Genomic DNA, 57671 nt, shown 5'->3' with positions numbered 1-57671 from the left:
CTTCGTCGAACGCGGATCGACCGAGTTGATCAAATGCACGTCGCCCGCGAGCAGCGCGCTGACGCGAGCCGAGTTGTCGCTGATACTGATCAGCTCGATCTGGTCCAGGTAGGGTTGCCCCGGCTTCCAGTAATTGTCGTTGCGCACGCCGACCGTTCCGGCACCCGGCTTGAAGCTCTTGAGCTTGTAGGGACCGGTGCCTACGCCCGAGTTGAAATTGGTCGTGCCGTCCTTGACGATCACCAGTTGCGGCGTCGCGAGAATCACCGGCAGGTCCGCGTTCGGCACCTCGAGCACCATGGTCACTTCATTCGGCCCGCTCGCCGTCACGCTCGTGAACTGATCGGCCAGCGTCTTGACTCGCGAGGCCGTTTGCGGGTTCTTGTGACGCATCAGCGAATAGACGACATCGGCGGGCGTGAGCGCCTTGCCATCGTGAAACGTCACGCCCTGGCGCAACTTGATGATCCACGTTTTCGCGTCGGCGCTCGATACGGATTCGGCGATGTTCATGCGGGGCGCGAGGCTCTCGTCGAGTTGCGTCAAGCCGCTGTAGAACATGAAGAAGCGAATGTAGTCGCTGCCGGTCGAGCCCGCCGCCGGATCGAGCGTGTCGGACACGGAACCCGAGTCGTACGCCACGCGAATGCTTCCGCCTTTCTTCGGCACGTCGGCGGCCATTGCAGTGGTCGCCGACGTGAGCAAACCGCCGCCCGCGGCCACCATCATGCCGGTGCCGGCCAACATGCGCATCATGTCGCGGCGGCTGATGCCGCCTTCTTTGGTTTCATCTTTCACGTCAATGGCTCCACAGGGGTAATGGATCGGAAGAACTCTCTGGACGCGGCGGGTCGAGATTTTCGCGCCTCGTTAGCTGAATCGTATGCTTGCAGAATCCACATGAAACGCCGACAAAAACCGCCAGACGGCATAAACCGACTGTTCTTGCGCAGCCAACGCGGCAATTTGCATGGTCGCCAGGCAGCCGACGAATACGTGGCCGCCGGCGACCCGCATCAGGCGATTTGTTGCGCTTGTACGTCTAGCAACTGCGGATAACGCAGCAGCACCTCGCCGTACAGTTCGGCGACGATTTCCGCGCCCGGCACGAGCGTTCCTTCGGCTTGCCTCGCGTCGAGCGCGTCGAAGATCTTGTGTTTGAGGAAATGCCGCCACACCACCGGCGCGCCCGCGAGAATGTCCGTCAACGCGTCGTAGCGCTCGCGGGTCCATTTCGCTTCATAGGCGCGGCGCTCGGCGCCATAGTCGAAGTGAGATGCCGCGTTGCGTTCCGATGCGCTTCTCGCCTCGTCGCGCAAGCGCGCTGTCCGCGCCGCGTCGATCCCCTCGCCGGTCAGCACGACGCCATACAGTTCGCGCGCCTGATCGACGGACAGATAGCCGCGACGCACGTCCTCGAGCACCTTCTGCGCGTCGCGTTCGTGCGGATGGCCATAGCCTCCGCCGCCGCATCCCTCGAGGCGGATCACGTCGCCGGGACCGCACATCACGAGATCCGTCACGCCGAGGTTCTCCTCGCTCTCGGAGCCCGGATTGCGGGTAAACCGCGACACCGCCCCCGCCTTGCCGCCGAGCACGCCCCACGACGCGAAGCGCGAGCGGTCGCGATTGCGGGCCGTCACCAGCGTGCCCGGCGAGAACACGCGGAACTCCATCACCGTACCCAGTCCGCCGCGATATTTGCCGGCGCCCGCGCTGCCGGGAACGACGCCATACCGCGTGATGCGGATCGGCACTTCAGCTTCGTTGATCTCGACCGGCGTGTTGCGCAGGAACGCGACGTTCGCGCCGGACGCGTCCGAGCCGTCCGCCGACGCCATGCCGCCCGCGCCGCCGCCCACTGGCCCGATCGACGCGATCACCGTGCGGCCGTTACGGTCCACGGTCTTCACGTTGAGGATCGACATGCCGCCGGCCGGGCACGCCGGAAGCCGCTCGGGACAAACCATCGAAAACGCGCCGAAGGTGGCGTACTGCGCAACCTTGGCGGTCAGACTACGCATTCCGACCGCGGCCGGCGGCACGCAATTCATGATCGTGCCTTCCGGCATGATGCAGCGCGCCACCCTCAGCATGCCGGCGTTGAGCAGCAGGTCGGGATTCAGCGAATACAGCACGTAGTTCAGGCCGACTAGTGCGAGGACATGACGCTCCTTGCCGCCGGTGGGCATATTCAACGAGGAGTTCAGTTGCGGATCGCTGCCGGTGAAGTCGAATACGAGCGAGCCCTCCTTCACGGTCAGGGTGAGCGCCACGCGCAGCGGTTTGCCGTTGACCGAGTCTTCGTCCGCGTATTCGGCGAAGAAGTACTCGCCCTCCGGCATGCTTCGCACGATCGTGCGCGCCTGCTCTTCGGAATAGTCGAGCAACGCGTCCATGCCCGCGCGAAACTGGTCGAGCCCGAAGCGCTCGATGATCTCCAGCACGCGGCGCTCGCCGGTCATCAGCATCGCGATCTGCGCCTTCAGGTCGCCGCGATTCTGCTCCGGCGCGCGAACGTTGATGGCCATGTGTTCGAGCAGCGTTTCATCGAGTACGCCCGCGCGGACGATCCTGGTCGGCGCGAAGCGGATGCCCTCCTGGTAAATCTCGGTCAGCGTGCGCGACAGCGACGCGGGCACCGCGCCGCCCATGTCGGTATTGTGAATATGCCCGCCGACATAGCAGACAATCTCGCCATTGAAGAACACCGGCTTCCACATCATCACGTCGGGCGTATGGGTCGCGACGTAACCGCTGTACGCGTCATTGGTCATGCAGATATCGCCCGGTTCGTAGTGATCGATCATGTCGATCACCGCGCCGAAGTCGAGTCCCGGATACCACGTCGCACCGAGTGTTTTCGGCGACGCGAACGTGAGGCCGCGGGTGTTCATCAGCGTGCAGGAAAAATCTTCGGTTTCCTTCACGAAGGCGGAATGGGCGGTGCGAACGAGCGTGTAGGCCATGCTTTCAGCGGCCGCGACACAGTAGTTCGCGAAGATTTGAAGCACGGATTTGTCGAATGCCATGTCGCTTTTCCAGTATCCAGGGTCGGCCGCCAATCAAACGGCTTCGAGAAAGAGATTGCCGTATTCGTCCACGCGGCCGTCGAAGCCCGGCAGCACGCAGGTCGTCGTGTCGTCCTGCGCGACGATCGCTGGGCCGGCAAACCGGTGCCCCGCCCGCAACGCGGAACGCCGGTAAAGCGGAATTCGGCGCCAGCCTCCGTCGAGGTACACATCGATCTGCGACTCCGCTTGCGGCACGCCTTCGCCCACCGCGATGTGCGGCAGTTCCGGCTTCGGCGTGGGCGCGGTGATGACGAGCCTGAGCGCCACCACCTGAATCGCGGCTTGGTCGTCGCTGTGGCCAAAGAGGCGTGCGTGTTCGCGATGGAAGGCTTGCGCGATCGCGTCGATGTCGCGGCTGGCAAGCGCTTGCACCGTCAGCGGCGTGTCGATTTCGAACGACTGCCCGCGGTAGCGCATGTCGGCCGACACCACGATGTCGGCCGTCGCGTCCGTGCCGGTTTCGCGAATCACCCAGGCGCGCGCGTCGGCTTCGAGCAGCGCGAGGTCCTGCTCGAGTAGGGCGAGCGAGGCGTGGTCGAGCGGATAGTACGTCGTTCGTACGAAATCGTTTTTCGTGTCGGCGATCAGACCGCCGAGCGCGCTCAGCACGCCGGGCGTGGTGGGCACCAGCAGATTGCGCACGTTCAATGCGCGGGCGAGGAAGCAGCCGAGCATCGGTCCGGCGCCGCCGAACGGCATCAGCGAGAAGGTGCGCGGATCGATCCCGAAACGCGAGCTCAAGCGGCTCACGCCGGTGTACATGCCGGATACCGATACCTCGATGATCGCCGCCGCTGTCTGATAGACGTCGAGGCCGAGGCGCCGCGCAAGCGGTTCGATCGCGCGCAGCGAAGCGTCCGTGTCCACTTTCACCGAGTTGTAGCCGAGCGCCGCACTGCCGAGCACGCCGATGGCCGCGAATGCGTCGGTGATGGTCGGCCGCGTGCCGCCACGGCCGTAGCACACCGGGCCGGGGCTCGACCCCGCGCTCTCCGGTCCGACCTTGAGCACGCCGAACTCGTCCACCCAGGCGATCGAGCCGCCGCCGTCGCCGACCGAGGACACCGATACCGATGGAATGTGGATCTGGAATTCGCCGATATATTCGCCGCTCGCGTACTGCGGCTTGCCGTCCACGATCAGCGCGATATCCGCGGTCGTTCCGCCGATGTCGAGACTCATGCAGTCCTTCACCTTGCAGAGCTTCGCGAGATACGCCGCGCCGATCACGCCCGAGGCCGTGCCGGACAGGATCATCTGCACGCAGTTGTGTTTGCCGTGCTCGGCGCTCATCACGCCGCCGTTCGACTTGGTGACCTTGAGGTCCGCGCCGATGCCGCTTTCCGCCAGCGCCCCCTGCAGTCTGGTGAGGTAATTCGACACGCGCGGCTGGACGTAGCCGCCGATCGTCGCCGTCACCGTACGTTCGTATTCGCGGATGATCGGCCAGACTTCATGCGAACACGACACGAAGAAGCCCGGCATCGCGCGCTCGATGATCGCCTTCACCTGCTGCTCGTGCGCTGGATTGCGATACGAATGCAGCAGCGATATCACCACACCCTCGCACCCTGCCGCCTGCATGCCGCGAACCGCGTCGAGCACACTGGTCTCGTCGACGGGGGTTTCCTCGCCGCCTTCCGCCGTCAGTCGACCGACCACGCCGAACACCCGGTCGCGCGGAATCAGCGGCGCGGGCCGGCTGGACATCAGGTGATACATGTCGGGGATCTTCAGGCGCGCGATGTCGAGCACGTCCTCGAAGTTGCGCGTGGTGACGAGGCCGAGCTTCAGTCCCTTGCGCTGCACCACCGCGTTCACGCCGACCGTGGTGCCGTGCGTGAAGTGGACCACCTCGCGCGGCTCGATGCCGTAGCGCTCCCGCAGACCGTCCATGCCCGCGAGCACTTCGCTGCCCGGGCTGTCCGGACGCGAGAACACCTTCAGGGTGCGTATGCTTCGCGTCGCTTCGTCGAGCACTGCGAAGTCGGCAAACGAGCCGCCGATATCCACGCCGATTCTCAAACCCATTGCATTGTCCTTGCCTGTGTCGACACTGCTGCCATGATTGAAACTCCGATCGAGTACACGCCGTTCAGGCGCGCTGCCTGCGTTTGTCGATGACGTCGCGAATCTGGTAATAGCTGCCGAGCGCCGGCATGAACCACGGTTTGCCGCGATAGAGCGCGTGCGTGAGCATCGGCGTACCGTAGGCGCTGCTCTCAGGCGCCTGCCCTTCGATGATCAGGCGCGCGAGCTTGTAGCCGAGGTACGTCATCATCACCACGCCGCTGCCGTTGCAGCCGAGCGCGTAGTAAACGCCGTCGGCGGTGCGGCCCAGATGCGGCAGGAAGTCGAGCGTCAGCGCGACCGTACCGCCCCAGCTATAGGCCACCTTGACGTCCGCCATCTGCGGGAACCGCTCGATCATCTGCGCATGCAGGATCGCCGCCGACTGGCGCCGGTCGAGGTTGTAGAAGCGCGCGCGGCCGCCGAACAGAAGGCGCTTGCCGTCGGGCGAATAGCGGTAATAATTGACAACGCGGCGCGTCTCCGAGATGCCGCGGCGCCTCGGTATCAGCGAGGCTTGCAGGCCGGCGGCAAGTTCCTCGGTGGCGATCTGATGCGACACGACCGGCACCACGCGGCGCTGCAGATCGGGCATCGATTCGCCTGTGTAGCCGTTGGTGCAGACCACCACGTGGCGGCTGGAAAGCGTTCCCCGCGATGTCTCGATCCGATGTTCGGCGCCCCTGCGCGCGATGCTCCTGACCGCGGCGTTGCTGCATACCGTCGCGCCAGCTTGGCGGGCGGCGGCGAGCAGGCCGGCGAACATCAGCGACGGATGGACCTGCCCCGCGCGTTCGAGCAGCACGCCTCCCGCGTAGATGTCGCTGGCGAGTTCACCGCGCAGTTCCTCGCGCGAAAGAATCCGCGCGCCGGCCGACGCATGCGTGTTCAGATCGACGATGCGTTTGCACCACGCGGCCATGTGCGCGTCGGTCCACATCGCGTTGATGCGCCCTGCCTTCACGTAAGCACAGTCGATCGCGTTGTCGCGCAGGATGCGTTCGAATACGTCGTACGACGCGGATGCTTCGCGCAACAGCTTCTGCTGACGCTGTTGCGGTACGGAACTGTCCAGCTTCTTGCCCGACGGCGCCTTGCCCACGTTCACGCCGCCCGATACCTGGCCGCCGCTGAGCGTACTCGCGCCGATGCCCGGCACACCAGCTTCGAGCACCGCGACGGACAAGCCGTACCTGGCGAATTCGAGCGCGCACGACAAGCCCGCATAGCCGGCGCCGACGATCGCGACGTCCACGTCGCGAGGCACCTCCGACATTGTTTCGTCGTGCGGACGCCAGTCTTTCCACCAGTACGGGGTGTCGGTGAAATCGGAGGAAAACACTTGCTTGCGCGTCGGCACGATGGGGTTCCTGGTTGCGTTGGAATGCGGCTCAGCGAGCCTCGGTACGGGTGGCATGCACGCCTGCCAGGCCGTCGCTCGCGGCGTGCAACGCCTGCCGCGCGATGGCGACGATCTCGTCGATATCCGCTCGCGTGGCGACCAGCGGCGGCGCGAATCCGACGATGTCGTTCGTGCCGAGCGCGCGGACGATCAGCCCGCGCTCGAGCGCCGCCTGCGCCACGCGCTGGCTGGCCTTCAGCGCGGGCGCAAACGGCTTGCGTTCGGTCTTGTCGGCCATCAGTTCAAGGGCCGCGAGCATCCCCACGCCGCGTACATCGCCGACGAGCGGATGAGCGTCGAACTCGGCATGCAAACGTTGGAGTAAATAGCCGCCGACGTCGGCGGCATGGCTCACCAGCTGCTCGCGCTCGATGATGTCGAGGTTGGTCAGCGCCGCAGCCGCGCACACCGGATGTCCCGAGTACGTCCAGCCGTGGTTCATCGCGCCTTGCTCGCGCGAGCCGCGCTCGATCACCTCCCACACCCGCTCGCTGACGATCACGCCGGACAGCGGCAGGTATCCGCTCGTCAGCCCCTTCGCGACCGAGATCAGATCGGGTTCGAGGCCGTAATGCGCGCTGCCCGTGCGCGAGCCCAGCCGTCCGAATCCGCAGACCACTTCATCGGCGACGAACAGAATGTCGTGACGCTTCAGCACCGCCTGCATGGCCGGCCAATATCCTGCCGGCGGCGGCACGATGCCGCCCGACCCCATCACCGGTTCGCCGAAGAATGCGGCGATCGTGTCGGCACCTTCCCGGGCGATCAACCGTTCCAACTGTTCGACGCAGTCCGCCACGAATTCGCTTTCGCTGGCACCGGGCCGCGCATCGCGATAGAAGTCCGGACTGGCCGTGTGCAGTATTGGCGGCATGGGCAAGTCGAATCCCGCATGAAACTTCGGCTGACCCGTGAGGCTGCCGGTTGCGATGCCGGAGCCGTGATAGCTGCGTTGCCGCGCGATGATTTTTTTCTTGCGCGACCGCCCGAGCACGTTGTTGTAGTACCAGACCAGTTTGACCTGGGTCTCGTTGGCATCGGAACCGGACATGCCGTAGAACACCTTCTTCATGCCGGGCGGCGACCACTCCTCGATCAGCCGTCGCGACAGTTCGACAGCGGGGTCGTTCGAGAAGCCCGCATACGTGTGATAGAAGGACAGCTTGCGGGTCTGCGCCGTGATCGCCTCGGCCATCTCCTCGCGTCCGTAGCCGATGTTCACGCAATAAAGGCCCGCGAACGCGTCGATGTAGGAGCGCCCCGCGTGATCCTCGATGCGGATGCCCGCGGCGTGCGTCATCAGGCGGCCGTCCACCGCGCCGCACGAATGGTCGAACGCGTGCGTGCCAGGGTGCATCAGGTGGTGCCTGTCCGTTGCCAGGGTGATGTCGCCCGGCGTGGCCGCCGGGGTCGTCCCCGCATTCATGAGTGTGTCGATCAGCTTCATGGTTTCGCCGCCACGAGAGGATTTGCCGGGGTGTCCCATTCCGGATGCCAGGCCGGCTTGCTCACGCGGCCGTCGGCGCGCGCAAGCGCGCTAATGCGCGCCATCGACAATGCATCGAGTTCGAAATCGAATACCGCCAGGTTTTCGCCGATGCGCACCGGATTCGACGATTTGGGAATGGCCGCCACGCCGGGTTGCTGCATCAGCCAGCGCAAAATGATCTGGGCCGGCTTGCGCTCATGCCGCTGCGCGATGTCGGCAATCACAGGATCGGCGAGCAGCTTGCCGCTGCCGAGCGGCGAGTGCGAGATCAGCGCCATGCCGTGCCGCGAGCACGCCGCCAGCAACCGGGTCTGGTCGAGATAAGGGTGGTATTCGCACTGATTCGCGACCAGCGGCACGGAGGCCAGCGCGACCGCGCGCTCGAGCAGCGCCACCGGAAAGTTCGATACGCCGATGTGACGCGTCAGGCCGCTGCGTTGCGCGTCGCAAAGCGCGCCTATCGTCTCTTCGAGCGGCACTTCGGGATTGGGCCAATGCACGAGCAGCAGGTCGACGTGATCGAGTCCGAGCCGGGCGACGCTCGCTTGCGCCGCGCGGCGGAAGTCGTTCGCGCGCAATTCGGTATGCCAGACCTTGGTGGTGACGAACACCTCGTCGCGAGGCAGCGCGCTCGCTGCGAGCGCCTGGCCGACCGCCTGCTCGTTTTCATAGCGGGCCGCGGTGTCGATATGGCGATACCCGGCTTCGAGCGCCGCGCGCACGGCACACACGCCTTCGTCGTGAGTGGATCGCCATGTGCCGAGGCCCATCCTCGGGATGCGCGCGCCGTTGGCGTCGATGGCCGGCACAGTCGCGGGCGGGTGAGCGGAAAGTCCCATCGCGGAAGAGGTTCTCCAATGCTTCACAACTTGCTCGAGGCGTGCCACAATACGGCACGGCGTTCCATAATCAGCACGTGCAAGGTAACACGCACTTTTCCCCGTTGCAAGCGGGCGATGGGCGCGCTCGCCCATCGCCGCCCATCACTGGAGACGCACATGAAAAGTTTGTTGAAGAGTCTGGAAATTCTCGAGGCGGTGTCGCGGAACCAACCGGTCAGCGTGGGTGTGCTGGCGCGTTTGCTCGACATGCCGAAGTCCAGCGTGCAGCGTGTGCTGCTGACCTTTCTCGAAGCCGGCTGGCTACGTCAGACCGGTGGCGACGTGACGCGCTGGGAAGTGGGCGCGCGAATTCTCGGCGTGCGTCCGGCCGCCCTGCGCGGCGGCACGCTGTACGCCGCCGCACGCGAGCCGATGCGGGAACTTCGCGACTTGACCAACGAGACGATTCACCTGTCGATCCCGGACAGCACCAAGTCGATGGTGCTGATCGATCGCGCGGATTGCACGCAAACCGTCCGCACGTTCAGTCCGATCGGCGATCTCAGTCCGTTCCATGCAACGGCAACCGGCCTCGCCGTGCTTGCGTACATGAGCGAGGCGGAGGTGGAAGAAATTCTGAGCCGCGACCTGCCGAAATTCAGCGAGACGACGCCGTGCGACCCTGCCGAAATAAGACTCGAACTCGAACGCATCAGGCAACGCGGCTATTCGATCAACCTGTCGCAATACCGTCGCGCGGTGTGCGCGATCGGCGCGCCGATCATTGATTCCGACGGCGCGCCGGTGGGCAGCATCTGCATCTCCATGCCCGAATCCCGCTATGAGCCCAAGCGTCTTGAAGAATGGGGCAAGGCCGTCGCGAAGGCGGCAGCGGCGATCAGCGTGTAGCGTTCCGCTGCCGGGAGAACGACGGATACCCTCGCGGGACTAGCAAACCGCCGCGCGGCGATGGCCGTTCATCGCGGGCCGCTCGGCTTGCGGCGGAAACACGTTCCATGAGCCGTCGTCGTGACGGAAGAAAAAGATCGACAGCAGGCCGCCTGGGCGGAGTGCTTCCACGCAGACATAGCGCTGATGCTGCAGCTTGCTGTGGCAAAACTGCGTGACGCGCGCGGGCATCGACGGTGTCGGTGCGAGCCATTTATCGACGGCCCAGTGCAAGGTCTTTTCAGCGGCAGCCATGACGTTCTCCTCGAGTCCCGTTCCACTCTTTCCACTCGCTCACGCAGCCTGCGCAGCGATCTGACCACCCTTCGCACCACTTTCGACAAAAGCCTTCACCAGGCACAGCAGCGCATGCATGCCGGTGCGCGGATGGGTCAGGCAGCAATGCACCTGTTCGCTGCGGCTTTCGCCGAGCAGGCACCACGCGCAGAAGTGCTCGCAGTTGTTGGTCAGGAGCCTGTAGCGGTTTTCGCCCAGCCGGGAACGGGCGCGGCGCACGGCCTCGTCGCCCTGGTAGCGCGCGCAGGGTGTCGTGCGAACCGACAGCGGATGGCCGGCGGCAAAGCGCGCCAGTTCGACTTCTTCCACCGGACCGCGATGAGCCGCGTTCGCAAAACCGGAGTAATGCACCACCCGGCCGTTGCCGACGTAGATACCGTGGTGTTCGTAACCGTTGCGTTGCGTGACGAGATGCGCGCCGATCGGCAGATCGATGGTCGACGTATCGTCGCGGCCTTCGCTGCGCCGTTCGATGTTCGTCTGCAGAGGGTGGGTGTTCATGGCTGGCCTCGCTTCAATATCCAACACTGTTGCGAGGTCTTTCGCATCATCCGGGCCATGGGCGCGGAAGCCTTTGTTTACGGGGCAAGCGGCATTTTCGAGGGTTCGGGAATCAAGCAGGTGTACGGCGGCAGCCGACAGATTTCGCGTCGATGTGTTGGCGTTTGACGATCATTTGGGGAAGCCGGCGAGGGCTCTACATGGCCTTGCCAATGTGTTGGGTGCAGCACCGGTTCGAGCTCGCCGCTGTTGGCTGCAAACCGACCTTCCGGCTTCGACCTGAACATAGGAAGCGCGACTGAACGAGCGGAATCGCCACCCAATCAACGCGTTACGACAAACCGCGCGCGGCGGCGGCAAATTGGCATGCCACTTGCACCATCACGCTCAACTTCTCTTTTAACCGCGCGCCGCCCCCGGGCGGCCAACCGGAGATCGACATGGCCTCAATTACCGTAAATGACCTGGCGCTGAACCTCGCACTCGACCGTAAAGCAATGGCGGCGATTCGCGGCGGCGGCGGTGCGCCGTGGGTGTATGGCTGGATTCAGCCCTATGTGCGGGAAACCCCCAGCATCGGACCGGTCGTCAACCTGTACGAGGTCTCGAACAACTTCTATGCTAACCAGATGATCAACCAGTTCCAGTCGGTCGATGTCCGCAACACCGGCGCGAACTCGAACATCAGTGTCTCTCCCGACGCACGCAGCAGAAACGATACGGTGTAGACGTTGTGACCTGTGCAAGCCAATTTCGATGGACGTCGTCCGCACGTACCGACGTGGGGTGCGTGCGCGAAATCAACGAAGATGCCTGCCTCGACCAGCCCGAACTCGGGCGCTGGGCCGTCGCCGACGGCATGGGCGGGCACGCGGTCGGCGATCTGGCGAGCCGCCTGGTGATCGATACATTGAGCCGGCTCACGTCGCCGGCGGGCATGAAAGCCTTTATCGCCGAAGCGCGCGCCCGGCTGCAAACGGCCAACCGTCAGCTCAGGGACGAAGCGGTACGCCGCCAGGTGCAGCGGATCGGCAGCACGGTAATCGTGCTGCTCGCGTGCGACCGCTTCTGCGGTTACCTGTGGGCGGGCGACAGCCGGCTCTATCTGTATCGCGAAGGGCAATTGCGGCAGCTGACGCGTGACCATAGCCAGGTCGAAGAACTCAAATCGCTGGGTGTGATCACCGGCGAACAGGCGCGCAATCATCCGGCGCAGCACATGATTACGCGCGCGGTCGGCGCCACGGACCGGCTCGAACTCGACGACGATGCGATCGAAGTCGCGGACGGCGACGTCTTTCTGCTATGCAGCGACGGCCTGAGCAACGAGATCACCGACCAGGAAATACTCGCCGTATTGACCACGGTGGAATGCGAGCGCGCGTCCGATGAACTGGTCAATCTGGCGCTCGCGCGCGGCGGGCGCGACAACATCACCGCCGTGGTCGTGCAGGCCGAAGATCTCCACGCGCCCGACAAAACGCTGCTCAACCCGGCGGCGCCCTGATGGCGTGAGCGCACCGTCAACTATCGTCGTCTTCTTCATCGTTTTCATCGGCGCCGTTGTTGCCGGGCGGCGGCACGTTCCGGTTGCGAAAATCCTTCGAATGCAGGCCGTGCTTCTTCAGCAGCATTTGCAGATGCGAACGGTTCATGTCGATGCGTCTGGCCAGTTCGGCAACCGTGCCGCTTACCTCGCGAAGCCCGCGCTCCAGGAACGCTTTTTCCGCATCGTCGCTGGCGGCTCGCTTGGCGTCGCTCAGCGACATCAGATTCGCCACGCTGATGGGCTCACCGCCTGACGACGCCGAGCCCGCCGCCGCGGCCGAACCGGGCGCAGCCGGCCGCATGTCCACCGGCAGATGATCGACGTCCGCCATGTCGCCGGCGAGGCACGACACGCGATACATCACGTTGCGCAGTTCGCGGATATTGCCCGGATAGGCATAGTTCAGCAGAAAGTCGCGCAAGCGCGGCGTCAGTCTGACGGGCCGGCGCTTCAGCGTGCCGGCCGCCTCGTCGCCGAACCACGCAATCAGCAGCGGAATCTCGTCGCGCCGCTCGCGCAACGGCGGCAGCGTGACATGAATCACGCTGAGCCGATAGAACAGGTCTTCGCGAAACTTGCCCTCCTCGCTCAGTTGCCGCAAGTTGCGATTGGTCGCCGCGACGATCCGCGTATCGACGGCAATCGTTTCGTCGGAGCCCACGCGTTGAATCTCGTGCGCTTCCAGCACGCGCAGCAGCTTCACCTGGCCGGCGAGCGGCAACTCGCCGATTTCGTCGAGAAAGATCGTGCCGGTATGCGCGCTTTCGAATTTGCCTTTACGGTCGTTGGACGCCCCCGTGAACGCGCCCTTGCGATGCCCGAACAATTCCGACTCCAGCAGATTGTCGGGAATCGCGCCGCAGTTCACGGAGATAAACGGCTTGTCCGCGCGCGAGCCGTTCGCGTGAATCACCTTCGCCATCAGTTCCTTGCCGGTGCCGCTTTCGCCGTCGATCAGCACGGGCAGATCGGTGGGCGCCGCCTTTTCGGCGATTTCGAGCGATTCGAGCAAGCGCGGATTGTCGCCGAACGTGCCCTCGAAAATGAAGCTGCGCTCGATCAACGCCTTTCTGCGCGCGCCGCGCGATTGATCGACGCGCGCGGGTTCGGCCACCGCCGCCTGCACGAAGCGCTCCTTGTGCGAGAGTTGCATCACCTCGTCGCGCAACGAAGTGGCTTGCCTGAGCAGCTTGTCGATGTCGGCGCGCTCGAGGCGCGAGGACCAGCGTAGCGTCGAGCGCAAGATCTCGATCCGCTCGATCAGGCCCGCATACGAAATCGCCGGGCTGGGTTCTTCAATCTGGTCGAGTATCTTCATCACGCGCTCAACTGTTTCTGGACCAGCTGGTAGTACATGCCGCCCCGCTGGATCAGTTCATCGTGCCGGCCCTGCTCGACAATCGCGCCTTCATACAGCACGAGGATCTTGTCCGCGCGCATGATGGTACTGAGCCGGTGCGCGATGATCACCGCGGTGCGGCCCTTCAGAATGTCGTGCATGTTGCCGAGGATATTGCTTTCCGACTGCGTGTCCAGCGCCGAGGTCGCTTCGTCGAACACCAGCAGGCGCGGATCGTGATACAACGCCCGCGCGATGCACAGCCGCTGAATCTGCCCGCCGGATAAGCCAACGCCGCGTTCGCCGACAATCTGCTCGTAGCCGAGCGGCATCTTGCTGATGAACGCGTGCGCGTCGGCCATCTTGGCGACTTCCTCGATTCGGCGCCGTTCGGGCGCGTCGTCGCCGCTCGCGATGTTCTCCGCGATCGTGCCGGAAAACAGCAGATTGCTCTGCATCACGTAGCCGATCTGCGCCCGGTAATAGGCTTTATCGACTACGCCGAGATCGTAGCCGTCGATCGTCATCTTGCCTTCGGTCGGCGCATAGAAACCGACCAGCAATTTGGCGAGCGTGGTCTTGCCCGAGCCGCTGCGGCCCACAATCGCCACCAGCTCGCCGGGCTTGATGTCGAAGCTGATATTTTCGAGCACGTAGGCGGAGTCGTTGTCGCCGTAGCGGAAATAGACGCCGTTGAGACTGATCTCGCCTTGCAGTTCGGGCAGCATCACGCGCGACGGCAAGTCCTCCGGCTTCTGTTCCGGCTCGATGTCGAGCACGTCGCCGAGCCGCTCCATCGCCACGCCCGCGTCGTTCAACATGCTCCACAAACCGACCAGCCCCATCAGCGGACCCAGCACACTGCCCATAAACGCATTGAACGCAATCAGCTGGCCAATCGTCATTTCGCGCGCCAGCACCAGGTTCGCGCCGACCCAGAGAATCGCGATCGTCGTCGCGGCGTTCAGCAACTGGCTGCCGAGCCCGACGAGGATATTGAATGCGTGCGCGCGATACTGCACTTCGAGCGCCTTCGCGTACTTCTTCTCCCAACGCAGCCGCACCGGCCGTTCGATGCCCATGCCCTTGACGGTTTCCACACCGGCGAGCGCTTCCATCAGAAACGCTTTCGCATCGGTCGACGCGGTGAACACTTCGCGTGCGTAGTTCTTGATCTTTGGCGTGGCCAGCGCGGTCAGCGCCATGATCGGAATCACGAACGCGATCAGCACCAGCGTCATCTTCACGTTGTAGACGAACATGATCGTGAAGTAGATGAACACCATCAGCAGATTCAGCGCGGTGGTCACGGTCGATTCGGTGAGGAACGCGCGGATCGTCTGGTTCTCCTGGAAGCGCGCGAAGATGTCGCCGGTCTTGCGCTTGGCGAAGAACGAGAACGGCAGCGTCATGGTGTGCTTGAAGAACTGCGACATCATCGCGAAGTCCATGTTGCGCACCATGAAATTCGCCAGATACGCGCGAATCGACGACATCAATTGCGAAAACACGTTGGAGATAATCAGCCCGCCGATCAGCAGATGCAGCAGGCTCACATTCTGATGCACGATCACGCCGTCGAGAATGTTCTGGATGATCAGCGGCGGAATCACGCCGAGCACCTGAATCACAAAGGTGGCGAGGAACAGGTGTCCGAGAATTTTGCGGTACGGCCTGAGGTAGCCGACAAAGCGTATCCACGGCGAACGCGCAGCCGACATCTGCAACAGATTCGGGCCGCCGGTAAACAGCAGGCACGTGCCGCTCCAGCCGCGTTCGAAATCTTCAACGGTCAATTTTCTGAAGCCGAGCGCCGGGTCGGCGACCCACACATAGTCCTTCGAGACGCCGTACACCACCACGTAGTGGTAGCCCTCCCAGTGGACGATGAACGGCAGATCGAAGCCGCGCAACGCGTCGTACGTGCACTGCACGCCGCGTGCGGTAAAGCCGAGCGATTCGCCGGCGCGCGCGAGGCTGTCGAGGGTGGCGCCCTGGGTCGTGACGTTGGCCAGTTCGCGCAGCTTGCCGAGCGTCATCGGAATGCTGTAGTGACGGCAGACCATCGCGAGACACGCGGCGCCGCAATCCATTTCCTCGGCCTGCTCGACCAGCGCGAAACGCTTGATGACTTTTTCGCCGAACTCGGGTTTGCTCTGTAAATCGAGCATCAGCGGCAATTTGCGCCGCTGTTCGAGCCGTTTTTGCCGCTGCAATTCACGGTCGCCGTAGCGAATCCGTTCATCGAGCACTTCGCGCAACTTCGGATTGCGTTCGAGAATGAAGTGGACGGTGCGCTCGGGAATCACCAGCAGACGCGTATCGGTATTCGCCAGCACCGAAGCCATCTGTTCCTGCCGCATCAAACACGCTTTCTCACCGAAGATTTCGCCTTCGCCCAGGGTGGCGAGCGTGTAATCGTGCCCCTCCTCATGCCGCACGATGCGCACCTGCCCTTGCCTTACCACATAGAGCCGCCGGTCGTCACGTCCGTCCTGCTTGAGAATCTCCTTGCCGGCGGCCACCCGTTTGACGCCGACGCTGCGCACGTATTCTTCGAGTTCCGCCTTGTTCAGCTTGCCGCGCAGATCGAACAGCTGCGCCACGAAACCGCCCGCCGAATTGATCGCCACATAGCTCGCGATAAACGCCAGCGCGGCCTGATTGCCGGCGATCACCGGCTCGATCGCGGCGCGTGGAATGAACAGCAACTCGGTCTTCGCCGAGGCCCGCACCGAGGTTTCGTGCACATACGCGCGCAACATCGCAATGTCGGCGAAAATCTCGCCGGCCTTGCGCACGCCCATGCTGGTTTCCTTGCCGTGCTCCTCGGTGAAAATGCGCACCGAGCCGGAACGCACCACGTACAGACCGTCGGCCGTCTCGCCCGCGGAGCACACCGTTTCGCCGAACGAATAGAAGCGCGCTTGCGCAAATTCGGCAAGACGTTCGATCTCGTCGCGCGAAAACGGCGAAAGAATCTCCACCGAAGTCAGAAACTCGGCGGCGGACGGCGCGGTCTGGGGTGCATCCATAAACTTGCGGACCTCGATTCAGCTTTATGACGACGGTGCGCGATGCGGCGCAAGATACGTGCAACGCGGGCATCGCATGCAACGCAGGCCGGCTAGCACGCTTCGATCACATGCTCCTGGGCACGCGCGATCAGCCAGCTCTCGCGCAGCAGACGCTTCACTTCGGAAGCGACGTCCGCATCCAGCGTTGCAGGATACTTGGCTGTCACGGCAAAAATCTCGAAGCACGAACGATCCGCCGACGGAAACGGCCCGAGCAGATCGCCCACCGCTGCGTTGAAAATCTTCGCCTCGATTTCCGGTTTCAGCGAGCCGCGCAATACCTTGCCGATCACACCGCCGGCTTCGCGCGTATCCGCAATCGAATGCTCGCGCGCCATGTCGGCGAAACTGTCCGGATCGTCGCGCAGATAGGAAATCATTTCCTTCGCCTTGCCTTCGCTGTCGAGCACGATATGGCTCACCTCGATCGCATCGAATTTCGGCGAATTCAGCGCGAAGTAGTCCTTGATCGCCGCCTCGTTGCCGACGATGTCGAGCATCTTTTCCTGATACAGCCCGTCGGTGATGAACGCCTCGAATTCGTCGAGACTCACGTTGAGCACATCGAGGTACTGATTCATATCCGTCGCGCGGTGCAGACCGCGCACACGGCGGAACTGATCGGCGCGCTGCTGGATTTCTTCGGCCGTCACGACGACACCCTGCTTCTGCGCTGCATGCACGGTGAGCTTGTCGCGCACGATCTGCTCGATCAGGCTTTCGAACTGGCCGGTCAATTTCAGAAGACGAATGAACTCGCCAACGTCCACGACTTCGTTATCGATTCGCACTATCGCGGTCATGTCATGCGCTCCTTTTAATTGACGTGTGATCTGCGCCATCAGCCCGCAATCTGTCTGAACGGATCCAGACCGAGGTCGATCAGGCGCCGCTCGCGTACCACGATCTCCGCGTTCGCCGTCATGCCGTAGCGCAGCGGGTAGCGAGTGTCGGCGATCTGGTAGTAGTTCTTGTCGAGCGTGACGCGGCCTTCGTACACGGGTTGTTTGTCCTGCGACGACGGCTTGGTGGCCGGCGAGATGTAGGCAAGCGTGCCGCTGATCAGCCCGTAACGCTGATACGGGAACGCGCTGAATTTCAGCTTCACGGGCAGACCCTCGTGCAGAAACGCGCGGTCGTGTTCGGCGATTTCGATCTTCAGCACGGGCCGGGCATCTTTCGGTGCGATGCCGCCGAGCGGCGCGTTCGCCTGGATCTTGTCGCCCGGTTGGGTCGAGGTCACGTCGGTGATGACGCCGGAGACCGGCGCGAGGATCAGCAGGAAATTGTCTTTGTCGATGTTCTCGAAGCGGATTCGCGCCGCGGCGTCGGCTACCAGCCGCGCGCTTTGCAGTTGCAGGCGCGCCTTGTCTTCCGCGTCGGTGATATCGCGTACCGCCGAGTCGTACTGGAGCTGCAGGTCGGTGGCCTGCTGGCCGCTGGTTTCGAGTTGCGCGTGGGCCTGCGCATATTCGTGGCTCAAGCGGAAATCGAGTTCCGCGAGTTTCGATTGCGCGACACGGTAGGCGTTGTCCGCCTCCATCGCCGCGGTGCGCTTCTGCTCGACCTGAAGTTCGGCGATGCCGCCGCCGCCCGGCTGCGCGAACAGACGCGAGTACCGGTCCAGTTCCTGGCGCGCCGCTTCGCGTGTGCGGCGGGCGTTGTCGAGCACGCTGCGCGCTTCGTCGAGTTCGGCTTTCTGCCCTTCGGCGAGCTTGGTGGTGCCTTCGGAGACGCGGTTTTCGTGCAGGCGCGCTTCCACTTCCATCTGCGCCTTGAGGGCGGCGGCCTTGCGCTCCATCAGCGCTTTCTTTTCGGGGAACTGCTTCCAGTCGCGCTCGGCGTCTTCGAGTTTGAGCTGCGCTTGCAGCGCGTTGCTGGCCGCTTCGATCGCACCGCGTGCGTTGAGCCGCGCCAGCACATCGCCCTTCTGCACCGGCTGCCCTTCGGCGATATACAGATCGGCAAGCTCGCCGTCGATCGGCGCATAAATGCGGCGCACTTCCGATTCCGGCGACAAGGTCCCTTGCGCGCTGACGATCACGTCCGCGCGGCCGACGAACGACCACAGCAGGCCGGCCACCACTAGCGCGACCATCGCCCAGATCAGCGCACGGGCGAGCCGCACCGGTTCGGCGGTCAGGATCGCGATGCCTTCGGCGCTGTGATCCTCCAGCGCCTCCGACAACGGTCTAGGGTGACTGTCGCGCTTCACTCTCTTCGCCTCCGATCAACGCCAGCTTCGCCTTCAGCAGCCCGGGGTCCAGCACCATGCGCAGCTCGGTCAGCGAGCGGCGTTGCAAATCCGCTTCGGCTTCGATATCCGCGAGCAGCCGGTCGAAGTCGGCGGGATGATCCGCCTTCAACTGCGTATAGATGCGCATGCCCTGTTGCGCGGCGGCCTGCGCATCCGACAGCAAACGCGCTTCGCTGCGAAAGCCGGCCGAGATGCCCGCCTCGAGCCGTTGCGTGCCGCCGATCGACCCATTCGCGCGGTATTGCTTCCAGAGGCTCTGCGCGCGCTGCAGCAAATCCTGCGCGCGGGCCAGCGCCTTGTCGTGCAGCGCCGCGACGTCCTTCCTGATCGCCTCCACGAACCACGCGTCCGCGCTCGCATCGAGGCTGGCGTAGAACGACAGCAGGCGTTCGTCGTAGCCCTTGCCGCCACGGGTTTTCTGCAAGTCGGCGAACTGGTCGAGCAGCGCTTTCTTGTGCGCCTGCTCCGCCGCGAGCACGTCGGACCACGGACCGGCGGGCATCGCCTGCAAACCGGCCAGCGCCTGTGGGCCGTCGCCGCGCAGCCACGCCGCGCTCACGGCGTCATGCCGCTGGATCACGTCCGCCGAAGGCAAACGGCTCGCGGCCAGTTGCTGAAACTGCGCCTGGAACGGCGGCGTGCTGAAATGCACCGTCTTCAGCAAAGCCAGCAGCGGCGTCAGCTGGCGGCCGAGCGCGGCGTTCAGCACATTCGCGTATTGGCGCAAATCGTCGCGCAGCCGGTCAAGGCCGGCAAGACGCGGATATCGCTGCGCGTAGTCGTCGAACGCCGGCGGCAAAGCGTCGGGTTTGTCGCGCGCCAGTTCGGTGCGGATCGTCGCGTTGAGCCGGTCGATCGCGGCGAGGTACACCGAATCGTCGCTCTCCAGTTTGCGCAGATGGCTCAGCGCCTGCGCGTACGGCTCCGAAAACATGGGCACGTATGACGCAATGCGGTCGAGCGCGCGCTGGTGATTTTTTGCGTCGTCGTCCCAGCGCTGCAGCAAGCTGCGGATGACGGACTCGTCCGCGTACATCCTGATTGGCGCGTCCACGCCGCCCCGCCCGACCACGAAACGCTCCAGATCGCCGACCCATTGCAATTCGCCGACCAGCGCAGCGGCGTCCGCATTGTTCGTGCTCAACGATTTCATCTCCGCGAGCCGCGTATCCGCCTGGTCGAACTGCGCCGTTTGCAACGCATTCAGCCAGCCGGGGACCTTCGCCTTCAGCAGCGCTTCGCTCGCGAGCGCCTTGATCTGCGAATCGGCGGGATGGTGCGTCAGATAGCTGTTCGCCGCCGCGACCGCACTGGAGTATTCGCCGCTTGCCAACAGGTTTTTCAATTCGCGCTCCGATGAGCCGCGCATGTAAAGCGTCAGCGCCAGGGCTATCAGTACGGCGGCACCCGCGCCGCCCCACCACGCCGCGCGCCGCACCACCGTGCGCTCGCCGCCCGCGAAGGCCTCGCTGAGTTCGGCCGCCACCAGACGCCAACGCTGCGGCCTGCCCTTCGCGGCGCCGCCCGTACCGCCCGTCCCGTTCCTACCGTGTGCGCCGTGCGTGCCGCTGGTTCCATGGGCGCCGTTCGCCCCGCCGCCGGTCGCGTCGCGCTTCGCATGCGCCGGCGCGGCCTGGGCCGCCTCGTTGACTTCGTCTTCGCGTTGTAGTCCCGGGTCGACGCAAAAGATATCGAGGAATGAATGTGCGGCGGCAACGAACGTGGTCTTGTCGGTATCGGCAGCTTCGTCGATGGCGGGAGTCAGAGATAGCTGGGTCACGGTCGGCTCGACTTCAGGGGGCTGTTGCAGCGTTACCCTGTAGACGAAGTGGTCGCCGCCAAATGCAACGACGTCGCCGTCGGCAAGGGGTTGCGCCGACTCGTCGAGCCGCTTTCCGCCGACGAATGTGCCGTTGGTGCTGCCGAGGTCCTCGACGTACAGCTCGCCGCCCTTCAGAAAGATGTGCGCGTGACGCCGCGAGATGTAGTTGACCTGATGCGGGTAGCGCTTTTTGTAGCGCGAGAAGATCTCGTCCGCTTTGCTGACGAGGAACGGAAACGCTTTCACGTCGATCGGCTGAAGGCCGAGGTCGTCACGCTGCGGCACCAGCAGCAGGCCAGGCGCCGGCGCGGCACTGGCGGTGGCCACGATCCGCGCGCGCGGCTCGATGCCGACGCGATAGCAAAGCTCGCCGCCGAAGCACACTTCGTCGCCGGCACGCACGCGGGCAGGCGTCGTTCGCACCGCGATGCCGTTCACCGTCGTACCGTTCTTGCTGCCCAGGTCGGCGACATAGACAGCGCCGTGCTCCGTGAAAATCCGCGCGTGCCGGCGCGACAGGCGTGTGATCCGCTCGGCCGGATAGTCCGTAAACGGCGCCTCGCTGCGCCCGATGGCGAACAGGTTGTCGACGATCCGGATCGCGTCGAGCGCGGGACGCTGCGCGGATGCAACCGGCGACAGCACCACGTCGAACAGCGCGTCGAGTGTCGTGCGCACCTCAGCAATCGGAGCTTCGCCGGCGTTCATTTTGTCTGGATCACTAATCGTTTACCCGCTGCGGAGAAAACGCGATGAAAACGGCGGAAAAGGACGACGGCGGATAGATCTTGTGCGAATGAGCCGCATGGAGGCCGGCCCTTTAACGATTTTAAGTCACGCATGGCGAGTGTCAATTTTCAGATCATCGGTTGCAGAAGCGATAAACGCACGGCGTGCAGCCTGAATTCCACGCGCCGCATGCAGCGCGGTTGATCCACCGATTAGCTCAGCGTTCATTTACTTGAGCCCCTATCTGCGCTTATCCGCCCTTATCTGCCCTTTACTTATCCTTCATTTATCCTTCACTTGCGCCTGCACGTCGACGCTCGGCCAACCGCCGCCCAGCGCTTTATAGAGCAGCACGGTGTCGGACAGAATCAACTGATGGTTGGCAAGCAGTTGCTGCTGTGCTTCCAGCAGTGTCCGTTCGGTTTCGAAGACTTCCAGCTGCGACACGACGCCAAGACGCAATTGCGCCTGGATCTGATCGGCGACGATTTGCAGACGCGTCACCTCCTGCTGCAATTCCACGCGCTGCGCCTTGTGCGAGTTCAGATTGACCAGCGCGTTTTCCACTTCCTCGAACGCGCCCATCACGGCGACGCGGTACTGCTGCTCGGCCACCGTCGATTGCGCTTGCGTGACCTTCACATGCGCTCGCACGCCTGGATCGAGCAGCGGAATGTTGATGCTCGGCATGAAACCGAACGTGAACGATTTCAGCAGGTCGGTCAGGGCGAAGCTGGCGGTGCCGCCGTGGCCGGTCAGGCTGATGGTAGGCAGTTGCGCGAGCTTGGCCTGGCCGACGAGGTCGTAGGCTTCCAGCACTCTGAATTCGGCGGCCACCACGTCGGGACGACGCGCGAGCAGTTGCGCCGGCAAGCCGTCCGGCACGGACGGCAGTTGCACGCGTTGCTGCAAATGCCCTTTGGGCAGCTGGAATTCGCCCGCCGGCACACCGACCAGCGTGCTGAGCGCGTTGTTCGCGAGATCGCGCGAGCGGCGCAGTTCGAGCAACTGGTTCGTCAGGCGGTTGATCTCGGCTTGCTGGCGCAACACCTGGGTATGAGGCACGAGACCGCTGCGGCTCTGGCCGTCGTAAATCGTGAGAATCTGCCTGTTCGTGACGAGCGTTTTCTCCTGCTGCTCGATCTGGTCGTCGAATTGCAGGATCTGGAAATAGGTGCTCGATACGTTCGAGACCAACTCCAGATAGCCGGCGCGCCAGTCCGCCTCGCTGGCATGGAACTCGGCTTTTTGCGCCTGCACGCCCTTCTCCACCTTGCCCCAGATGTCGATGTCCCAGTTCACCTGGGTCGCGACGTTGTACTGCTTGGAGAAAGTCTGACCGGTGGTTTTCTGGAAATCGGCGCCCGCGCCGAGATCCATGGTCGGCAATGCGCCGGCTTTTGCCTCGCCGATCTGCGTGGCGGCGACGTCGATACGTGCGGCCAGCACCTTGATGTCGAAGTTGCCCGCGATCGCTTTCGCGATCAGCGTGTCCAGATACGGATCGTGGAAGCCTTTCCACCAGTCGGGTTCGATGGTCGCAGCAGCCGACACCGGCGCGCCCTTCTGATCCGACCACGATGCCTTGGCCGGCGTATCGGGCCGCTTGTAATCGGGCATGCTGACATCGACACATGCGGCCAGCAGCAGCGCGGCTCCGATCGCGGCGCCGGCTGCGCGCGCCGCCGCGGCCAGGCGGCCCGTATTGGCCCGTTGAAGTGCCGGGCGGCGCTGCACCGGAACATTGAAGAAGCGATTGAAGAAGCGCTGACGGACCGATGAATCAAGCAACGCTGACACGATATTCTCCGATGACGCCGGCTGCGCTGCACGAGCAGAACGCGCTCTTCAAGTAAAGCAGGTCCTGCCCGGCTTCACCATCGAAGCGGTGCAGGAAAGTCGGCGCGGAGATCGTACGGTGACGCGGGGGTCGTGTGAAAAGAACGATTGAATGCGAATTCTTTTTGACGAGCCGCTGTTGCGCGGCCCGCGGAGGCCGGTGAGCCTCCGCGGCGGCCTGCGCCGTTCAGCCGACGTAGATGTTATTGCTCGCGCTCACATGCGGATTGATGTTGGAATCGATGCCGGCATTGAACGCGGCGTTGTTGCCATTCGCATTCTGAATGTTCAGCGTCGTGCTGATCAGTTGCGTGGCCTCGACCCGCTTGCTGTTATTCGGTGCATACACCGGCGCGAAGCTGAAATACGACGGAAACGGGTAGTCGTAGCCAAAGCCGCCGCGCACGGCGCGCATGGCCTTGCCGTCGAGTTGTTCGGTAATGGACAGGTCTCTGATCATCAGCGTGTTCATGGTAATTCTCCTGGAAGAAAAACAGCGCAGTCTCGCGGCTGAGTTCAAGCAATTTGTTTGCTCGAGCGTCACTCACGCATGCGCTGTGCCAGGTATGTTTTCCGATCCTAAGAAAGTCGCAGAAAGGCGGGAGATAAAGGCCAGGCGGGAGGCAGTCCCGCTAACCGGATCGGGATGGCGACAAAACGGCAAAGAGGAGATGGTGGATCGCAACCAACAACGCACGCTGTGGTGTTGGCCGAACCGAGACACTGTGAATCGCACGGTGCACGGCGCGCGGTGACGCGGCGCGCCGCGTCACAACCTCAGCGCGCAATAACCGTGATCTTCTTCGAATAGACCGGGGGGTCGTGCGGAATGTGCATGTCGTCGCCCATCAGCAACTGCAACGTGTGCTTGCCGGGCGGCAGTTGAATCGTCGTTTCCGTCTCGCCCGCGCCGAAATGCAGATGGTTGCGGTCCGAGGGAATTTCCTGGTCCATCGGCGGCAGATCGGTATCGATCAGCAGGTGATGGTGCCCGGTCTTCGGAAACTTGACGCCCTTGGGCGCCACGCCCATGTAGCGCAAGCCGAACCACACGCGAAACGGCTTGTTGGCGGGCACCACCTGGCCGTCGTTCGGATACCCGATATAGACATGAGCGCCGGCCGGCGAAGGCGTCGGGCCGCCCAGAGCGAGGCCCGGCGAGGCCAGCACAGCCAGTGTCACAAGCGCCGCGATCGCGATGTTCCTGTACATGAAAGGCTCTCCGTCCAGACGGACCCATTTTGAACAACCAGGTCGCGCGAGTCTTATTGCACGTTGATGGTGATCTTCTTCGAATACACGGGCGGCACATGCGGCACATGGTTGTGGTCGCCGAGAAGGAGTTGCAACGTGTGCTTGCCCGGCGGCAACTCGATGCGCGCGTCCGTTTCGCCGGCGCCGAAGTGCAGGTGATTCCGATCCGATGGAATTTCCTGGTCGAGCGCCGGCAGATCGGTGTCGATCAGCAAGTGGTGATGGCCGCTATTGGGAAAAACGATGCCCTTCGGACACACGCCCATGTTGCGCAGCCCCATGCGTACCCACAGCTTGCCGCCGTGAATCACGGCGCCGTCCGGCGGCCAGATGATGTATTCCTCGGCGCCCGGCGGAGAAGCTGTTTGCGCGGCGAGCGCGGATTCTGAGAGCGGCGCGATGCCGAGCAGGGTGACAAGCGCGGCGAAAAAAACCGTACCAAGAGCGGCGGATCGCGCGAACACCCGATGCCGCGGGTTGAGCACGCCGAACGTGACTGTTATTCGCATTGCGCACTCTCCCGAAGAGTGGCCCGGGCGTCTCGTTGCTCGAGGCGAGGGCCGCGCGCTCCGGCTGTCTTTTGCGGACGCACGCGTGGTCGGACGGCCGCGGCATGCAAAGGCCGTGCTGCGTTGTTACTTGGTGATTTAGCTTAGGACGTAACTTGCCAAAAAGAAACGCCACATTCGTTAACCGTATAACACGTTGACCACAAGCTGACGGTTGTGACGTGCGAACTGCGTGCTATCGTTGTTCATAGATTGTCTACGGATGATCGATAGCGGCGTCGATGTTCCGCCCTATGCACTCCAACGGCCGCCGCGGGCGTCGCGGCCGTCGAATAGCTATGTTCTGTCCGGAACAAACAGGATTTGAATATGTGGCGAATATTCCTGCTGGTGTGCATGGCCGGGGCAATTCAGGCGCATTGGGGTCATGCCTATGCCGCAGCGCAGCGCGGCGGCGGCGTAGACCCCGGCGTTGCAGTTGTGACCGCCGAACCGACGGACCACGTCGATCCCCGTCGTGTCGCGCTCGTGATCGGCAACGGCGCGGATGGCCGCTACCCCGATCAGGTTGGCGAGAACGCGCCGCGCGATGCGCTGGCCATGCGCGACCAGCTGCGCGCTTACGGCTTCGACGTCATCATGCGTATCGACGCGACACCGCAGCAGATGCAGCAAGCCATCGCCGAATTCCGCCAACGTCTGCATGCGGGCGGCGTCGGGCTCTTCTATTTCGCGGGACATGGCATGCAAGTCGGCGACGAGACGCTGCTGATTCCCGCCGGCATCGACACACGCTCACCGGCGCGACTGATTGGCGAAGGCGTCGACTTGCGCAGCGTGTTGCAAGCGATGCGTGCGCCGCGTGCCGATCCGCTCAATCTCGTGATCCTCGATACGTGCCTGAGCAATCCGTTCTCGGCTCCCGCAAAAATCGCTACGCCTGCGCTTCCCGGCAATACGCTAATCGCTTACGCAACAGCGCCGGGTGGCTTCGCGGCGGACGGCGCGCGTCATGGTGTCTATACGGGCGCGCTGTTGCGTGCCCTTGCCGACGCGCCGTCGCAAGACCTTCATGAGCTGTTTCAGCAGGTCGCCGTAAAGGTTCGCGAGAACACCGGCGGTAAGCAAACGCCATGGATGACCTCGTCGCTTGCCAGGGCTTTTCACCTGAATGTGCCTGTTTCCAGTGTTGCGGCTGCGCAGTTCGCAGCCGCCACGCTCGTTGAGCCGGTTGTCGTGCTGAAGAGCCGCGGCATCCTGCCGAAGGACAGCAGCGAGCAATACGAAATCACCTTCTGGAATTCGATCAAGGACAGCAACTATCCGAGCGACTACGAGGCCTATCTGAAGGCCTATCCGAACGGCCGCTTTGCCGCGCTCGCCCATGCGCGTATCGACCGGCTGCGCGCCGCCGCGCCGTCGAGCGCGCCCGCGCCTGCACCACCAGCCGCGCGGCCGGCCGCGCCTGCCAGTGCAGCGCCGCAGGAACATCCGCGCGCGGCGGTCCCGCCGACACCAACGGCGCCTGCTGCCACGCCTCCAACCGTACCGTCAGCCACGCCTTCGGCCGCGCCGGCCGCCGCGCAAAGACCCTCGGCACACCCGTCGAACGCCAACGAGACCCGGGATTGCGCGACCTGCCCCGTCATGATCGCGGTACCGGCGGGCTCGTTCTCGATGGGCAGCAGCACCGACGACCCTTCCGAGAGACCCGTCCATCACGTGACCATCGGCGCGCCATTCGCGATCGGTAAATACGAGGTGACGGTCGAGCAATGGAACGCGTGCGCCGACGCCAACGCCTGTCAAAAGCTGACGCCCGAAACCAATGCCAACAAAAGCGCACCGGCCCGCGACCTCAGTTGGGACGACGCGCAGCAGTACGTGAGATGGCTCAGCAAGGTGACCGGCAAAACGTATCGTTTGCCCACCGAGGCGGAATGGGAATACGCGGACCGCGGCGGCACCACCACGCAATACTGGTGGGGCGACCAGATGCGCAAGGGCAACGCCAATTGCAAGGATTGCGGCGAGCCGTGGCACAAGGAAGGTCCTGAGAGCGTGGGTTCGTTCGCGCCGAATCCGCTCGGCCTGTACGACATGAACGGCGGAGTCTGGGAGTGGGTCGGCGATTGCTGGCACAACTCCTACCAGGGCGCGCCCACCGACGGTCGCGCGTGGGATACGCCAGGCTGCGACATGCGCGTGATTCGCGGCGGCTCGTGGCGCGAAGGCTCGAACTACATGCTCAGCGCGACGCGCTTCAAGTACAGCGCGGGCGTGCGCCAGTCGCAGGACGGCTTCAGGGTGGTCAAGGAACTCAAGTGATCCGGGTGCCGCGGACGATGTCGCCCACGCATCAGGGCGTACGCGGCTTCGTCGTGATCTGGGCGAAATCGGCGACGATATGATCCTGACCGTACTTGCCGCCGATTTGCGCGAGACGCGTGTCGAGCGCACGCAGATAGTCGGCGTGTGCTTCGCTCTCCGGTCTCGGCTTGTCGAATAGCGGTACCGGCGTAATCAGCAACACCACCATTTCCGTGCCGAACGGCTTCGAAATGATCCAGTCGCCCGCGCTGCCGATCGTGGCGGCGTAGCGCGGCGGCGCCTGATTGTCCTTCGCGCGCGGGCTCGGCACCATGTGCACAACGCTGCCGTCGAGCTGGTAGTAGTCGAGGTTCACGTACGAGTCGTAAGCGGGGGTCGTCACGTCGACCACGAGCGGATCGCCTTCGCTCAACTGCCCGCCAGGCGGGCGCACATGCAGCCCCGCGACGTGGCCGCCCTGCCAGTTGCGAACCCAGTACGGCGCGAGCGCTTTGATCGCGTCGCATTTGTCGTCGGCGAGCGGCTCGACTTCGAGCGCGAGCGTATCCACGCCCGGCAGCGCGGCCAGCGTGTCTTTCAGACGCGCCGCGCCGTAGCGTTGCGAGACGTAGCCGCGAACCGTCAACGAATGGTCGTGTGCCGAACCGGCCAGCGCGGAACATGAAACCTGCGCCAGCACCGGCGCCACGGCGGCCATCGTCAGCGCCGGCTTGGGCACGGGTGGCGGAGGTTGCGCGGCGGGCGGCCCGGCAGTGGGCGGCGATACAGGCGAGATAGGCGTGCTCGCCACCGTCGCCGCGGACGGCGGCGCCGAACCTGCCTGCACCGCTCCCTCCTGTGAAGCTGTCGTCACCGGCTGTGTTCCGCTCTGGCGATCCGGCGCCGACCGGAACGCGAACACACCGACCACCACCGTGCCCAACACAGCCAAACCCGCGAACGCCACCTTCACCAACGTCCCCGACTTTTCCGCGCGCGCTTCGTTGTCGAACTCCGCGATGAAGCGCACTACGCTCGGCATACGTGTATTGCGATCGAACGAAAGCGCCGCGCGCAACGCGCGCCACTGTTTCGCGTCGAGGTTGGCGGGCCGCTGCGGCTTGAAATCCGCGCTGCGCGCCTGGGTCGCCGACAATCGATCGAAGGGGTGATGGCCGGTCAACAACTCGTAGGTGATGCAGCCGAGCGCATAGATGTCGTCGCGCGGGTCCGGTACAAGATGCTCCAGCATTTCCGGACTTGCGTACGCGGGCGTCAACGCGCCGAGGCTGCCGGGATCGAACACCGTTGCGTCGCTCTCCTCCTCCGGCCGCTGGAAGACGCGCGCAATGCCGAAGTCGATCACCTTCACTTCGGCGCTGGTCGTCAGGAATACGTTGGCGGGTTTGAAGTCGCAATGCACGAAGCCCCGTTCGTGCGCGTAGGCGAGCGCGCTGCACATGCCGCGCACGATCGGCAGCGCGGCGCGCACCGGCATGCCTTTGTAGCCGGGCGTGCGCAACAGCTGACTCAACGGCTTGCCGGTCAGGTACTCCATCGTCAGGTAGACGATCGGCCCATCGCGGTCGAAGTCGTACACCGTGATGATGTTGCGATGCGCGAGCACCTGCGCCTTGCGCGCCTCGCGTTGCAATGCGACGAGCGAATTCGGGTTGCCGCGGAACTGGAGGTTGAGCACCTTGATCGCAAGATACGGTTTGCGATCCGAAGCTTCGAGCTTGCGCAGATCGAGCGCCTTGTACACCGTGCCCATCCCGCCGACGCCCAGACATTCCTCGAGAACGAAGCGGTTGTTCAGCGTGTCGCCGGTGCCTTTGACCTGATCGTGCCCCGGGGGGTTTATCCCGCCTGCCGCGCCTGCGGAGCTTGAGGCGCTCGACGGGTTCGAGGCGCTTGCGGAACTCGCGGACGGCACCGATGGAATCTCGACCCTCGTCTGCACGCCGGTTTCCTCGCCGCCGGCCGCCACATTCGAGACGCGCAACTGTTCGATCCGCCGCCGCACTTCCGCGTACAGATCGTCGGGCAGCGGGGTCTGGCGATGTGCCGCGCCGAGCATCTCCAGCAGCTGCGCCTGACCGAGCCCTTCGGTCGTCAACGTGCTGTCGAGCTGGGCGACGAACTCGTCGCGTGACAGCTCGCCGCTCTGAAAGTCGCGAATCACATGCGCAAGGCTAGCCATTTTTGCGAAGCGCCGCCGCTGCCGTTGGACCGGATCGCATACGAGCGAAGCCAGTCGGACTGATAAAGAACCTGTCGTAACCAGTTACATGTGCCGCTTCGATACTAGCGCCGGACCCATGCTTTCGCAAACCAGGATTGCCCCGCTGCGGGAGCGCCGTACCGATGTCGCGACACAGAAACGAACCTGGCACAGCCCATGCGTTAGCGACACTCGGGCAAACAGCTTGCTCGAACCCAATGTGGCGTTCGCAATGGGTATCACTTCGACGATCAATCCCTGCGTCACGTCGAACGACGACATCGAGGTGTAAAGCATGACGGAGCGTCGCGCCCAGGCCGGCAAGTCTGCGCGCTTCGCTCCGATCACGCCAGTCTTCCGCGCACCTTTGAAGAATCACCATGTCATCCCTCATGATTCGCGATCTGTCCCGCACCCGCGAGCTCGACCGCCACGCGATGTCGGCAGTGTGAGCGGCGGCAGCGTGCCCGCTTGTGCCGATCACTCTCGTTCTCAGCAGGCGGGCCGCAAGCAGATTTCCTATACTGATAGTGCGAGGAGACCTCCGCACACGATAACGACTCAAACCCGACGCAAACCGAGCGGCAGCCGAAACATCACACCATTGAAGTGGACCGGCTGCCGACTCGGCTATTTTTCTGGAGCCGTCATGGCAAAGCTCGTCATCAAAGACCTCACTGACAGTGTCGAACTTGACCGCCAGGCCATGGCTGCGATTGTCGGCGGAGCGCGGATCGGGGCACGCTCGAGTTTTGCTGCGCAGCCGGCGCCGGGTTCGCCGCGCGTCGTCGAATATCCACCGGGTTTTCCCGCAGCCCACCAGGCAATCGCCGACACGGCGGCGCCGCGCAAGTTGTCGCGCGGCTAGACTCCGGTTGGGACTTTCGCAGTAACGGCACGCGCTCGATGCGCGTGCCGTTTTGCGTATGTTCCCCTCGCGCTTGTGCTTCCGGTTACGCACCGGCAGGCTCGGGAGTACCGCCAGGAAATCCGTCGTCCTTCCTGTAGGACGCGCGAGGTGCCCGTAATTGGAAACGAAGCGGGAAACGAGGCGGGAAACAATGCGCTTCCCACGCTTTGGCCGCGGAGGGCGCATTGTTCAATAGGCCTATTGAATGTCCGTGTGCGGCGACTATAGGCGCTGCACCGTCAACTATGATGGTTAAGACGCCACGCGGTCTTATGCCGCTCGCGAGCAGCGCGTGTTCGAGCCGCATGCTGGCGTAGAAGTGTCGCGACACACGTCATACATGTGCGCCACACGACGCTCGCAACGATGGCGGCCCGCCACGAGCCGGCATCGCCAATTCAAATTGGAGATCCGCAATGAAATTCATCGTGCAGTGGAACGGACAGCCGTCCGCCGAACAATCCGTGATCGAACGCTTCATGAAAACCGGCGGCAAGGCACCGGAGGGCGTCACATTGCTCGGACGCTGGCACGCGGCCGGCGGCTTGCACGGCGTCGCGATCGTCGAAGCGGACGATACGCGTGGGCTTTCGGCGATGGCGCTCGAATGGGGCGACCTGTTGTCGCTATCCGTCTCGCCGGCCATGACTGATGAAGAGCTGGGTGCTGCGCTGGCCGCGCACCAGGCGGCACGCAAGTAAGCCCGCTGCGCCCGCGTTTACTTTCCGCGGGGCACACCATGACTCCCGGTCAAGCCGCGTCGCGTCCCAAAGGACAACTCCTGCCGTTTCGCGAATCGTTGCTGGCAATGCTCGGCATTGCCTTCGTCGCGATGCTGGTAGCGCTCGACCAGACCATCGTCGGCACCGCGTTACCGCGCATCGTCGCCGATCTGAAGGGCTTCGATCTGTACGCGTGGGTCGCGACGTCGTACATGCTCGCGTCGGTGATCACCATTCCGATCTTCGGGCGGCTCGGCGACCTGTTCGGCCGCAAGCCGTTTCTGGTCGCAGCCATCGTGTTGTTCACCTGCGCGTCGGTGCTGTGCGGCCTCGCCACGAGCATGCTGCTCCTTGTGATCGCGCGTGGTGTGCAAGGCATCGGCGGCGGCATTCTGATCGGCACCGTGTTCGCCACCGTCGCCGATCTGTTCCCCAATCCGAAGCTGCGGCTGCGCTGGCTCGTGTTCGTCACCTCCGCGTTCGGCATCGCCAACATGGTCGGCCCGACGCTCGGCGGATTGTTGACGCAATATGCCGGCTGGCGGCTGGTGTTCTTCGTCAACGTGCCGGTCGGACTGGTCTCGCTGCTGTTCGTGCAGCGCTACCTGCCGCCGCTGCGGCATTTGCGGCATAGCGGCCGCGTGCGGCTCGACTGGCTCGGCGCGTTCGTCGTCGCTGTCACGTTCGGCTCGCTGCAATTGCTGATCGAGTTGTTTCCGAGGCAAGGCTTCACCACGATGACGGTCGTGCTGGGCACCGTGACGGGAATCTGCGCGCTGATACTCTGGTTGTGGGAGCGACGCATTGGCTACCCGATCATTCCGGTGGACATGCTGATGGATCGCAAGCTCTCCCCGCTCTTCGCGATGTCCGTGCTCGGTGGTTTTGCGCTGTTTTCGCTGGTGTTTTACGTGCCGTTGCTGTTTCAGGGCGGCTACGCGATGTCCGCGCACGACTCGGGCATGCTGATCACGCCGCTGCTGCTCGGCACCACCGTGGGAAGCGTGGTGAACAATCGTATCGTCACACGAATCCGCCGCGCGAACGCGATCATGTATGCGGGTTTTGCGCTGTCCGCGCTTGCGTGTCTGAGCGTGGTCGCACTTCGGGGCACAGAGCCGCATCTGGTATGGATGTCGTGCATGGGCCTGAGCGGACTCGGGCTCGGACTGGTGGCGACCAGTTTGACGATCTGTTCGCAGCAGATCGTCGCGCGGGACCACCTCGGCGCCGCCACCGCACTGCTGCAATCGCTCCGCACGTTCGGCGGCATGCTCGGCACCGTGATGACGGGCGCATTGCTCGGCCACCTCTACACGCGCGGCGTGCATCGGTCGCTGGATTCGTACCAGGCTACGCAGTGGTTCAAGTCGTTCGCGAGTCCGGAGCTGCTGGTGGACCGCGCCGAACAGGCGGCGTTGATCAATCGGCTGGTGAGTGCCGGCCATGCCGGCGACGCGATGATGAATTCCGCGCGCGATGCGCTGGTGCAGTCGATCCATATCGGCATTCTGGTGGCGGGCGCGGCTGCGCTGACCGGGTTGTGCCTTGCGTGGTTCGTGCCGCCAGTGCGAATCACTTATCCGGATGTCGAGCTGATGGCGGGCGGGCAGGCGGAAGCGGACACTTGAGAGACAGTGATTTGACGTTTCGGCCCGCCATTGATGGTTAGAAACCTTGACCGTTGGATTTTGAGTTTTTATCATCGCGCGTCGCCGCTTGCGGGCGCTATCCCTGCGCATATGTTTTCCGCCGGGCGCACGGTATAACAGGGGCCAAAACCAAACAATGAGGTCTGCGGGGTTGTGGGCATGACAATGGATGAAGACATTGCGCATGTGGCGCGTGTGATGGTGCCGTCGCTGAGCGCGTTCCGCGGTGAGCCTGTGCTATCGCCGGCCTATTGGCGTAGACGGCTTGAACAGTTTCTGGATGTTTTCCACCTGACCGATTCGCAGGTTTCTGCGGTGGGGAGACTGCTCAGGGAGTTGGACCGGTTTGAGGCGGAGAGGCGCCTGCCGGAATAAGGCGTTGGTTTAAAGCATAGGCCTACCGTGATAATCATTGTGCGCGCGGCCCGCCGTGTTGCGTGCTTGTAAGCAGAGGCATCTCCTTCTTGCTCTGTCGCCGGTTCACCAAACCAAACGCGGCAACGCTTTGTTTCCGTCCTCCGGCACTGGGTTTGCGAACTACCTGACCACATGCTGTTGGCCTGAGCGTATCCATGATTTTCACCGCATGGCTACGCGGAAAAGTTGTCGTACGGATGGACGTGTTCGCGCTGTCCGACAGGGCACGGGCGAAATCCATTTTCCAGGCGGTCATCCTGCTTCCTGCGCACGTGCTCCATCCGGTCGCGACTGACAAATCGATGTACTGCACCAGGACACGAGTTGTTTCGCAATTTAACGGAGTAATCCATTGACGCCCGGTGGTCTGGTAAGCGGCAATCGGAATTTCTTTTGAAAATGCCAGAGACTGGTTATGTGCCGTCTTGCAGCCCAATTAAGGATTCCCGACGACGACTGGCGCTGATGTTCATGCGTGAGTCGGGCGCCCGGCACACAAAGCACACGAAAGCCTGCCTGCCATACCCTTGCACAAAGATCAACATCCTCCATATATAGAAAATATCGTTCGTCCATCCCGCCAAGATTCTCAAATAGCTCCCGCTTGACAATAAATCCAGTGCCTATTACCCACTCGGCCTCGAACGGTAGCCCGGGAATCCAAGCTGTGCGCATTAAATGCTCATCATTTCTTCGCTTAAATTTGGCAAGGCGTCCGAGCGCCGAGCGCCTGCCTACAATGTCAAGGAGGCTATAAAAGCGCCTGCCTGAGTACTGCCGTTCACCGTCTGGGTAGACCAGATCGAGCCCAACCAATCCAACATCCAGATGATCACTCAGTAAAGCAAGGGCTTTCTCCACGCTACGATCGACGAAATAGGTATCGGGATTCAGTACAAGCACATACTCCCGGAGGCAAGCGATCATGCCGATATTGACACCAGCTCCGAAACCACGGTTTACAGATGCTCGAACTACCCGGACGCCCGCTGGGAGTTCCGCCTTTAACCGAAAGAACGAATCGTCTGGCGAGGCATTGTCGACAACGACAATGTCCTGCCTTTCCGCAATCGATAGGTCCATTAACGACCGCACGCAATTTAGCGTCAACCTCCAGGTGCCAAAGTTGACTATCACCACGCTCATACCGCAATTAACATCCATACCACCCCCGGGATTTTTAATTTCTAAATATGAGTATTTTTCGTATTTTTCAATTTCGACCAATATATCAATCGATCCTCACTCCATCCAATCTCATCGACAAGTCTTTGCACCTCCGGATATAACAGGCAGGGTCATAAAAATGAAAACAAATGGAATAACCTCAATAGATTGATAGAAAAACGTCTGAAGCAGGCAAGACCAGACACAGCATCTGACTACTCGATTTGAATCACTGATCAGATTAACAATGGATGCAAGCATTCCGTAGTAAATCAACGCCCCTACCAGACCGATATTTAGAATCTGCTGCAAAAAACTCGATTCCACAACGCCAAACATGTTCTTCGCTGACTCAGATGCCGAATTCGTGACAAGTCCGAAATACGACCCAGTGAAAATATTCTCGAAGCCGAGCATATTCATGCCGCTCTTCCAAACACTTAACCGCTCATCATTTCCCTCAGAACTTATACTGCCGGCATTCATCAGTCTTTCCAAACCAACACTAAAGACGTTTTGTTTGTCAAAACTTTCACCAGCAGCAGCCACAAGTACCGAACAAAGCAATGCCGCCGCAACCATTTTCGGAACGAACCCCAAAAAATATTTACGAAATCCTTCTTTAAATAAAATGAAAAATACCGTAGCCAAAATGATTAGCAGCCCGCTCCTTGATAGACTCACAAAAATCAATGCCGCAATGGCAATTCCACACGCTAGAAAATTAATTTTTCTTGTCTGAAAATATTGCGAAATACATAGCGAGCCAACGACGGAGAGAAAAAGCGGGTAGTGCAAGTAGCTCCCGGTTAACGAAGGAACACGAAGATTTTCAAACCCGAATGTGGATCCAGGTAGATCCACCGCGAAATTACCGGTCTGCTGCGCAATCGCTACAACGCCCAAAAGTACGGCTGCGACGATTACCCCGCGCTGCGCGATATCGGATCTGACAAATCCGCGGTATTTATTAGATACGGTATAAAGATAAAGGAACGCCGTAAAACACAGCAAAAACAGGTAGTTTGGCCCGAATTCTCCCCATTCCGCCACCGTAACCAGTATGGAAGCGCACGTCAAAAGAGTTAGGGCGGCACCGGCTGCCAATACAGTTCGACCATACGATCGAAAATGCTGACGTAATGCGACCGGCGAAATATTCAAGCCGAGCAATCCAATAATGCCGCCTACTTGCAACACATAAGCGAACTCCTTCCCGAATCCGAATTCCAGAATGCCACGGCTGACGGATAAAAAAGCCGCGGCCAGGTATAGCAAGGTGGGGATCATTTATTTACTCACCAAAGGCCGAGCCATCCCGAACGAACGCGGCATGTCCGTAATGTAGTGATTCGATCACTTCGCCAAAACGCTCAAGCCCGCATACCGTCAACAAATTACCGTCGTACTCGATGCCCTCTGCTCCGACGGGTGTTGAAATCACTGGGAGACCTGCAGCCAGCATTTCCAACGTCTTTAGCTTTACGCCGGCCCCCGATATCAAAGGCACGACACCAATCTGCGCGGCCCGAAAATACTCTGACGGATCTTGTACAAAGCCAGTCACGCAGATTGAATCGCTTCGATAACCAGTCATGCGGACAGTTGGACTCGAACCGACGATAAATAATTTAAGAGGGACCCCCTTGCGAATCAGCGGCATGAAAGTTGACTCGATAAAACCAATTGCCGCCTCTTCATTTTCTATTCGACCCATTGCCCCCCAAAAGAGGATGTTCCCTGCCTTTATCGTTTCCTGCGTTCGATTTATGCTTGAAAAAATGCGCGGCAAAATTATCGGCATAATTTCAACAGACTTAACACCCGCGTACATGGAAGAAATCAGATTCTTATCTTTTTTTGATAGAACAAATATTTTGTCTGCAAGCGAAAACAAGCGTCCCTCTAGATCAAACGTCTGTTTTGCAAAAAAATTCCCCTCAGGGCCCGTCCGCCGCAGTACCAGTTGAATCTGTACGTCATGAACACCAAAATGCAATGAAATGTTTGAGCCAAAACGACACCGCAACTCCTCCGCGTAAATAAAAGTCTGCGAGAATTCCAGTCGAACAACTTCGTAGCCACGCTTACTTACCAAGTCCGAAACAAATGTTTCGACCGATCTCTCATAACGGGAAAAAAACCGCGGCGCGACCTTGAAGGCAAATTTCAACGCGTTATGCAGCGCGCTCAACCGCTTAACAACTTTGACGTATACATTCTCGACACCGTGAGGAAGGCGTATGTCGTCAGTGGAAATTTCAGTACGCGAAATTATCAAAACGTCGACGGTTGCTTCTGCACATAGCTTTTTTATGTATTCATACGCAAGGCGATGTCCCGCTTGCGGCGCATTTTCTTGCGGCAAGAATGGCACGACAAAGAGAATATTCATGACGAAATAGTTCCCAGTTCCGAATTTTTCAAAATGTCGAGTTGAAACAGGTTTTCGTAGCAATCTAACATCCGATCGATGTCTATCATTGAAGACACAGAATCTCTCGCATTTTTCGCGAGATGCACCCTCAGAGCATGGTCGTCGCAAAGCGTCTTCATGGACATACTCAGGGAATCCGGTATTGCTGAAGTGCATAAAAGTCCGTTTTCACCGTCTCGTATGATTTCAGGAAGTCCACCACTGCTAGCTGCAATTACAGGGATGCCATGCGCGCATGCTTCAATCGCGACCATACCTAATGGCTCTGACCAGATAGATGGCACAATACATACGTCAATTTCGGAAAAAAACGTAGCTGAATCCATATATCCGACAAAACGTACGCGTGGGTCGCTCACTTTATTTTTCAGCTTATCTGCGTAGTCACCTTTTCCAGAGCCTGCGATCGTTAAGGAAGCGTTACCATTCAATATCGAAAACTGCTCTAACAACCATTCCACGCCCTTCTGCCTGGCTAGCGTTCCGATATAACCAAACCTGACCGGCCCACCTTCTTTCAATGGCCGCTCGGCACGACTATTGGCTATTCTCCTGGCGTTATGGATTACATATTTAGGCACTTCTTCAAAAAAACCATCCTTTTTGAATTCCCGCAACACAAAATCGCTGACACCCACAACCGCGCGAACGGCATTCGTAGCCGCAGCATGGCGTCGCCGCATACAACCACATTCGGAGCAATGGCCATCACAACTTTGGCCGCGCGCAAACTGATTGCTTCGCACGCACTTTAAATAAAAATCGTGAAGAACTTGTACGATCGGAATCTCAGCCGCGGTAATTTCATCCCAAACAGAGATAGACCAGTTCGTTAGATTATGCGTGCAGACCAGATCAGGGCGTTCCCGCTCGATCACATCTTTGACATATTTTCTCATCTGCCCGTTGTAGCGATCACGCCAGTGCCAACCCATTCGAATCCATCTGGACCGGGATTCCCTTGTGTTATTCCAGTAAAAATTCTTCACCTCGGCCCGGTAGACCGAAACTCCATTTACGACATCCTTGATTAGCCCTCTATTCGGCCCCGTGCTCAACACGGAAACCTGATGGCCCCGAAACTTCAACCCCTCAACCAAGGATTGAAGGGTGATTTCAGCTCCGCCACCAATGTGCGGTGAATAGAGAGAATTTATAAAAAGAATTTTCATAAGTTTGGCACCAGGAGGCCGTTTTCTTACTAATAGCAGTCCGTCGCTCAGAAGCTGAAAATGCCCCTCGCCAGCATCAGGAGAGCATCTGTTCAGGAGGAGTCAGCTGCAAGTCTTCAGGAACCCGATTTTTTAATCGATAGCATTGAAAAAATGTTGCCACGAAGAACATCACGCCAATGACAACGATCAATTTCCCTAGCCGGCCCGTCAAAAGGATGCCGGCCGCGACGCCAGCGGCGGTTAAAACCAGGAATCCCGCCTGCTCGATCGAATTCCGTCGCACCTCCGGGATCTGCCAACCGACAAGGGCGAACATCGCAATGAAGTCAAATATCATCCGCCCGAGGGACGCGATTGCAGCGCCCTCCAGGCCATAGTTTTTCAAACACCACCATAGTGAAATAGCGTAGAGAGGAAGTTCAACGAGGTGAAGTTTCGCGGCGATCTCAGGTTTTCCTGTGCTCTGTAATAGAGCGAACGGTACACGTGCAACCCCGTTAATATAAAATCCGAGTACGAGCCAGCGGAGAGATGACGCGCCGCGAATCGCAAAGTTACTTCCCAACCAGATCGAAAGCCCTTCTGGCGCAAACAAGACAACAATCACGACTGGTAAGAGCAATCCAACATTCATCGTCCTACATGAATTCGAAAAAAGTTTCGGACGGACTGGCGAATTTGTCGCCCAAGCTGCAGCAAATACCGGAAACAGAACGCTCACGAACGCGTTTGGAAAAATGCCCATTCTGCCGATTATTTCAGCGGGCACCGTATAAAATGCGACCACCGCCACTGAAAGCACTGCCCCAATAACAAATCTATCAAGCTGCTGCATAATCGGACTAATAAAATTACTAATTGCTATCCAAACTCCAAAATCAAACAGAGGCCTTAGCAAAGACTTTTTAAATACACCTTTTCGATTTCCGAGCGCCCCACACGAATGACAAGCCTTCGCATATAAAACTGTAGAAATTAACCTTGCAGCGGCGAGCACGAGCGTTACAACCACCAGGTTTTTTGACCAATTAAGTATGATCCATGGCAATGCGAAGTTCGCAATTCCAAGAAAAAATCTAATCTGATTTATCGCACGGAATTGCTGAAACGCTTCAAGTAAACTTATTAGCGCGGAGGAAATCACGACGAATGGCAAACTTAGAGCCAAAAATAATGCAGCCCCCCTGCCTTCGCCTTGCAACTCGATATTTATTTTTAGTAATGACGTAAGCACCCACGGCGCTCCCAGTGCAACGCCTGCCCCTCCTATAACCGCAAGCGTCACAATCAGGAGCAACGCCGTCACAAGCAGGTCAGGCAGATCTACCGTATTTCTCGTACTAAGCCGGTCTGCCACGAGTTTCGTCAGCGCCCGCCCCAGACCAAGATCAAAGATACTAAAATAGCCGATCATTGCCCATATCAGCGTAAGGAGGCCAAAACGCTCATTCCCAAACCCCGCCACTAATTTTGGGATCGCAAAAAAGGCCACTCCCAGAGGCAACCCCGTCCCCAAGAGATTCCATACGATATTGACAACATAATTAGATCCGGGCGCTGCCGAATCAGTCGGGTCGAGCGTGGATTGGGGGTTACAGCTAATCATTCTTTGGGCCTTGATATGAGTCGTATGCGTAGCTCGAATACCGATAATGTCTGTATCCGTATCCATAGCGTCCGGGACGCGCTTTGAGACCGTTAAATACGATACCTTTTACTACCACCCCGACTTGAGAAAGTCTCCGAATAGACTCGTTGAACTCTCCCTTCATCGTAACGTCTTGGCGCGCCACCATAAAAACCACTGCCGCGTGCCTCGCAAGCACCGCGGTGTCCGCCACTGACAAAACTGGTGGGCTATCAATAAGAACGAAATCGTACCGATCCTTTACGCTGTCCAACAGCCTCGTCAAACTAATTTGCAACATCAACTCCGAAGGATTCGGTACGATGCCGCCAGTAGTTACCATGTCCAAGTTAGGTAATACCTCACACCGCACCACATCTTTAAAACTGCACGAGTTAGAAAGTAATTCCGACAACCCCAAGGATCGACCTATTCCAAAGTACTGGTGGAGATATCCTCTACGCAAATCTGCATCGATTAATAAAACACGATAATTTGATGAGGCAAGTACGGTTGACAGATTGGCGGCAATAAAGGACTTGCCAATCCCCGGCGTCGGCCCCGTGACAAGGACGATATTATTTTCGGTATCTAATAGAGCAAATTGAAGGGCGGCTCGGAAGCTGCGCAGACTTTCGATGGCAGCATCGTTCGGCTCAGCACTGGCGAGCAAAAATTGACCTTTCGCTTGCGAGTGCATTTTTTCAAATAACGACTCCTGTAGCCGGCTTTGCGGGACGACTGCATAAACTGGCAGACCAGTGGCAAATTCCAAATCGTGCGGATCGGTTACCCGTGCAAACAATGCATGCTTTATCCACGACGCTGTTATCCCGGCAAGCAGGCCAATCACCACCGAAAAGCCAATCACCAAGGGACGCTTTGGCTTGATCGGTACTTCAGGGACCATGGCGTAATCGACGAGACGGACGTTACCGATCTTTCCAGCACGGATTAAACGCAATTGCTGAGAGGTGTTCAATAAAGTTGTATACAAATCCGTATTAACCTGAACATCTCGTTGAAGCCGCAATACTTGTTGCTCCAATGGTGGCAATTTACGAGCACTCTCCGCAAGCTCGGCGAGTTGCTGACGCATCTGCGCAATCTGACCATCCAACGCCGTAATCGCCGGATGATCTACGGTAAATCGATTTGCGAGCTCTTCCCGCTTTTGTTCCAACGCAACCAAACTATTCTGTTGCTCAACGGAACGTTGCAATATCGCTGTTGCTTCCTCGCTAATTTCAACCGTCCCGTGGCTTGCACGAAAATTATTGAATTTGTTTTCCGAAATCTCGAGCTTGCTTTTCAGCTCTGGTAATTGATTATCCAGAAATTCAATCGATTTTTCCGCCTCCTCAGTTTTCCTATCAACGTTTTGGCGCACATATTGCAACGCGATTTCATTCAGAATTGAGGTAGTCAGCCGCCGATCGCTCCCATCCAGGCTTGCCTGCAAAATTCCCGATTGCTTTCCCTTCTCTTCAATTCGTAAATCTCTCTGAAGATTTTCGATAGCCGTTAGCCTGGACAATCGAACAAGTTTGAATTTGGCACCGGGATTTGCATGAATTTCGTCAATAATCAGATCAAGTCGACCATCGTCCGTCGCGACGGACAATTTTTTCCCGATTTCACCAGTCACATTGATGCCAAAGCTGGATTGCTTTAGCGTGTAAGCTCCAGGGGCGTCCGCAACAACTACGAATTCCTTATCGTACATAGTTGACGGAACTTCCATCACGGGCACCCTGACTCGTTCCTCCCCCCAGCAAAATCCACCGTATCCAAACACTCCCGGTTTGGAAACTCCCTTTAAATGCTCGGCTAACCAGTGCCCAAAAAACGGAAAATAGACCGGATTAGCGTGTATGTATGTCTTCAGGTTATCTACGGTGCGCGTCACTACCATACGGGAGCGTAATATTTCAATCTCCGCAGATGCCTCAGTTTTGACGTCGAACATCGACGCGACATCTCCCAGGATGTTTTTTGTTGAATTTGGATTGTCTTCGACTTGTATCAGAATGTCTGCACGATAAATCGGAGTTTCCAAAAATGCATACATGGTTGCCACGAGCACGACCGCAAATGCGACCGACGTGATCAGGCGCCAATTATCGTAGAGTGCGTCCAGGTACACGCCTAGCTTCAACTCCTCTGGCACGCTCGCATTGCTCGAAATGTGGTCAGGCAAACTTGTTGAATTCATTGCTCACTCGCAGAATTTTTTTTGTTAGTAAGTCGCGTCAGATTTTTGGCCCAATGCGCGACTCCCTCTTGAATCATCTGAAGGGAATGTCGAAATGCTGCTTCCCCCTTTCGGTAGGGATCGGGAATGTCCGCGTTGGCGAACTCACAAAGTCTAAAAACCTTCCCCTTGCAGACCGGATGCAAGGTTTCAACGAAATTTCGCTGGCCTTCGTCCATAACAATTACCAGGTCGGCGGCGGTTAGCATCCAGGAGGACAGCTGTTGGCTTCGATGATTTGAGATGTCAACTTTCGTTTCTCTCAGCAAAGCGACAGCAGTTTTATCCGCCGCCGCACCGATCACAGCGGCGGTTCCGGCGGAAAAAAATCTGATCTGAGGCATAGCCTTCGCCAACAACGCTGCCGCCATTGGGCTTCGGCAAATATTGCCAGTGCATAGAACCAGAATCGTATTCATCGCGTGAAATTTCTGAGCGCCACCGCGGTGACAAAAAATTAGCAAGATCGGAGGTCACCAGCTGTGATCCCAGCGCGGATCTCGATTCCTCCGTTCCTCCATGGTGATGACGTACAACTTCGCGCGGGCATCTTTGTTTTCGAACCGTGACAATTGATCAGAAACGCTTCATGATTTCGTCCGGAGACTAATCTATTCATCGCTTCCCCTTTTACATGAACGCTCAGTTTAGCTAACATGATTTGCAACTTCCCTCAAAAAAATGCCGCCCCCAATGCGAATTAAACTCCTAGCTCTTCTGGCCATATCCAGCGTGAGTTTTTGTCAGCTCGCTGGCGCAAGTCCTCTATCGCTGATGAGTTACGCTCCACTGAAATCCGATACGTCCACTTTTGACGCGGCTTCAACTGCAAAGACTGCTAGGGAGACTCGACAACGATCGGGAAAGATTCCCAAAATAAAACTGAGCAGTCAGGCAAAGCTTCACAAGTTCCGCACCTCGCCCTCGCCTACTCAAAACGACCCTTCGCTGCCGCCTAACATTTACAGAGAAAGTCCTTACCCAACGGATGGGACTAACGACATCTATTCGAGTCCTTATTGACACATCCATGGCGCCTGATAACTGTAGTCAGCGACGGCCCTGAGAATTTGTGCCTTCTTAAACTCACTTGGTTACGATAGCCGTGGTCAACCCGGCATTGATCGCAGGCAGCAGCAAACTCAGTACACGATTGAAGCGAACGAGACCGTTGCCGTCGACATACACAATGTCCTTCGGCTGCAACTCGAATTGATTGGCTAGGACCATTGAAACCGGCGAATGGGCGTCGAGGTGGAAGACCTTCGGCTCCGTATCGAGCGAGCCACGGACAATGAATAGTTGCGCTGCATCCGCGCTGCCCGTGTTCAAACTACCCGCCTGGGAAAGAGCATCGCTGAGCGTCAGCTTGCCGCTCTTCATAGGAATTGCGGTAACCGGCCTGTTTACCTCACCCATGACAAAAACGCCGCTTTCATCGCGGGACATAATGCGAAGAAGGTCGCCACTCTTTAACACGATGCTTGCCGGATTCTCACCAAGCTCAAGCATCCGGGTCAAATTCAGCGGATACGACGTGCCCTCCCGCACCAGTACCATTCGCCCCTGGTCCGCAGTTGGACTAAAACCACCAGCCCGATTAATCGCTTCGTAGAGGTTCATCGCAATATCGTTGATTGGTACGGCGCCCGGCGTGTGGACTTCGCCGTCAACGTAAACCTGCTGTGAACGAAAGGACGCGACGCGGACAGTAACTTGGGGTTTTACGAAGACGCGGCTAAATTCCTTATAAATTTTTTGTTGCGCCTGATCGATTTGAAGACCGGCAACATGGACGGACCCGGAATAGGGAAGTTGAACATTTCCGTCGTTGTCTATCACGAACCCTTGGATAGGGTCGGAGATGCGCCCATTAGTTTGCGGCTGAGCGCCGGTCGCAGCGGCCAATTCAGGATGGTCCCAAACAATAACTTGAAGAACATCTCCATTTCCCAGAGTATAGGCACTCGGTTTGCCCATCAAGACTTGGGATTGGCCAGCACTTATGGTTGCGGCAGCTTCTTGCATCTTCTTAATTAGCGCTAGATCGATGTCGCTAATCGGAATCTGCATTTCCATTTTCTGACCTTCGGCTCCCCCGCTCGATAGCGGCAACTTTGCCGGCTCGCTCATACGCATGCCAGGCGCAACAGTGCAGGCGGACAATAGGGCGCCCAAAGTAAGGCTCACAGCGCATCCGAGCATCCGGATGTAATGCAGTGACGGAAAACTACCTCTAACCTTTTTTTCCGGTTCCATCTACGCCACCTCGTATTACGTTTATGTTCTTTGACTTCAATACCTTTTCTTGCTAGGTACTCCACCGCTCGTGGATCGCGCCAAGCTAAAAAAACAGTAATGCGAGGCTCTGCACGTCCATTGTCGATTTCCGCACAGAGCTCGCTTTTCTACTTCAGGCATACTTAGCTTCTATTTCCACTCCATTCGCTTGACCGGGCAACCCGGAGCGAGACGGCCTACGATTCAGTGGACTTACTTCGTCGTGGTCCCCGTTCCCCCACTTCCCCCCGTCCCACCCGTAGCCCCACCACTCCCACCCGAAATCGGCGCCGCATTCCCAGCCGCCACAGCAGCAGAAGCCAGCGAAGGCGCCGGTTGCCCATCACTCGTAATCGCACCGGCCGTCAGCAACGTTTCGAGATCCGCATCCGCACCCGGCTGTCCTGGCGTGAACGAAACCGTCAGGAACGACGCCGACGAAACGGTGACTCCGTACGTCGTTTTGACAAGTTGCACGACGGCCGCCTCGGCATTCGCGATCACCGTGCTGTTCGCGAGCGCACTCTGATACGACGCGTTGGTCGAGATCCCCGAAAGCAAGCCGCTCACCGTCGTCCCGAGCTGCCCCGCCAGATAGCTCAACAGCAACTCCGTCATCGGCGTCACGTTGTACGTGCCTCCACCCGCGGCAAACGAGTGAAGCGTGATCGCGCCATTCGACGCCGTAATCGCGCACGGGCCGTCGAATTGGAAGGTCGCCGAAAAGGCGCCGCTTGCGTTGGCCGTCGTGCTGCCAGCGCCGTTCTTGCACGTCAGGACGATGGCCGCGTTCGCCATCGCCTTGCCTACCGCGGCTGTCCCGCTCACGGTCGCGCCCGGCGAACTGCCGCTATCGCTTCCGCCACCGCATGCGACCAGCGCACTGGTCGCGAGAGCTATCGATCCGAACTGCAGCGTGCGCAGCGTTGCGCCGTTAAGAAGCTTCATCGCCCATCTCCAGAGAAAGTCATTCACAATTGACCGGCACAACCGCCCGTCCGTCGCTTACACCCTGCAAACTGTTTCCGCAGACTCCAAGCGAAAGCGCAGCACCCGTTGTCGATACGGCAGGCACACTCACTTGCTGCTTCGGTCTGGTCACGTCGCTGTCTGGCCGTCCATAACGCAGATACGCGTCGCGCATCCGGTAAAGCTGGGTGGCGAAGTACTCTCCGCTAAAGCGCCCCTGATTCAGCAGGTACTGCTGCGTGCTATACGGAAAGCCCATGTTCTGCGCGCCGTTCGCCGACAGATAGTTCGTCGACCCGACCCGTGTGCGGAAATCAAGCGCGAACTGTTCGGAGCCGTACACCTGGCTGATCCCCGGCTTCATGCCTTGGCGCAGCGTGAGCGGGAAGCTGATAGCAGCGCCCACAAACGTGCCCTGCCCGCTATGCTCGCCATGCACGCTGACGGACACATCGTCGAACCAGCGCGTCAACGTCGCGACCGGTCCCTTGTCGCCACCCACAAAGCGCGCGACACCCGCTTCAATCCACAATTTCCACGACGGCTGCACCCAGCGATACGTCAGCATCGCGTTCTTCTCACTCGGCAATGCGTCATGACCCGGCTCGTGGTGCAAATAGGCAAGCCGCAAACGGATCAGGTCAGGACGACCGGGCACGAACACGGTCGTTTCGTTCTGCACGCCGAGATACGAATAATTGAACTTGCCCACCGATGCCACGTTGAACACGCGCGGCATGATCCAGAAGCTCTGAGTCAGCGCGACTGCGTTCAGGCCGCCGCGCAAGCGGTCATTGCTGAAGACGCGGCCATCGTCCATGTTCTTCGTGTTGTAGAGCGGCGCGATGTAGCTCGCGTACAACTCAGCACCACGCCAAAGCGGCACGAACCCTTCAATGTCGGCGCCGAGCGATATGTCGAAGTTGCCGTACTCGGTGCCGTAAAGGTAACTGACAATCGGCTCGATCTGGATACGCGTCAGCCCATGCGTATGGTCATTGCCATGCCAGGCGATCGAGTCGGGGTCGTACGTCGGACGCGAGCGCATCGTCAGCGACGCGCTTGCCGCCGCGGACGCACCGCCCGCCACGAACTGCGCGAATGCTTCGCGATCGACAGTCACCTCAGCTAGCGGCTCGTTAGCCTTCTTGATGACCACATGAATCTTTTCGGTGCCATACGGCGCATTCACGCTGGCTACGCCGAGCACAATGCCAAGCGCGTCCGCTTCGTTCTGGTTGTATCGATGGTTCTCGTACTCGATCACCAGATCGCGCCCGCTCATGCCGGCACGCACACGCTCGAGTCCCGCGGCAAACAACTGTGCAGCAATTTCGTCGAGCGCGGACGTATCCAGCGCTTGCGGAACCGCAACCGCCTGCGCATCCGGCGACCGAGCGGGCGTCGCATCGCCCAGCATCACGGACGCATACGACTGCAGCGGCGGCACATACGTAATCGGCGCCCCGGCCAGCCCGTTGGCATTGCTCGCGACCGCACGCGTATCGATCGGCTGCAGGCTGGCAAGTCGAATCGATCCGCCATCGTTCTCGCCCTCCGTCGCATGGGTCACAGGTACGTGTTGCGACCCATGGCATAAGCCATCGGCACAGCGGTCTGCGCTAAAGCGTTTTCCCAGTGGAATCTGAATGCCCACCGAGAACGCTGTACGCGGCGAAACGCCATTCGTCGAACGCATCGAGCGCACGAACGTGCCGATTACATTCGCATCGGCCAGCCAGCTAATCCGGGGAGACTGATAACGCACGCCGGCATAGGGCGTTTTCGAATCGTCTTCCGCGAGCAGCGACAAGCCCGTATTCCACAGCGAGAGTTGCGCACCGCCGAACACACCGTCGAGGCGATCGCCCTGACCATAACCGGCGCTCAAGGTCACCGGTCCAAACGCTTGCGACACCACGCCGTACTTCGAGCGGAAGAAGTGCGTTTGCCCACCGATATCCGCCACGCCGAATGCAATACCCGGCTGGTACTTGAAGAACTTCGGCACTTCGACCTTGATATTTCCCATCAGGTGACGAAAGAGGAAGTGGTCCGCATGGCTGAACGGCGCGGGGACATTCGCCGGGTAATTGGCAAGTCCGCCGGACAATTCGACATACGGCAGCAAGCCAACCGCGCCCCAGTACATCTGCGCATCCGTCGCTTGCTTCCCGTAGCGCGGATCGATGTAGTTGTTGTACTGCGCCTCCACCGTGCCCTCGGGCAGTGCGAACGCATCAGGAATAACCAGACCGCCGGCCTGACCCAGCGCGTCGAGCGCCGGGTCCACCGCATGCGCCGCGGAAGAAAACGCCAGAACCGCAGCAAGCGCCATGACCTTCGGAGCCGCCAATGATGGTTGTTGTCCGCGCAATTTCGTGGCCCTGTTTTTTAGTTGTGGGTACATCAATACGCATTGCTATGAACCAGCCCCTTCGCAATCGTCGCCGCGACTATCCGCATGTCGAGACCAAACGACCAATTGCGCAGGTAGTACAGATCGTGTTCGACGCGCCCCTGCATCTTCTCGATCCTGTCTGTCTCCCCTCTGAAGCCGTTGATCTGCGCCCAGCCCGTGATGCCGGGTTTTATCCGGTACCGATGGATATAGCCGTTGACCACCTTCTGGTAGAGCTCGTCATGTTCGATCGCATGCGGCCGCGGCCCGACTACCGACATGTCGCCGCGAAGCACATTGAAGAACTGCGGAAGCTCATCGAGGCTGGTACGCCTGATAAACGCGCCGACTCGCGTAATGCGCGGATCGCCCCTGGTCGCCTGCTTGACGACACCCGCTTCGACCGCGTGAGCGCGCATCGAACGGAACTTGTAGATCCTGAAGATGCGTCCGTCCGCCCCTTTGCGCTTTTGCGTGAAGAACACGGGCCCGCGCGACGACAGCTTCACCGCAATCGCGATCGCCATCAGCAGCGGAGCAAGTGCGAGAAGCGCACATGCGGCGAACACGCGATCGAAAATTTCCTTCTTCACCAAAGCAGGAGCAGGCACGGGCGACGCGACCAGATTGATCGCAGGCATGCCGATCAGCTCGATCATGCCGCTATCGAACAGCGCGACGCTGCGCATATCCGGCACAAAGCGCACGTTCACGAGATCGTCGCGAAACTCGCTCACAAAGCGCGAGATCGTGCGTTCCTCCGACAGCGGCAATGCCAGCCACAACTCCTGTACGTCATGTGACCTGACGTAGGCAACGAACCTGGCCATGTCGCTGTAAACCGGCACGCGCAGACTGCCATTGCCAATAGCCGGCCGCACATCGAAAGCCGCTACTGCGCGAAATCCGCTAGCCGGTGAATCTTCGATATTGCGCACTACCTGATGGCAATGCGCGCCACACCCAACCACCGCGACTCTGCGCAGATTGAGCCCAGCGTGCCGGATGTGCGCGAGCGCGGTATGCACAACGAGGCGCGACACGATCAACGCGCTGCCGGTAAGCGCAGTCCAATACGCAAACCAGAGGCGCGACACAAAATCCGAACGATGCAGCGAGAACATCAGGACGAGTCCACAGCCCTGAACAATCAGCCATGCCAACGAAACCTGACCGGCAAGCCGCAACATGGCTCGCCCACGCCATGATCCATAGACGCCAAACGCGGGGAACAGAACCAGCGTAAAGGCCGCTGCAAACGCGATGAACGCGGTATCGAGACGGCTCTGAGCAAGATCTTCAAAGCGCACTTGCGATGCGGCCAGCGCCCCCAGGACGACAAGCATCACATCGAGTAGGCGCCCGATCAGGCTTTGCAAACCCGGTAACGCCCTTCTTTGCTGCACAAAATTCGCCGTATCCATTGTTATCCCCACGCTGGTCTCTCTCGTGCCAAACGTTCTTGTCGAGCCGCTCAACTTGTTTTCGCTTCAACAGCTCTCGTCCTTGCACTTCAACCACCGCGCTCTTCGCGACAAAACCGCCCCGGAACACGAAGACGCGCGCACTGCAACAATCCGATTTCACTCATCGAGCCGGACACCCGACCGGCCGGATGAATTCACGCAATGGGGGAGACTTCCAGAAAGCCGCGCGCACCCGACTTGACGTGGGCACTGCGGCCACTGCGCGCATACGGCGAGATCCATACGGAAGATCGCGTCGCATCGCGCCGGGAAGACTGACCTGATAACCCCCGACCAGGCCGGTCGTTTGAAACAGACGTCACTGCCGCTGCTGCTTTGTTTTCTTGCGATGTTGTCCACCGCGCAACCTTTTAAGCAGCAAGCATGCCAATCGTTAAATTGGTTTTTCAAACTTGCGGTAACCGTCCGGCAAACCCACGTCGAATGGACCTTTCCGTCCTACGCTTTGCCTTCAGCGAGACGGGGAACAGTCCTTGAATTCGCGTGCGGTAACGCGGCCGTTACGTAACACCACCCGTAACGGGTCCCGCAGAAAAGGTGACGGAGTAACTGAGTCGTACTGCTGTGGCGAACGAACCCAACAGCTTCTCAAGCACCCGACGCGCAATGCACGCAGTGCGGAGAGAGGAAAGAGAGGACCGTTGTGGTTTTATGAAGTAGCGCCGCGGCTCGCGCGTCGGGCTGCTGCAGGCGGCGGCTGTCGCGATGCTCGCGTTGTCAGGCAATGCGCTGATGCTTGGTCAGCAGATTCAGATCCCCTTGCGCTGCGGAAATAGGCGCGTAAAACTAGACCGACGGTTCCGCGCGAATGCCAGATACGTACACGCTCGCGCATGCCGCTTATGAGCAAGGAGGGACCGATGGCAAGCAACGAATACACGCTGTCGCATCAGGACGTGGTGAAGGCGGTGATCATTCATCAGGGCATTCACGAAGGTTTCTGGACGCTGAACATCAATTTCAACGTCTCCGCCGCGCACGGTCCGCAGGTGCCGGATCCTTGTCTCGCGGTCACGATCAAGGGCATCGGCATCATGCGCGCAGCAGCCACCGATCCGTTCGCGATCGATGCCGCGGTGGTCAATCCGGCAATGCCGCCGTCCGACAAGGGCGCAGTGAAAATAACGGCTGCCGTCACCGGCACACACGAGAACAGCAGCATGCAATTCTGCCGCGACGTCTATCGCAATGTCGCCGTACAAAGCGCGGCCAAAACGCCCACCAAGACATCCTGAGCAAGCCGCTCGATGTTTGGACTGCGCTGCATGAAGAGCATTCCTTCCGTGCAGGTGTAACGCATCGCGCCATCATGCAAATGAGAATCATTTGCATTTAAAGACGATTTCGATCATGATGGAGTCCGTGCTACCCGCCAGACGAAATCATGATCACGCCAGACGCCTGCTGTCCCGAAACCGAAGCTGAAATCGACATACTGCCCGAGCGGCTGCTCGGCTTCCTCTTTGTCGGCACGCCAAAAACCCCCGGGCAAACAACAGCGCGTCCCCCGCGCAGCGAACACGTGCGCGAATGGCGTCCGCTTCAGCCGGCACGAACCTGACGCAAGCAGGCATGGCGTCATCGGCCATCCGTCGCATGCGAACAGCGCTGGCCTGCGACGCGGCATTCCTCCGATCAGGCTGGCGCGACTCATTGGACCGTGTCCATTCAGGAGCATCGATGAACTTCCGCTCTCAATACAGCAGCCGTCCCGAACTGATCGACGATCATTCCATCGACACCACCGACGCGCCCGACCGCACGGTCCTGAGCGCCGTGCGCACGTGGCTGCGCCCGGCTTGCGAAACGGTGCGCAGCGGCATGAACTGGCGCGACATCCTGACCGGCGTGGGCTTGCGGCAAGACGGCATTGAACACTTCGATCTGCTGATGCGTTCGCTAATGCACGTGTCCTACCGTCCACTCGACATGCGGTGCCGCTGCGCCAGCGATCTCGGCAAAGACGAAGCCGTGATTCTGCAAACCATCGCGCTGCTGCAAAAAACCCATAGCGGCGCCGCGTTGCGCATGCTGACCGAATGGCTGCCCGCGCCGGCCGTCAGCGGCGTGCTGAAGCTGATCCGCTGGTTCGCCATCGATCTGCTCGACGCCGGTCTCGAACTCGACGTGCAAACCCGCCGCGTCACGTATATGCATTGACGGGCAAGGCCTATGCCGTTGGAACTCGAATGCCGGTCACGCTGGTGCAAGCGTTTGGCTGGCCGAAGGCGCTGATGGTTGGCGCCGTCGCTTAGGGACGCACGCGTCGGCCCGTTCTATTCCGCGAACGTTGAAACCGACCACGCCACACAGGCGGCATAAGCTTCAGGCGCCGCGATCCAGCGCGCCGAGATAGCGCGCATGTCATCCGGAATGTGATTGCGCAAAGTCACCCGTGCGCTGTCGCGCGGCAACACCGTCAGATGCTGCAAACCGCGCGTGATGCCCACACCGGTTGTTTTGACGAGTGCCTCTTTAGCTACCCATGCGTCGTAAAACGCGGCGATCTGCAGCGCGGCGTCGAGCTGCGCGATCCACGCCGCCTCACTGTCATCGAGCGTCAGCGATTCGATCGAACGCCAATCGAATTGATCGTTGTGCTGTTCGATATCGACGCCGACACGCCGGCAACGCGACATCGCGATGAGTCCATGCGCGCCCGCATGCGACACATTGAAATCAATCGCGCAGAAATCGGCGACATGGGGACGGCGATTGGCATCGAGCGCGAAACGGATAGCGTGCGCCGCCATGCCGAGATGTCCCGCCAGTTGCGCACGCAGCGCCACGCGCACCGTCGCGAATCGAAGCGCGTCCTCATGGCGGAGAAAGGCGCGGGCTCGCGCGCGCTCGTCGTCGCTGAGCGGCGCGAAGGCGGCGTCATCCAGTGACGCGTCGAAATCGAAATCGACCCGCCACAACGAAACGTCGGACGGGCCTTCATGCGTTAGAGGAACGGGGTCGACGGAATACATCGCAGAATTCGGGCTCCACACGCGAGGTCGCAAGACAATAGCGCGACTGTACCCGATCTGACGTCCGGGCCCGTTCTATCTTCAGACCCGCCGGGTTTCCCTGGGTACCCCGAGCAGCAACGCCACCCCGCTGACGAACAACAGCGCGGTCAGCAGATACAACGCGTTGTCCATGCTGCCGGTATGCGTCTTGATCTGGCCGATCACCCAAGGGCTGACGATGCCGCTCGTAATCCCGATGCTGCTGATCAGCGCAATCCCGGCCGCCGCGGCCGCACCGGACAGATAGCCCGACGGCACGGTCCAGAAGATCGGCAACGCGGCGAAGATCAGCACGGCGGCCAGCGAAAGGATCGCGAGCATCGCCGGGAAGCTGCTCAAATGCAGTGTCAAAAGCGACAGCGCGATACCGCCACCGATCGTGCAAACCGCAAAATGTCGGCGGCGCTCGCCGCGGCGATCCGAGTGGCGCGCAATCAGAATCAGACCCACCGCGCCGACGGCATTCGGAATCACCGTATAAAGGCTGATCGCCAGCACGTCGTGAATGCCGAAGTCGCGAATCATCAGCGGCATCCAGAAGTTCAACGTCAGCGATGCGCAGGTCAGCGAGAAATAGATGAACGCGAACAGATAGACCCGCGGATTGCGCAGCGCCTGCATGAAAGAACGCGATGCATGCGCATCCCCCGACGGACGGTCCTCATCGCGTTGCGCGATCAGATGCGCCTGCTCGGCAGCATTGAGCCACCTGGCATGCTGTGGCCCGTCGACCAGATAGAACGCGGCGAGCAAGCCGAGCACGATGGCCGGTGCGCCTTCGATCACGAACATCCACTGCCAGCCGAACATCCCCATCACGCCGCCCATGTCGCGCATGATCCAGCCGGACACGAGGCCGCCGAGCACGCCTGCCACCGCAACGCCGGCAAAGAAAATCGACAGCACGGCTGCACGCCGCCGCGCCGGATACCAGTAAGTCAGATACAGCACGATGCCGGGAAAGAAACCGGCTTCGAACACGCCGAGCATGAAGCGCAGCGCATAGAAGTGCGTCGGCTTCGACACCAGCATCATGCCGACCGATGCCATGCCCCACAGCAGCATGATCCGCGTGAAAGTGCGGCGCGCGCCGAAGCGCGCGAGCAGCATATTGCTCGGCACTTCGCACAGCACGTAGCCGACATAGAAGACCGCGGCGCCGAGACCGTACATCGCGTCGCTGAAACCGAGGTCGTGCTTCATCTGCAACTGGGCGAAGCCGATGTTGATGCGGTCGAGAAACGACACCACATAACACAGGAACAGAAACGGAATGATCCGCAGCGAGACCTTGCGATACAGCAGGTCGTCGTGCGCGACAGCGGATGCGCCCGGCTCGAGCGCGGGGACAAAAGAGTGGCTCATCGGTTTTCTCCAAACGTGAGGGTCCAACGGACCCGATGGGTCCGGCGTCTTGATGCACCGCGTTTTTTGTTTGCTACTGGAACGGTACGCGGCGGCGTCGATACGCCGCGTGCCGTAGTCTCGATGGATCGCAGGTGACTCGAACCATCGCCTGCGTACCGGGATTTCGTGTTGCTTGCGCCGCCTCAGGGAGCCAGCGGATGCGTCTCGCCGCCTCGAAGCGGGGCATCGGCCACGCCTTCGCGCGCGTATTGCAGGGCTTCGAGCAGCGTCGCGTGATCGCCGATATGGTTGGCAAGCAGCAGAATCAGTTGCGCATTGGCCGACTGGCTCTGCGCATCGCTCAGATCGCGATGCATGTCGATCAGCGCCTCGTAGAAATCGTCGGGGCGGGCGAGATTGGGTTGCGTGTTCAACGTCATGGCTGTCTCCTGCTATTTTTTGCTGATGCGCCGCGTGTGCTGTACGTATGTTCTACCGTGCGTTCAGGCCGTCCCTTCGACGCACAACGCACGCTCCAACGCACTGTCCACAGCGCTCACGTCGAATTGCCGCCACCGCGCACAGACATGCTGGTCCGGACGGATCAGATAGAACGTGCCGGGCTTCGCGTCGTAACGTGCGGTGGCAAGACCTTCGATGTCGCGCACGACATTCGCGCCCGCGGCCACGACATCCCCAGCATCGCCGCTTGTCACCACGACGAGATTCAGCGGAATCGAACCGGCACGCAATGCGGCCAACGCGGCCTGTGTCGCGGAATCCACACCTTGCGAGCCGCAGAACAACATACCGGTGAAGCGCTGCCCGAGTTGCCGCAACAGCCATGCCGGTTGCCCGGCCACCTGCACCGGCGCATCGACACATGGCGCGCCAGGCACCATCGCGCCTTCGAAGCTGTCGCCGTCCGCTGTATTCAGCGGGGAATCACGCAGCACCGCCGGTACCGAGAGCCGGCCGCTATTGGTCAACTGCCGCGCGAACGCGTGCTTGCGTGAGAGCTTCAGCACGGCGTCGCGGAATACGCGGCTCACGGGGCTCTTCGGCGTGATGAAATCGGTCGAGCGCGTGGAGTTGCGGATGTTTTCGTCGGCGGCGAATTCGCGCTCGCTGGCGTAGGTGTCGAGCAATGTGTCGGACGCTTTGCCTTCGAGCACCATCGCGAGTTTCCATGCGAGGTTTTCGGCGTCCTGCACGCCGCTATTCGCGCCGCGCGCGCCGAACGGCGACACGCCATGCGCCGAATCGCCCGCGAACAGCACGTTGCCGTGCCGGAAGCGTTCCATCCGCAAGCACGAAAACGTATAGACGCTGACCCACTCCAGTTCGAATTTCGCGTCAGGTCCAAGCAATGCGCGCACGCGCGGAATCACGCGCTCCGGCGTTCGTTCCAGCACAGGGTCGGCGTCCCAGCCGAGCTGGAAATCGATCCGCCACACGTTATCCGGCTGCCGGTGCAACAGCACCGATTGATTCGGGTGGAACGGCGGATCGAACCAGAACCAGCGCTCGGTCGGGAAGTCCGCTTCCATTTTCACGTCGGCGATCAGGAAGCGGTCTTTGAACGTAACGCCCTTGCTGTCGAGTCCCATCAGATTGCGAATCGGACTGCGCGAGCCGTCGGCGGCCACCACGTAACGGCCGCGCAACGCGTACTGACCATTGGGCGTATCGACGCTCAGCGTCACACTGGCATCACGCGTGCCCGGCGTGCCGATCTGCTGCACGCCGACTACTTTGCTCTTCCAGCGGATCTCGAGATTGGGCATCTCCTGCGCACGTTCGAGCAGGAAACCTTCGACGTAGTATTGCTGAAGGTTGATGAACGCGGGCCGGTGATGGCCCGCTTCCGGCTGCAAATTGAACGTGTACACCAGTTCATCTTTCAGGAACACCTTGCCGACATTCCAGCTGATGCCCTTGTCCACCATCCGCTGCCCGCAGCCGAGCCGGTCGAAGATATCGAGCGAGCGCTTCGAAAAGCAGATCGCCCGCGAACCGGTCGACAACGAACAGTCGTCGTCGACCAGCACGACCGGCACGCCCTGCTGCGCGAGATCGATCGCCGTGGCGAGGCCCACCGGGCCCGCGCCGACCACGATCACTGGATAGGCCGCCGGTTCCGCTCCGCCTTGTGCGTCTCGTGCGCCAGGTTCGCTCTGCTCACGACACGGCTTATATTCGAACGACAGCGTCTGGTAGTTGATGCTCATCTTGTGTCTCCGTCCATCACTGCTCTGCTGCGCGCTTTTTTTGTCAGGCTTGCAGCGCGTCCCACATTTCCTTGTCGCGCTGGGCGGTCCAGATGCGCGGATGCGTGATGCCGCTCGCTTCGTCGTAGGCACGCGAAACGTCGAACGGCAGACAGTGCTCGTAGATGAACACGTGGCCGAACTTCGGGTCCATCGCCTTGCGCGTGTGCGCCATCGCGGCCTTCAGATCGAGTTTCTGTGCGACGGCTTCGCGCCCCTGTTGCAGCAGCGTGGTGACGAAGTCCTTCGTGTAGTCGAGGCCCTTGTTGACGTCTTCCGGCGTGGTCAACGCAGGTCCGCGCCCCGGCACGAGCTTCCCGGCGTTCAGCGCGCGCAGCGCTTCGAGCGTGGCCGGCCATTGTTCGAGCTGCGCGTCGCCGCAATAACAGGCCGCGTCGTATTCGACCAGATCGCCGGAGAACAGCACCTTCTGCGACGGCAGCCACACCACCGTGTCGCCCTTCGTGTGGCCCGCGCCCAGATGCGCAATCCGCACTTCGAGCTTGCCGAGGAACAGCGTCATTTCCTTTTCGAACACGAGCGTCGGCCACGTCAGGCCCGGCACCGTTTCGACGCCGGCAAACAGACGCGGGAAGCGCTCGATTTCCGACTTCATGTCCGCTTCGCCGCGCTCGACGATCATCTCGTACGTGCCGCGACTCGCGATCACTTCCTGCGCGCCTTCTTCGAAATACGCCGACGCGCCGAGCACACGCACCGCGTGGTAATGCGACAGCACGACGTATTTGATCGGCTTGTCGGTCACGCTGCGAATCTTCGCGATGAGGTCTTGCGCCATGGCCGGCGTAGCGGTGGTGTCGACGATCAGCACGCCGTCGTCGCCGATGATCACGCCCGAGTTCGGATCGCCTTCAGCGGTGTACGCGTAGGCGTTCTCGGACAACTGCGTCCACGTGACTTTCTTGACTTCCAGGTCGGCCTGGGATGCGAATGCCTTTGCCATGTTTGTCTCCCTCAAAAGTTGGACGTGAGGCGAGACGGCCGGCTCCGTGGCGCAGCGTTTGCCGCGCAGGCTGACTGTATTGGAGGATTGTCTCGCCCCGTTTTGACTCTGTGACTGCACCGGTATGTCGGGGTGAATGCATCTTATGGCCGTCTCAGATTATTTGTCAATAGCGAAATGTATCGCTATACGCAAATTTCAAGACGCCTAAGATAAGGACACGAAGGTGTGGGTCTTCGGGCGTCTTCCTTTAACATGGACCCTTTTTACGGACGAGCGCGGGTGTGAGCAAAGCAGCGAAATCGGGCGCGGGCAAAGGCGGACGCGAGGATCAGGACGGCGGCGAACCGGCCGACAGCGGCAAAACCCAACGCGGCATCCAGAGCGTCGAAGTGGGCGGCCGCGTGCTGCTGGCGCTCGCACAGGCGCGCGCTCCGCTGGCTTTATCCGACCTGGCCGCCAGCGCGCAGCTCGCACCGGGGCAGGCGCATGCCTATCTGGTGAGCTTGAGCCGGTTAGGTCTGATCAAACGCGACGAGTTGTCCGGGCGCTATGAACCGGGTCCCCTGTCATTGCGGCTCGGTTTGATGCATCTGGAGAATCAGCCGGCGTTTCGCGCCGCCGTGCCGCGCGTCGCGGCGTTGGCCGAAGCGATCGGCTTTAGCGTCGCGATTTGTATTGCGGGGCCGCAAGGGCCGACCATCGTTCGATATGAGCATGCGGGGTTTCCGTTGCATGTGAATCTGCATGTGGGCACGGTCATGTCATTGCCGGCGACTTCCACCGGACGTGTGTTTTGCGCCTATCTGCCGCGCGCCACGCTTGACGGCATGTGGGCGAACCAGTCCGGCGCCGCCGATAGCGCGATGACGCCGGCTGGCGAGCACGCAGCGTTCGGAGCGGCGCTCGCCGAGATTCGCGCGCGCGGGCTTGCGTGCAGCGTCGATGTGCCGAGCCCCGGCATCAGCAGCTTGAGCGTGCCGGTGCTCGATGCCGCTAGCCGCTTGTGCCTCGCGCTGACGGTGATCGGCTCGACCGGCGCCATCGACGTCGCCGCCGACGGC

46 protein-coding genes and 1 pseudogene (2 of these 47 running past the window's edge) are annotated in these 57671 nt (G+C 60.4%); 13 read left to right on the top strand and 34 right to left on the bottom strand.

Annotated features, from left to right (window positions below):
• From DLM46_RS11230 to DLM46_RS11205, 6 genes are all read right to left on the bottom strand, one after another.
• Positions 1–756 carry the 5' portion of an ABC transporter substrate-binding protein gene (locus DLM46_RS11230; RefSeq protein ID WP_115100946.1) on the bottom strand. 777 nt of this gene lie to the left of the window's left edge, so only the first 756 of its 1533 coding nucleotides appear in the window; it begins with the start codon at positions 754–756; its stop codon lies off the left edge, out of view.
• A gap of 260 nt (positions 757–1016) precedes the next feature.
• On the bottom strand, positions 1017–3032 hold the full coding sequence (locus DLM46_RS11225) for a hydantoinase B/oxoprolinase family protein (protein WP_115100831.1): 2016 nt from the start codon (positions 3030–3032) through the stop codon (positions 1017–1019).
• 33 nt (positions 3033–3065) lie between these two features.
• Positions 3066–5105, bottom strand: coding sequence for a hydantoinase/oxoprolinase family protein (locus tag DLM46_RS11220; RefSeq protein ID WP_115100830.1), 2040 nt, complete (start codon positions 5103–5105; stop codon positions 3066–3068).
• A gap of 64 nt (positions 5106–5169) precedes the next feature.
• On the bottom strand, positions 5170–6504 hold the full coding sequence (locus DLM46_RS11215) for an NAD(P)/FAD-dependent oxidoreductase (RefSeq protein WP_115100829.1): 1335 nt from the start codon (positions 6502–6504) through the stop codon (positions 5170–5172).
• A gap of 31 nt (positions 6505–6535) precedes the next feature.
• Positions 6536–7993 carry an aminotransferase gene (locus tag DLM46_RS11210; protein ID WP_115100828.1) on the bottom strand — a complete coding sequence of 486 codons (1458 nt, stop codon included), beginning with the start codon at positions 7991–7993 and terminating at the stop codon, positions 6536–6538.
• Positions 7990–8874: an aldo/keto reductase gene (locus DLM46_RS11205; protein WP_115100827.1), complete on the bottom strand. Its 885-nt coding sequence runs from the start codon at positions 8872–8874 to the stop codon at positions 7990–7992. Before DLM46_RS11205 ends, DLM46_RS11210 begins: the two co-directional genes overlap by 4 nt.
• A gap of 159 nt (positions 8875–9033) precedes the next feature.
• Here DLM46_RS11205 and DLM46_RS11200 point away from each other — a divergent pair, with 159 nt between their 5' ends.
• Entirely contained in the window at positions 9034–9765 is a 732-nt protein-coding gene (locus DLM46_RS11200; protein WP_115100945.1) for an IclR family transcriptional regulator, read from the top strand.
• A 39-nt stretch (positions 9766–9804) separates the two neighbouring features.
• Here DLM46_RS11200 and DLM46_RS11195 read toward each other — a convergent pair whose 3' ends face one another.
• Entirely contained in the window at positions 9805–10059 is a 255-nt protein-coding gene (locus tag DLM46_RS11195; protein WP_115100826.1) for a hypothetical protein, read from the bottom strand.
• Between the two features lie 39 nt (positions 10060–10098).
• Complete coding sequence (locus tag DLM46_RS11190; protein ID WP_115100825.1) at positions 10099–10602, bottom strand: lecithin retinol acyltransferase family protein; 504 nt, start codon at positions 10600–10602, stop codon at positions 10099–10101.
• Between the two features lie 440 nt (positions 10603–11042).
• On the opposite strand from DLM46_RS11190, the gene DLM46_RS11185 reads away from it, so the two are divergent.
• Positions 11043–11330, top strand: a complete 288-nt coding sequence (locus DLM46_RS11185) for a hypothetical protein (RefSeq protein ID WP_115100824.1) — start codon at positions 11043–11045, stop codon at positions 11328–11330.
• A gap of 5 nt (positions 11331–11335) precedes the next feature.
• Positions 11336–12109, top strand: a complete 774-nt coding sequence (locus DLM46_RS11180; protein ID WP_115100823.1) for a PP2C family protein-serine/threonine phosphatase — start codon at positions 11336–11338, stop codon at positions 12107–12109.
• 16 nt (positions 12110–12125) lie between these two features.
• On the opposite strand, the gene DLM46_RS11175 is transcribed toward DLM46_RS11180, so the two are convergent.
• The 9 genes from DLM46_RS11175 to DLM46_RS11135 form a co-directional block, all read right to left on the bottom strand.
• Entirely contained in the window at positions 12126–13472 is a 1347-nt protein-coding gene (locus tag DLM46_RS11175; RefSeq protein WP_115100822.1) for a sigma-54 interaction domain-containing protein, read from the bottom strand.
• The gene (locus DLM46_RS11170; protein ID WP_115100821.1) at positions 13469–16525 is read right to left on the bottom strand and encodes a peptidase domain-containing ABC transporter; all 3057 of its coding nucleotides are present in this window, start codon (positions 16523–16525) and stop codon (positions 13469–13471) included. The genes DLM46_RS11175 and DLM46_RS11170 overlap by 4 nt, the downstream gene beginning before the upstream one ends.
• 92 nt (positions 16526–16617) lie before the next feature.
• Positions 16618–17370: a peptidylprolyl isomerase gene (locus DLM46_RS11165; protein WP_115100820.1), complete on the bottom strand. Its 753-nt coding sequence runs from the start codon at positions 17368–17370 to the stop codon at positions 16618–16620.
• Positions 17371–17408: 38 nt separating this feature from the next.
• Positions 17409–18782, bottom strand: a complete 1374-nt coding sequence (locus DLM46_RS11160; protein WP_115100819.1) for a beta-barrel domain-containing protein — start codon at positions 18780–18782, stop codon at positions 17409–17411.
• A complete protein-coding gene (locus DLM46_RS11155; RefSeq protein ID WP_115100818.1) occupies positions 18760–21354 on the bottom strand; it encodes an FHA domain-containing protein in 2595 nt (864 codons plus the stop codon). Before DLM46_RS11155 ends, DLM46_RS11160 begins: the two co-directional genes overlap by 23 nt.
• 303 nt (positions 21355–21657) lie before the next feature.
• Entirely contained in the window at positions 21658–23070 is a 1413-nt protein-coding gene (locus DLM46_RS11150; RefSeq protein WP_115100944.1) for an efflux transporter outer membrane subunit, read from the bottom strand.
• A 331-nt stretch (positions 23071–23401) separates the two neighbouring features.
• Positions 23402–23686, bottom strand: coding sequence for a hypothetical protein (locus DLM46_RS11145; protein ID WP_115100817.1), 285 nt, complete (start codon positions 23684–23686; stop codon positions 23402–23404).
• Between the two features lie 305 nt (positions 23687–23991).
• Positions 23992–24426, bottom strand: coding sequence for a DUF4399 domain-containing protein (locus DLM46_RS11140; protein ID WP_115100816.1), 435 nt, complete (start codon positions 24424–24426; stop codon positions 23992–23994).
• A gap of 53 nt (positions 24427–24479) precedes the next feature.
• A complete protein-coding gene (locus DLM46_RS11135) occupies positions 24480–24977 on the bottom strand; it encodes a DUF4399 domain-containing protein (protein WP_115100815.1) in 498 nt (165 codons plus the stop codon).
• 369 nt (positions 24978–25346) lie between these two features.
• Here DLM46_RS11135 and DLM46_RS41235 point away from each other — a divergent pair.
• Positions 25347–26129 (top strand): annotated as a pseudogene (locus tag DLM46_RS41235) (caspase family protein); the annotation flags it as partial.
• On the top strand, positions 26115–27305 hold the full coding sequence (locus DLM46_RS41230) for a formylglycine-generating enzyme family protein (RefSeq protein ID WP_425273980.1): 1191 nt from the start codon (positions 26115–26117) through the stop codon (positions 27303–27305). The pseudogene DLM46_RS41235 and the gene DLM46_RS41230, both read left to right, overlap by 15 nt.
• 31 nt (positions 27306–27336) lie before the next feature.
• Here DLM46_RS41230 and DLM46_RS11125 read toward each other — a convergent pair whose 3' ends face one another.
• Positions 27337–29490 (bottom strand): serine/threonine protein kinase, encoded by a 2154-nt coding sequence (locus DLM46_RS11125; protein WP_115100813.1) that lies wholly within the window; start codon positions 29488–29490, stop codon positions 27337–27339.
• Between the two features lie 670 nt (positions 29491–30160).
• Between DLM46_RS11125 and DLM46_RS11120 the strand changes: the two genes are divergently transcribed.
• From DLM46_RS11120 to DLM46_RS11105, 4 genes are all read left to right on the top strand, one after another.
• On the top strand, positions 30161–30379 hold the full coding sequence (locus tag DLM46_RS11120; protein WP_115100812.1) for a hypothetical protein: 219 nt from the start codon (positions 30161–30163) through the stop codon (positions 30377–30379).
• A 458-nt stretch (positions 30380–30837) separates the two neighbouring features.
• Positions 30838–31122, top strand: a complete 285-nt coding sequence (locus DLM46_RS11115) for a DUF3303 domain-containing protein (RefSeq protein ID WP_115100811.1) — start codon at positions 30838–30840, stop codon at positions 31120–31122.
• Between the two features lie 38 nt (positions 31123–31160).
• The gene (locus DLM46_RS11110; RefSeq protein WP_115100810.1) at positions 31161–32774 is read left to right on the top strand and encodes an MFS transporter; all 1614 of its coding nucleotides are present in this window, start codon (positions 31161–31163) and stop codon (positions 32772–32774) included.
• A gap of 186 nt (positions 32775–32960) precedes the next feature.
• Positions 32961–33170, top strand: a complete 210-nt coding sequence (locus tag DLM46_RS11105) for a hypothetical protein (protein ID WP_244306076.1) — start codon at positions 32961–32963, stop codon at positions 33168–33170.
• 378 nt (positions 33171–33548) lie between these two features.
• Here the strand turns inward: DLM46_RS11105 and DLM46_RS11100 are convergent, their stop codons facing one another.
• The 11 genes from DLM46_RS11100 to DLM46_RS11050 all read right to left on the bottom strand — a co-directional run bounded on the left by DLM46_RS11100 (position 33549) and on the right by DLM46_RS11050 (position 48946).
• Positions 33549–34439, bottom strand: a complete 891-nt coding sequence (locus tag DLM46_RS11100; protein ID WP_244306073.1) for a glycosyltransferase family 2 protein — start codon at positions 34437–34439, stop codon at positions 33549–33551.
• A gap of 30 nt (positions 34440–34469) precedes the next feature.
• Positions 34470–35669 carry a hypothetical protein gene (locus tag DLM46_RS11095; RefSeq protein WP_115100808.1) on the bottom strand — a complete coding sequence of 400 codons (1200 nt, stop codon included), beginning with the start codon at positions 35667–35669 and terminating at the stop codon, positions 34470–34472.
• Between the two features lie 4 nt (positions 35670–35673).
• Positions 35674–36774 (bottom strand): glycosyltransferase, encoded by a 1101-nt coding sequence (locus tag DLM46_RS11090; RefSeq protein ID WP_115100807.1) that lies wholly within the window; start codon positions 36772–36774, stop codon positions 35674–35676.
• Positions 36771–37988 carry a glycosyltransferase family 4 protein gene (locus DLM46_RS11085; protein ID WP_115100806.1) on the bottom strand — a complete coding sequence of 406 codons (1218 nt, stop codon included), beginning with the start codon at positions 37986–37988 and terminating at the stop codon, positions 36771–36773. The genes DLM46_RS11090 and DLM46_RS11085 overlap by 4 nt, the downstream gene beginning before the upstream one ends.
• A 76-nt stretch (positions 37989–38064) precedes the next feature.
• On the bottom strand, positions 38065–39597 hold the full coding sequence (locus DLM46_RS11080; protein ID WP_165847951.1) for a flippase: 1533 nt from the start codon (positions 39595–39597) through the stop codon (positions 38065–38067).
• Positions 39590–41833, bottom strand: a complete 2244-nt coding sequence (locus DLM46_RS11075) for a polysaccharide biosynthesis tyrosine autokinase (protein ID WP_115100804.1) — start codon at positions 41831–41833, stop codon at positions 39590–39592. The genes DLM46_RS11080 and DLM46_RS11075 overlap by 8 nt, the downstream gene beginning before the upstream one ends.
• The gene (locus DLM46_RS11070; protein WP_115100803.1) at positions 41830–42291 is read right to left on the bottom strand and encodes a low molecular weight protein-tyrosine-phosphatase; all 462 of its coding nucleotides are present in this window, start codon (positions 42289–42291) and stop codon (positions 41830–41832) included. The genes DLM46_RS11075 and DLM46_RS11070 overlap by 4 nt, the downstream gene beginning before the upstream one ends.
• Positions 42292–42958: 667 nt before the next feature.
• Positions 42959–44005, bottom strand: a complete 1047-nt coding sequence (locus DLM46_RS11065) for a polysaccharide biosynthesis/export family protein (RefSeq protein ID WP_341868587.1) — start codon at positions 44003–44005, stop codon at positions 42959–42961.
• Between the two features lie 360 nt (positions 44006–44365).
• Positions 44366–45100, bottom strand: coding sequence for a carboxypeptidase regulatory-like domain-containing protein (locus tag DLM46_RS11060; protein ID WP_115100802.1), 735 nt, complete (start codon positions 45098–45100; stop codon positions 44366–44368).
• Between the two features lie 19 nt (positions 45101–45119).
• The gene (locus DLM46_RS11055) at positions 45120–47459 is read right to left on the bottom strand and encodes a YjbH domain-containing protein (protein WP_244306071.1); all 2340 of its coding nucleotides are present in this window, start codon (positions 47457–47459) and stop codon (positions 45120–45122) included.
• Positions 47460–47530: 71 nt separating this feature from the next.
• Complete coding sequence (locus DLM46_RS11050; RefSeq protein ID WP_115100800.1) at positions 47531–48946, bottom strand: undecaprenyl-phosphate glucose phosphotransferase; 1416 nt, start codon at positions 48944–48946, stop codon at positions 47531–47533.
• A 923-nt stretch (positions 48947–49869) separates the two neighbouring features.
• Between DLM46_RS11050 and DLM46_RS11045 the strand changes: the two genes are divergently transcribed.
• The 3 genes from DLM46_RS11045 to DLM46_RS11035 all read left to right on the top strand — a co-directional run bounded on the left by DLM46_RS11045 (position 49870) and on the right by DLM46_RS11035 (position 51169).
• Entirely contained in the window at positions 49870–50244 is a 375-nt protein-coding gene (locus DLM46_RS11045) for a hypothetical protein (RefSeq protein ID WP_115100942.1), read from the top strand.
• Positions 50245–50393: 149 nt separating this feature from the next.
• Positions 50394–50570, top strand: a complete 177-nt coding sequence (locus DLM46_RS11040; protein ID WP_208866264.1) for a hypothetical protein — start codon at positions 50394–50396, stop codon at positions 50568–50570.
• Positions 50571–50689: 119 nt separating this feature from the next.
• A complete protein-coding gene (locus DLM46_RS11035) occupies positions 50690–51169 on the top strand; it encodes a hypothetical protein (RefSeq protein WP_115100799.1) in 480 nt (159 codons plus the stop codon).
• Between the two features lie 116 nt (positions 51170–51285).
• On the opposite strand, the gene DLM46_RS11030 is transcribed toward DLM46_RS11035, so the two are convergent.
• From DLM46_RS11030 to DLM46_RS11010, 5 genes are all read right to left on the bottom strand, one after another.
• Positions 51286–51984 (bottom strand): 4'-phosphopantetheinyl transferase family protein, encoded by a 699-nt coding sequence (locus DLM46_RS11030; protein ID WP_115100798.1) that lies wholly within the window; start codon positions 51982–51984, stop codon positions 51286–51288.
• 81 nt (positions 51985–52065) lie between these two features.
• Positions 52066–53391: an MFS transporter gene (locus DLM46_RS11025; protein ID WP_115100797.1), complete on the bottom strand. Its 1326-nt coding sequence runs from the start codon at positions 53389–53391 to the stop codon at positions 52066–52068.
• Between the two features lie 185 nt (positions 53392–53576).
• Entirely contained in the window at positions 53577–53813 is a 237-nt protein-coding gene (locus tag DLM46_RS11020; RefSeq protein ID WP_115100796.1) for a DUF2783 domain-containing protein, read from the bottom strand.
• 63 nt (positions 53814–53876) lie between these two features.
• The gene (locus DLM46_RS11015) at positions 53877–55604 is read right to left on the bottom strand and encodes an FAD-dependent oxidoreductase (RefSeq protein WP_115100795.1); all 1728 of its coding nucleotides are present in this window, start codon (positions 55602–55604) and stop codon (positions 53877–53879) included.
• 43 nt (positions 55605–55647) lie between these two features.
• Positions 55648–56607, bottom strand: a complete 960-nt coding sequence (locus DLM46_RS11010) for an MBL fold metallo-hydrolase (protein ID WP_115100794.1) — start codon at positions 56605–56607, stop codon at positions 55648–55650.
• A 284-nt stretch (positions 56608–56891) separates the two neighbouring features.
• On the opposite strand from DLM46_RS11010, the gene DLM46_RS11005 reads away from it, so the two are divergent.
• Positions 56892–57671, top strand: partial view of an IclR family transcriptional regulator gene (locus DLM46_RS11005; RefSeq protein ID WP_115100793.1) — the 5' portion only. The gene runs 90 nt beyond the window's last position; the window shows 780 of its 870 coding nt (coding positions 1–780); its start codon is at positions 56892–56894; its stop codon lies beyond the right edge, outside the window.

It is taken from the genome of Paraburkholderia lacunae (genome assembly GCF_003353175.1).
In the GTDB taxonomy this organism is placed as follows: Bacteria; Pseudomonadota; Gammaproteobacteria; order Burkholderiales; family Burkholderiaceae; genus Paraburkholderia; species Paraburkholderia lacunae.
This window is presented reverse-complemented; position numbering and strand designations above follow the sequence as displayed.

Excerpts from the sequence above, each read along its gene's own strand:
- DLM46_RS11225 (WP_115100831.1), bottom strand. The coding sequence starts at position 3,032 with ATGGCATTCGACAAATCCGTGCTTCAAATCTTCGCGAACTACTGTGTC.
- DLM46_RS11220 (WP_115100830.1), bottom strand. The coding sequence starts at position 5,105 with ATGGGTTTGAGAATCGGCGTGGATATCGGCGGCTCGTTTGCCGACTTC.
- DLM46_RS11210 (WP_115100828.1), bottom strand. The coding sequence starts at position 7,993 with ATGAAGCTGATCGACACACTCATGAATGCGGGGACGACCCCGGCGGCC.
- DLM46_RS11205 (WP_115100827.1), bottom strand. The coding sequence starts at position 8,874 with ATGGGACTTTCCGCTCACCCGCCCGCGACTGTGCCGGCCATCGACGCC.
- DLM46_RS11200 (WP_115100945.1), top strand. The coding sequence starts at position 9,034 with ATGAAAAGTTTGTTGAAGAGTCTGGAAATTCTCGAGGCGGTGTCGCGG.
- DLM46_RS11195 (WP_115100826.1), bottom strand. The coding sequence starts at position 10,059 with ATGGCTGCCGCTGAAAAGACCTTGCACTGGGCCGTCGATAAATGGCTC.
- DLM46_RS11190 (WP_115100825.1), bottom strand. The coding sequence starts at position 10,602 with ATGAACACCCACCCTCTGCAGACGAACATCGAACGGCGCAGCGAAGGC.
- DLM46_RS11185 (WP_115100824.1), top strand. The coding sequence starts at position 11,043 with ATGGCCTCAATTACCGTAAATGACCTGGCGCTGAACCTCGCACTCGAC.
- DLM46_RS11170 (WP_115100821.1), bottom strand. The coding sequence starts at position 16,525 with ATGGATGCACCCCAGACCGCGCCGTCCGCCGCCGAGTTTCTGACTTCG.
- DLM46_RS11165 (WP_115100820.1), bottom strand. The coding sequence starts at position 17,370 with ATGACCGCGATAGTGCGAATCGATAACGAAGTCGTGGACGTTGGCGAG.
- DLM46_RS11155 (WP_115100818.1), bottom strand. The coding sequence starts at position 21,354 with ATGAACGCCGGCGAAGCTCCGATTGCTGAGGTGCGCACGACACTCGAC.
- DLM46_RS11145 (WP_115100817.1), bottom strand. The coding sequence starts at position 23,686 with ATGAACACGCTGATGATCAGAGACCTGTCCATTACCGAACAACTCGAC.
- DLM46_RS11140 (WP_115100816.1), bottom strand. The coding sequence starts at position 24,426 with ATGTACAGGAACATCGCGATCGCGGCGCTTGTGACACTGGCTGTGCTG.
- DLM46_RS11135 (WP_115100815.1), bottom strand. The coding sequence starts at position 24,977 with ATGCGAATAACAGTCACGTTCGGCGTGCTCAACCCGCGGCATCGGGTG.
- DLM46_RS41230 (WP_425273980.1), top strand. The coding sequence starts at position 26,115 with ATGACCTCGTCGCTTGCCAGGGCTTTTCACCTGAATGTGCCTGTTTCC.
- DLM46_RS11125 (WP_115100813.1), bottom strand. The coding sequence starts at position 29,490 with ATGGCTAGCCTTGCGCATGTGATTCGCGACTTTCAGAGCGGCGAGCTG.
- DLM46_RS11120 (WP_115100812.1), top strand. The coding sequence starts at position 30,161 with ATGGCAAAGCTCGTCATCAAAGACCTCACTGACAGTGTCGAACTTGAC.
- DLM46_RS11115 (WP_115100811.1), top strand. The coding sequence starts at position 30,838 with ATGAAATTCATCGTGCAGTGGAACGGACAGCCGTCCGCCGAACAATCC.
- DLM46_RS11110 (WP_115100810.1), top strand. The coding sequence starts at position 31,161 with ATGACTCCCGGTCAAGCCGCGTCGCGTCCCAAAGGACAACTCCTGCCG.
- DLM46_RS11105 (WP_244306076.1), top strand. The coding sequence starts at position 32,961 with ATGGATGAAGACATTGCGCATGTGGCGCGTGTGATGGTGCCGTCGCTG.
- DLM46_RS11095 (WP_115100808.1), bottom strand. The coding sequence starts at position 35,669 with ATGATCCCCACCTTGCTATACCTGGCCGCGGCTTTTTTATCCGTCAGC.
- DLM46_RS11090 (WP_115100807.1), bottom strand. The coding sequence starts at position 36,774 with ATGAATATTCTCTTTGTCGTGCCATTCTTGCCGCAAGAAAATGCGCCG.
- DLM46_RS11085 (WP_115100806.1), bottom strand. The coding sequence starts at position 37,988 with ATGAAAATTCTTTTTATAAATTCTCTCTATTCACCGCACATTGGTGGC.
- DLM46_RS11080 (WP_165847951.1), bottom strand. The coding sequence starts at position 39,597 with ATGATTAGCTGTAACCCCCAATCCACGCTCGACCCGACTGATTCGGCA.
- DLM46_RS11075 (WP_115100804.1), bottom strand. The coding sequence starts at position 41,833 with ATGAATTCAACAAGTTTGCCTGACCACATTTCGAGCAATGCGAGCGTG.
- DLM46_RS11070 (WP_115100803.1), bottom strand. The coding sequence starts at position 42,291 with ATGAATACGATTCTGGTTCTATGCACTGGCAATATTTGCCGAAGCCCA.
- DLM46_RS11065 (WP_341868587.1), bottom strand. The coding sequence starts at position 44,005 with ATGAGCGAGCCGGCAAAGTTGCCGCTATCGAGCGGGGGAGCCGAAGGT.
- DLM46_RS11060 (WP_115100802.1), bottom strand. The coding sequence starts at position 45,100 with ATGAAGCTTCTTAACGGCGCAACGCTGCGCACGCTGCAGTTCGGATCG.
- DLM46_RS11055 (WP_244306071.1), bottom strand. The coding sequence starts at position 47,459 with ATGGCGCTTGCTGCGGTTCTGGCGTTTTCTTCCGCGGCGCATGCGGTG.
- DLM46_RS11050 (WP_115100800.1), bottom strand. The coding sequence starts at position 48,946 with ATGGATACGGCGAATTTTGTGCAGCAAAGAAGGGCGTTACCGGGTTTG.
- DLM46_RS11045 (WP_115100942.1), top strand. The coding sequence starts at position 49,870 with ATGGCAAGCAACGAATACACGCTGTCGCATCAGGACGTGGTGAAGGCG.
- DLM46_RS11040 (WP_208866264.1), top strand. The coding sequence starts at position 50,394 with ATGATCACGCCAGACGCCTGCTGTCCCGAAACCGAAGCTGAAATCGAC.
- DLM46_RS11035 (WP_115100799.1), top strand. The coding sequence starts at position 50,690 with ATGAACTTCCGCTCTCAATACAGCAGCCGTCCCGAACTGATCGACGAT.
- DLM46_RS11030 (WP_115100798.1), bottom strand. The coding sequence starts at position 51,984 with ATGTATTCCGTCGACCCCGTTCCTCTAACGCATGAAGGCCCGTCCGAC.
- DLM46_RS11025 (WP_115100797.1), bottom strand. The coding sequence starts at position 53,391 with ATGAGCCACTCTTTTGTCCCCGCGCTCGAGCCGGGCGCATCCGCTGTC.
- DLM46_RS11020 (WP_115100796.1), bottom strand. The coding sequence starts at position 53,813 with ATGACGTTGAACACGCAACCCAATCTCGCCCGCCCCGACGATTTCTAC.
- DLM46_RS11015 (WP_115100795.1), bottom strand. The coding sequence starts at position 55,604 with ATGAGCATCAACTACCAGACGCTGTCGTTCGAATATAAGCCGTGTCGT.
- DLM46_RS11010 (WP_115100794.1), bottom strand. The coding sequence starts at position 56,607 with ATGGCAAAGGCATTCGCATCCCAGGCCGACCTGGAAGTCAAGAAAGTC.